Raw genomic sequence first — 57671 nt, 5'->3', positions numbered from 1 at the left:
AAAACCAGAAGCTTTACACTTGAATAGTTTCTTAGGTTTGAATTTATTAAACTGGTTATTTATTATATTAACATTGGTAAAAGCTTATTATATAGTATATGCTTTTATGCATATGGAAGGAGAAGCTTCAACTCTTAGGAATGCGGTAATTTGGCCTTTAATATTTTTAGTAATTTATTTGCTTTTTATTCTTTTAACAGAAGCGCATTATATTTTTGGTGTTTTTAAAAATTCAACTATTAAGTGGAATTTTTAACAAAATATTAATTCAATAAAAGTCCCGATAGCCTCGGGATTTTTTATTTTTGTACCCAAAATAATTTCATTAAAAATGAAAAAAAACATAGTTCTTTTTGTTCTTTTTATATTGCCTATTGTTGCTTATCTTTTTTTCGCCTCTGGAATCAATAGTTTTACAAAGTTACCAGTAATTACACCTAAGGTAAATGATTTTGGTAAATGGAAGTCTTTGCAAAATGAGAAAGTAAGTCTTAACGATAAAATTACTATTCTTGGTTTTTCAGGTACTAATATTTTAAAAAATAGAGGTAATTTTTTTAATTTAAATCAAAAGATATACCAACAATACCATACTTTCAAGGATTTACAATTTGTAGTTATTTGTCCTCTAGGTACTGAAAACGATGCACAGAAAATTGTAGATGCTTTGTCGGCTTTCACAGATGTTAGCCAATGGCACTTTTTGTTTACTTCGCCAGAAGAAATTGAAGCGTATTATAAACAACTAAAACTTGTTGGGAATTTAGATTCTGATTTTGGTACACCTAAAGTTTATATTATTGATAAAGAAAGAAATTTAAGAGGTAGAAAAGAAAAGAAAGGATACAAAGAAGGGTATGATACTTTTCATCCATCAGAATTAAGTAATGAGATGTTAGATGATTTTAGAGTTATCTTATATGAATACCGTGCTGCCTTAAAGAAGAATCATAATGCTACTAAACAGCTTTAAACCTAAAGAAAATGCTTAAAAACAAATCCTATATTGGTATTTCATTTATCATTTTAATTTTTGGAATTTATGCTGTTCCAAAAATAGTCGATAGAATACAAAACAATGAAATCGTAAAAGGGGATCGCTTAGATAAAGTTAGTAATTCTTCAAAAACGGATAAGAATTTAATTCTAATTGGACCTGCTCCAAAATTTGAATTGAAAAACCAAGACAACTTGATGATTTCAAATGAAACATATAAAGGTAAAGTTTATGTTTTAGAATTTTTCTTTTCTACTTGTCCTACAATTTGCCCTAAAATGAACTTGAGTTTGCTTGATATAGAAAAGACTTTTTTTGGAAATCCTAATTTCGGAATTGTTTCTATTTCTATTGATCCAGAACATGATACTCCTTCCGTTTTAAAATCGCATCGAGAATTATTAGGAGTGAAATCGGAAAATTGGAATTTCTTGACTGGTGATAAAACCTATATATTTGATTTGTCTAACAAAGGTTTTAATCTTTATGCTGGCGAAAATAATAAAGCCCGTGGAGGATTTGAACATTCAGGTTTGTTTGCATTAATCGATAAAAATGGAAACATACGTTGTAGAAAAGATGATTATGGGAATCCTATTTTATATTATGACGGTTTAGACAAAAAAGGGGTGAGAGACATTCAACAGGATATTGCAATTTTATTAAAAGAATAAGAATGAAAGAGAATTCATTAGAACAAAAATACAGTAAATTAATAATAATAGTTTCCACTTTAATTCCAGTTGTCGTAGCGCTACTTTTTAGTGTTAAACTAAAAGATTTTGGATTCAATGTAGAACCGCTTTCTTTTTTACCACCCATATATGCAGGAATAAATGGCATTACAGCTATTGTTTTAGTTGCAGGCGTGATTGCCATTAAAAATGGAAACAAAGCACTACACCAGCGATTAATGACGTCGGCAATTGCTCTGTCAGTTGCCTTTTTAGTGATGTATGTAGCGTATCATATGACATCCGATTCAACAAAGTTTGGAGGAGAAGGAGTCGTAAAATTTGTTTACTTTATAATTTTAATTTCACATATTTTACTTTCTATTGCGGTTATTCCTTTGGTTTTGATAACTTATGTACGAGCACTTTCTGAAAAATTTGATCAACATAAAAAAATTGCGAGAATCACTTTTCCAATTTGGTTGTATGTTGCCGTTACGGGTGTTGTAGTTTATTTAATGATATCTCCTTATTATGTTTAAAAAAGTCGAAAGTCAAAAGGCGAAAGTCCAAAGGAAAAATATATTTTTTGTCCTATGTTTTTTGCTCTTACAATTTTCAGCTAACGCCCAATGCGCTATGTGTCGAGCAGCTTTGTCCGGTGAAAGTAATCTAGCACAAGCACAAGCGGTAAATGACGGTATTATTTACCTTATGGTTGTTCCCTATTTACTTGTTGGAGTTATTGGTTATGCTGTATACCGAATGAGAAAAAATAAAAAATAAGTAGAACATATGCATTGGGAATTTCTATTTGAAATCTACCATCTGAAATCTGAAATTACTTCAATCCATCTACGGCTACACTAATAGTTCCATTAATTTTTATAAAGGCAATAATGGCTTTATTGGTCAATTGTATTTTTTGAAATTTAATATCTTCTGTTTTACCATTGATATATACACCTGGCATTGGCGAATAATTGTTTAGGTATTTCAATATGTTTTGTTTTCCTTCTTCTAAATTAGGAATTATAGAATAACGACAATTTTCCTGAATTTTTCTTAAAGCTAAACCTTGAGCTAACCAATTAGCAGTTCGCATTAGTTTGTTTTTGGTGTCCAAGACATAGTCTAATTTATCAAAATACAATTCTTTTGTTTGTTCGTTGTATTGTGGAAAACCAGTCAAATAAATTGTTCCGTTTATAGTTCCTAAAACATCTAAGGCAATAATCATTTTGCCGTCTTTATGCCAAATAGTCACTTTTTTAACAGTAATTTTTTTGCTACCAGAAGTAAATTCTTGACCTGAAAAATTCTTTGTCATAATCTTTGATGCTTCTGCATAAGTAGAAACTGCAGCGACATTTGCAGTAATTTGATTTGGAAGTCTTGTCACTGGTTTTATGGTTATTTTTGAAGCATCAAATTTTGATTTAGGTTGACTTCCTATTACCGTTTCCATAGTGCATTTCATTCCCATATCCATTAAAAACGTATCGTTTTTAAGTTTGGCTTCGGTAGAGTAAATTTCGAATGGAACAATTTGCAACCAACTTTCATAGGCTTCGCTCATTAGAAAAGGAGTGCATATTTTTTCTAATGCTGTTAAAACATTAGGTTTGAAATCCATAGATTTTTCAATCGCATCATCTATTTTTTTTTCGATTTTAGTTCTAAAAAGTTTTATTGTTGGATTGATAAGATACGTTACTGGAACATTTTTTCCAAAAACTACCATGGTTGGACTTTCATTCCAATCTAAAGATTTAAATTCTGTTTTAGTGTTTACTTTCCAATTGGTCAAAGCAACATGGCTTATCAAAGTAATCGTTCCATTAAGGTTGAATTCCTTGGTGTTATACAACTCAACACCTAAAGTTTTTGTCCCAATGCGATATTTGATCAATGCCTTTAAAGGTAATACGGTTTTTATTTTCCCGTTCTCATTGGTTATAGAAATAGGAGCTAATTTCCATACTTTCATTTCAATGTCGTCGTCTTCAATGGTGTTGTCTTCATAAATTAATCCATTTAATAGCCCATTAGTACGGTTCTCTATATCTTTTAATTTGACAATTATTGGCAAATTAATAAATGAAGGTTCATTTTCATATATTAATGGACTGGCATCATCTGGTTCAGGTTTTAATGCCATTATTTTATTGGAAGAAGAACAACTTACAATCAAAATCGTAAAAAAAGAAACAAACAGAATGGAAATTAATTTCGACATTTTTTTTTATTTAGATGAAGCAAAATTAATAAAACAACACAATTTTCGAACTTAAGTTGTAACATTTTTACGATGATGAAGTCTTATAAATTATATGATAAAATAGTATTAACGATTTCTTAATACAATTTTCTTTTCAAAATAAGTAATATTGTGTTTAAATTCAAATAGATATGATTGAGATTAAAGACTTACATAAATCCTATAAAATGGGAAATTCTGAATTACACGTGCTCAAAGGAATTAACTTCAATATCAAAGAAGGAGAGTTAGTTGCTATTATGGGTTCGTCTGGTTCTGGTAAATCTACATTGCTCAACATATTAGGAATTCTTGATGAAGCAGATTCTGGATATTATAATCTCGATTCTATTCCCATAAAAAATTTAAATGAAACCATTGCTTCAAAATATAGAAATCAATTTTTAGGATTTGTATTCCAATCTTTCAATTTGATTAATTATAAATCTGCTTTAGATAATGTTGCATTGCCATTATATTATCAAGGAATAAAAAGAAAAGAAAGAAACGAAATAGCGATGAGTTATCTTGAAAAAGTGGGATTGTCCTCTCATTCACATCATTTGCCTAATGAACTTTCGGGTGGTCAAAAACAACGTGTTGCGATTGCTAGAGCGATGGCATCAAACCCTAAAGTGCTTTTGGCCGATGAGCCAACAGGAGCTTTGGATACGGTAACATCCTATGAAGTAATGGAATTGATTCAAGGGATAAATGATGAAGGAAAAACGATTTTGATTGTAACCCACGAACCGGATATTGCCGCAATGTGCAAAAGAAATGTGGTTCTAAAAGATGGAGTTATAATAGACGATAAATTAATAGAACAAGTGAGAGCATCATCTTATGTTTAATATAGAACGCTGGCAGGAAATATTTGAGGCTATTGCCAAAAATAAGTTGAGGACCGTCCTCACGGGAATTTCTGTGGCTTCTGGTATTTTTATTTTAGTTATCCTTCTTGGAGTTGGAAAAGGACTTCAAAATGGAATTTCGGCACAGTTCGCCAATGATGCAGAAGGAGTTATATGGTTTTGGGCAGGAACGACAACAAAAGAATATAAAGGGATGAATCCTGGACGACGGATACAACTTCGTAATAATGATTTTGAACTGTCAACGCAGAAATTTGAAGATCAAATAGACAAAAAAAGCGCAAAATTTAATATTTGGAATGGAAATATAGTCTACGGAAAGGAAACCGGAACCTATGCTTGTCAGGGTGTTTCACCAGATCATCAAACCATTGAAAAATTGAGTATCATTGATGGTAGATTTATCAATAGTAATGATTTAATAAATAATACAAAAGTAGGAGTTATTGGTCTGAAACTAAAACAGGATTTATTCAAAGATCGTAATGCTATAGGCGAACAGATAGCAATTAGTAATGTTAGTTTTCAAGTCGTAGGCGTTTTTACTGATCCAGGTGGAGAACGAGAGGAAACTAGAGTTTATTTGCCTAGAACTACAGTGCAAAAAGTTTTTGGGGATGGTGATAAAATTAGTGATATGTCTTTTATTTTGAAGAAAACGGACACTTATCAAGAAGCATTAGCCGAATCTGTGAAATTCACCACTCAAATGGGTCAAATGTTAAAAAGTAAAAATACGATTGCTCCTGATGATACTAGCGCAATAGGAATTAATAGTACAATTGAAAATGTCAAGAAGTTTTATGATTTGAATTTATATATCCGATTGTTTTTTTGGTGGGTGGGTATATGCACCATAATCGCCGGTGTAGTTGGGGTAAGTAATATTATGTTGATCATTGTAAAAGAACGAACCAAAGAAATTGGAATTCGAAAAGCATTGGGAGCATCACCTTTATCAATAGTTGGAATGATTTTGCATGAATCTATTTTTATAACCACAATTGCGGGGTTTATTGGACTGTTATCTAGTTTAATGCTTTTAGAATTAGTAGGGCCAAACATAAAAAGCGATTATTTTTTGAATCCTGAAGTAGATTTTGGTACCGCAATAACAACAATGATATTATTAATTTTTTCAGGAGCTTTGGCCGGATTTTTCCCTGCTTATAGAGCAGCAAAAATTAAACCTATTGTAGCATTAAGAGACGAATAATTATGTTTGATAGAGATAAATGGAATGAGATTTTAGAAGCATTGACGGCAAATACGTTTCGGACGATATTAACTGCCTTTGGTGTTTTTTGGGGAATCTTTATATTGGTAATATTGCTCGCTGCAGGGAATGGATTGGAAAACGGTGTGAAAAAAGGATTCTCAGGAATAGCAACAAATACCATGTTTATGTGGACACAAGCTACTTCTAAAGCCTATAAAGGATTGCCTAAAAATCGTCCTTTTAATTTTAATAATGATGATGTTCCAGCTTTGAAGCATAAATTTCCAGATCTATTGTATGTTTCGCCAAGAAACCAATTAGGAGGTCATAATGGAGTAAACAACGTAGTTAGAGGGACAAAAACAGCTGCCTATAATGTATATGGTGATTATCCAGAATATGTTAAACAAGAGTCCATGGAAATAATTAAAGGACGATTTGTTAATTATCAAGATATTGAATTGAAACGGAAAATTGCAGTTATTGGTAAAAGTGTAGTTGCCGAATTATATAATAAAGGGGAGGAAGTTATTGGAACTTACATTAAAGTCAACGGTGTAAATTTTTTGGTGGTTGGTGTTTATAATTCGAAATCAAATAATAACGGCAATGCAGAAGAGGCTCAAAAGAATATCTTTATGCCCTTTACTACTTTTCAGCAATCTTTCAATTATGGTGATAGAGTAGGTTGGATGGCTATTACGGCAAAAGATAATGCCTCTATAACCGATTTAAAACCAAAAATTCTTGAATATGTAAAAGAGAGACACATAATTAGTCCTGCTGATGAACGAGCTATAGGAAATTTTGACTTGTATGCAGAATTCAGTAAAATATTGGGACTCTTTACTATTTTAAAATTTATAGCCTATTTTGTAGGAACATTGGTATTGCTTTCGGGTGTAATTGGGATTTCAAATATAATGCTCATCGTGGTAAAAGAGCGTACCAAAGAAATCGGAATTCGAAGAGCATTGGGAGCAACGCCAGCTGCAATTCGTTCTCAAATTTTATTAGAAGCTATCTTTTTAACGATATCAGCGGGAATGCTAGGAATTGGAACTGCTACGGGAGTTTTGATACTCGTCAACAAAATTTTAGACTCAATGCCTAGCGAAGGGACGATGTTTGCCAATCCAAGTGTCGATTTATCAGTAGTTTTCTTTGCGTTAATTATATTAGTAGGTTCGGGTTTATTAGCCGGTTTTATTCCAGCTCAAACCGCTATAAATGTAAAACCAGTTGATGCGTTAAGAACAGAATAAAAGATCAATCAAAATATAAATCGAATAAAATAATTATTACTATGAAAAAAGGAATTACAGTAACAATTTTAATATTAATTGCATTGACCTTTTTTGGGGCTTTGTATTATTTGTATGCTAAAAACCAAGAATCTCCAATAGTTTTTCAAACAGAAAAAGCAGAAATTAAAACAATTATCAAGAGTACCATCGCTACTGGAAACATTGTTCCAGATGAAGAAGTACTTATTAAACCCAATATTTCGGGTATAATTGAAGCAGTTTATATAAAAGCAGGGGAAAATATAAAAGCAGGAGATTTAATTGCTAAAATAAAAGTAGTTGCCAATATTTCGAATTTGAGCAATACACAAAATCAGGTTCAAACTACAAAAATCGCTTTAGATAATCAAGAAAAATTATTCCAAAGACAAAAAACGTTATTCGATAAAGGAGTGATTTCTGCCAATGATTTCGATGCTACACAATTAGCGTATAAACAAGCCAAGCAAAATTATGCTGCATCCAAACAAAGTTATGAGATTGTAAAAACAGGTACAAGTTCAAGTCTAGGGAATTATGCCAATACTTTAATACGTTCAACAGTGAACGGAATGGTGCTTGAAGTGCCTGTAAAAGTAGGAAATCAAGTGATTGAAAGTAATAATTTCAACGAAGGAACAACCATTGCGAGTGTTGCTGATGTTGGTCAAATGATATTTATTGGAAAAATAGATGAATCCGAAGTGGGTAAAATAAAAGAAAAATTACCAATCGAAATTACAGTTGGAGCCATTGAAAACAAAAAATTTGATGGTGTTTTAACGGATATTGCACCAAAAGGCAAGACAGAAAACGGCGCTATCCAGTTTGAAATTAAAGCCAAATTAACTAATAGAGATGACACTTTTATAAGAGCAGGATTAAGTGCCAATGCCTCCATTATTTTAGAAAAAGCAGATGAAGTTTTATCGGTAAAAGAATCATTGATACAATTTGATTCCAAAACTCAAAAACCTTATGTAGAGGTCGAAACATCGGCTCAGAAATTCGTGAGAAAAGATATTGTTCTAGGAGTAAGTGATGGAATTTATGTAGAAATTATAAGTGGAGTAAAATCTTCTGATAAAATCAAAGTTTGGAACCAAGGCCTGAAAACAGAGGAGAAAAAACCTTAAGATTGTAGTTTAAAACGAATTTCAATCTTAAAAAAAGTGTTAAATTTGCGTTGTGTTTATCACTACGTTTTTATTCAAATAATATGAAAAAGAATAGTTGTATCAGTCTCGTTTTTATTTTGCTAATTGGTTTGTCACTTAAAGCACAAACAAAAAAATGGACTTTAGAAGAATGTGTTAGATATGCTGTTGATAATAATATTACAATCAAACAAACTCAATTAGATTCAGAAACTGCAGCCATTGATAGAAAAGGAGCTTTTGGGAGTTTTCTACCTTCACTAAATGCTAATGCCTCTCATTCTTGGAATATTGGTTTAAATCAGGATATTACAACAGGGCTTTTACGAAATCAAACCACACAGTTTACTTCGGCCGGTGCAAATGTTAGTGTGGATATCTATAAAGGATTGCAAAACCAAAATACGCTTAGAAAAGCAAATCTATCGTTAGTAGCTGCAAAATATCAATTATTAAAAATGCAAGAAGATATTGCGCTTAATGTTGCGAACGCTTTCTTGCAAGTACTGTTTAATAAGGAGAATTTAAAAGTTCAATTGGATCAAAAAGCCATCAATGAAAAACAATTGTCGCGTTCTGAAGAATTAGTAAAAGCCGGTTCTGTTCCTCGTGGCGATTTATTAGACATAAAAGCAACTGTGGCTTTAGACAATCAAAAGGTTATCACTGCTGAAAATGCTTTGTTAATTTCTAAATTAAGTTTAACTCAATTGTTGCAACTTAAGGATTTTGAAAATTTTGAAATAACTGATGAAACTACTGCCAAAGACGAAAACAACATTTTGTCACAAACACCTTTGATTATTTATGATAAAGCAAAAGAAACTAGAACAGTTCTGAAAATTGCCCAAACCAATTTAGAAATTGCCGAGAAGAATGTTGCTATCGCCAAAGGAGGTTTTCAACCCAATTTGAGAGGTTTTTATAATTTTAATTCTAGAGTTTCTTATGCTGATGTTCCTGATTTTGATGCGTCAGGTAAATTAATTGGAACAAAAAGTCCAGCTCCTTTTTTCGAACAATTTGGCAATAATAAAGGGCAGTCTTTTGGTGCGCAATTATCCATTCCTATTTTTAATGGATTTTCAGCAAAAAATAATGTGGAGCGTTCCAAAGTAAATTTAGAAAAGTCAAAAATTGTGGTAGAACAACAAGAATTGGATTTGCAAAGAAATGTTTACACCGCTTTTACGGATGCTAAAGGAGGTTTGAATGCCTATGAATCCTCACTCGTGGCTCTAGAAGCAAGACAAGAAGCTTATAATTATGCCAAAGAAAAATATGCAGTGGGAATGATGAACTCTTTCGATTTTAATCAATCTCAAACATTACTTTCGAATGCTCAATCAGATGTTTTGAGATCAAAATACGATTACATTTTCAAAATAAAAATACTAGAATTCTATTTTGGAATTCCAATCCTTAAAAACTAAATTAAAATGTCAAAAAAATCCATTTATTTATTAATTAGCGGTGCTATAGTTATAATTGCTATATTAATAATACTATCAAAAAAAGGAGTTATTGGAAATAAAGACAATGGTAAATCTGTAGAAATTGCCAATGTTAATACTATGACCATTTTAGAAACAGTTTCTGCAACTGGGAAAATTCAACCCGAAATTGAGGTTAAAATAGCATCAATGGTTTCCGGAGAAATTATTGCTTTACCTATAAAAGAAGGGCAAGTAGTCAGGAAAGGAGATTTATTAGTTAAAATAAATCCAGATTTATATACTTCGGGATTAAACAGATCGGTTGCTAATTTATCTGGAACAAAATCTGGATTAACTCAAGCTGAGGCATCGTTTAAAGAATCCAAAGCAAATTATGATAGAAACAAAACCTTGTTCGATAAAGGAATTATTTCTAAGTCTGATTGGGATAAAACTATAGCTACTTTTGAAGTAGCAAAAGCAACGAAACAATCAGCCTATTTTAATGTTCAAAGTGCTTCGGCAACTGTAAATGAAGCTAGAGATAATTTGGGCAGAACTACTATTTATGCACCTGCTGATGGAACTATTTCTGTACTTAATGTGGAATTGGGGGAACGTGTTTTAGGAACGCAACAAATGGCTGGTACCGAAATTCTGCGTGTTGCCAATTTGAATAATATGGAAGTGGAAGTCGATGTAAACGAAAATGACATTGTGAAAATAAAAGTAGGTGATGAAGCAAAAGTTGAAGTGGATGCTTATTTGAAAAAACAGTTTAAAGGGGTTGTTACCAGTATTTCTAATTCTGCTAGTTCTGCATTGACTGCTGATCAAGTAACCAATTTTAAAGTTAAAATTAGAATTTTAAAAGAATCTTATCAAGCTTTGTTAGATGGTAAACCTGTATCTTATTCTCCTTTTAGACCAGGAATGACTGCTACAGTTGATATTAATACAAAAACCAGAACTAATGTTTTGGCTGTACCAATCAGTTCAGTTGTGATAAAATCAGACACAACGGCTGTTAAGGGGTATAAAATTGAAGATATAGACGATAAAAACACAGTTCCAAAAAGCGATAAAAAATTGGAATGTGTTTTTGTGAAAGTAGGTAATAAAGCTAAAATCCGAATCATCAAAACAGGTATTCAGGATGATGCCAATATCGAAGTACTTACAGGACTTAAAAAAGGAGATGTTGTCATTACAGGACCCTATGCCACCGTTTCTAAGGATTTAAATTCGGGTGACATAGTGACCATAGAAAAGGAAGTTAAAAAGTAATCAGTGATCAGTAATCAGGTAGAAAGATTCGAGAGAAACTTAAACCTTAAACCTTAAACTCATTTTGTCTTACATATTAAACATTGAAACTGCTACTAAGAATTGTTCTGTCGCTTTGGCACAAGAAGGAAAAACAATAATTTGCAAAGAAATTGCCGAAGAAGGTTATTCTCACGCGGAACGACTGCACGTTTTTATCGAAGAAATCATAATAGAAGCTGGAATCACTTTTCAAGATTTATCGGCAATTGCTGTGAGTCAAGGTCCAGGTTCTTATACGGGATTGCGTATTGGTGTTTCTGCGGCTAAAGGATTGTGTTTTGCTTTGAATATTCCATTGATTGCAGTTGACACACTGCAAGTGTTGGCTTCTCAAGCGACTATTTCTTGTGGATTGATTATTCCTATGCTTGATGCCCGAAGAATGGAAGTGTATAGTGCAATTTTCACTCCTAATTTTGAAAAAATCAGAGAAGTTCAAGCCGAAATAATCACTGAAAATTCCTTTGAAAAATTGAATGAAACACTTTATTTTGTGGGTGATTGTGCTGAGAAATGCAAACCTGTTTTAAATAAAGAAAATTTTATTTTTTTGGAAAGAATCAAATATCCTTCGGCTAATGAAATGAGTTTGCTAAGTTTTGGAAAATATAAAAAAAACGACAACGTAGATGTCGCCTATTTTGAGCCGTATTATTTGAAAGATTTTATGATGACTGTTTCTAAGAAGTAGTTGTTTATTTCTTAGAAGATTCTTTTACAAAAGGTTGTATTTCAATTCCTGCGACATCAAATGCTGATTTACAGTTTTCTAATGTGTCAGAGTAAACATTCCAGAAATCTTCAATTTTTGCCCAAGGCCTAACGGCTAATTCAATAGAGCTTTCGCTTAAATTCTTTACAATAACCGTAGCTGCGGGTGTTTCTAGAATTTTTGGGTTGTTATTTAAAACTTCAAAAATGATTTCTTTTGCTTTTTTGATATTGGTGTCATAAGATATAGCAATTGTCAAATCTGCTCTTCGAGATCCTTGCATTGAATAGTTGGTGATTGTACCATTAGACAAGGAACCATTTGGAATAAAAATGGTTTGATTGTTAGAATTAATTAATTTAGTAACAAATATTTGAATTTCACTAACTGTTCCAACAGTACCTTGAGCCTCGATAGTATCACCTACTTTGAACGGTTTGAAAACAATAATTAACATTCCACCAGCAAAATTAGATAGAGAACCTTGTAGTGATAATCCTACTGCAAGTCCCATTGCCCCTAAGATAGCGACAAAAGAAGAGGTTCCTATTCCTAGTTTATCTATAAAAGACACGAACAATAGTACTCTTAAAACCCAAAGTAAAATATCAGCTAAAAAATTAGTCAAAGTTGGGTCTAATTCTCGCTTTACCATTATTTTTCTAATGATTCTATTGATAAGCCTGATGGCATAAAGTCCCAAGAATAGAATTATGAATGCTGAAATTATTTTTGGCGAATAATCTACTAATGTTTTGATAAAAGTATCAGCATAACTGCTAACATTATTGGTGTTGAGATTCATTTTGTCTAATAAAAATCCCTCTCAAATGAGAGGGATAGGTTGAAGTGGCAAAGATACCAATAAAATTATTTTATAAAAATAAATATCCTGTTTCTTCTTTTGTTAATTATTCAAGAGTTTTAGTGGTTTCTGAATCACCCTTCAATTTTGTTTCTTTTTCCTTTACACTTTCAATTGAACTTTTAGCAAGTTCTCCTGCTTTTTCTAAAAATTCACTTGCATTATTTTTTGCTTGATTTGCTAATTCTTCTGCTTTTTCTAGAATTGGAGTTACGGCTATTTTTGTTTGTTCTACAATATCACCAATGGTATTTCCTATTTTTTCAGAATACTCACTTACTGTAGTTTTTGCTTTTTCTAAAGCATGTTCTAAAGTCTCTCCAGCTTTATCAGTAAATTCAGTAGCTGATGTTTTAGCTTGATTTGTCATTTCTCCTGCTTTTTGAAGTATTGGCGTGACAACTTCTTTTGCAGAATCTACTGCATTCTCAATTGCATCGCCTGCTTTCTCTATAATTGGTGATGCAACTTCTTTAGCTTGATCTAATGCATTTTCGGATAAGTCTGCAAGCTCACTTACTTTTTCTTTAGCAGAACCAAAAATATTTTTAAAAAATGATGTTACTCCCATGTTTCTTTAATTTTAAAATTTTTATACAATAGTAAACATTTCTTTTATTCTATTGCAAGTTTTTAATAATTTGCTGAAAATCAGTAACTGGAGCCAAACAGGCTTTGTTTTCACAAAGATAAAAAAGGGTTTCAGTTTCTTTAAAACGATTTTTTAAAAAGGGAAGGTTAGATTCTTTTTTCGTTCCAGCCAGAACAATGTTTGGAAAATATAGTTTATTTAGTTGCTTAGAATAATCCAATGCTAAATTTCCACAAATAGCCAATTCTTTATTTTCTTCTGAAAAACTCAAAGCCAAATCCATCCAATTGGAATAAGCTGATGGATAGGAAATATTAGGTAAAATGTTTTGAAGCATTTGTTGACTTGTTTTTTCATAATGCGAATTCTCGAAATAAATACTTAAATGAAACAAGTTTTTTGCCATAACTGAATTTGATGCTGGAATTACATTGTCTTCTGTTTCAAAATGAGGAGCTATCAAAGCTTCATCCAAATTGGAAGTAAAAGTAAAATAACCTGAATCCTTATCATAAAAATGCTCAAAACTATAATCCATTAATTGTTTGGCATTAATAAGCCATTTTTCATCAAAAGTCACTTCGTATAATGAAATAAGTGCTGCAATTAAAAGGCTGTAATCTTCTAAATATCCGTTGATGGTACTTTTTTTGTTTTTGTAATTGTGCCATAAATAGCCTTCAATCGACCATAAATTAGTTATGATAAATTGGGCATTTTTAGTAGCTAATTCTAAATAAGTTGGGTTTTCCAAAGCTTTGTAAGCGTCAACATATCCTTTTAGCATTAGTGCGTTCCAGGAGGTTAAACTTTTATCATCCAATCTTGGTTTTGATCGTTTTTCTCTTTCGATGCGAAGTGCTTTTTCCCACAGTTTCTTTTTGTTTTTTAGATCAGAAACAGTGTAGTTATTTTTGATCGCAATGTCATTTAGACTTTTGTTTTGAATCAAAACATAATTTTCATCTTCCCATAAACCAAAAGTGTTAATGTTGAAAACCTCGCTGAATAATTCGAAATCGGCTCCAATAATAGTTTTCAACTCGGGAATAGTCCAGACATAAAAAGCACCTTCTTCTAAGTGATTTTCTTTGTTCAAACTATCGGCGTCTAGAGCACAATAAAAGCCGCCTTCGGGATTCATTAATTCTCTTTCGACAAAAGAAAGTGTTTTTTCGATGACCTCCTTATACAATGGATTTTCAGTCAATTTATAGGCGTCACTATATAATGAAACTAATTGTCCATTGTCATACAGCATTTTTTCAAAATGGGGAACATGCCATTTATTATCTACTGAATATCGTGAAAACCCGCCATCAACGGTATCAAATATACCTCCATACGCCATTCGAGTCAAGGTTAGATTCACAAAATCGAATAATGTCATATCCTTTTTTTGGAAAGCAAATCGCAATAAAAAGTGATAATTATTTGGCATCATAAACTTCGGAGAACGTGCCATTCCTCCAAAATCCATATCAAAATCTTCTTTCCAATTTGCAACTAATCGGCTAATTTCCTCTTGATTTATTACTGTTTCTACTTTTGTATTTTGAATTATACTAATAGATTGAATTCCTTGATGTAATTTTTCGGCGTATTCAATCACTTTTTCAGGCGTAGTTTGATATAATTCCTGCAATTGGTTTAGCGATTGAATCCAGTCTTCTTTCTTGAAATATGTGCCGCCCCAAACAGGTCTTCCATCTGGGAGTGTGACTATGTTTAAGGGCCAACCACCTCTACGAATCATTATTTGCACTGCTTTCATATAAACGGCATCAACATCGGGTCTTTCTTCTCGATCGACTTTAATGTTGATGAAATTAGAATTCATAACATTAGCGACTTCTTGATCTTCGAAGCTTTCATGTTCCATAACGTGACACCAATGGCAAGCCGAATATCCTATGCTGACAATGATGAGTTTATTTTCTTGTTGAGCTTCTACCAATGAAGTAGGATTCCATGCTTTCCAATTTACAGGATTATTCGCGTGTTGTAATAAATAAGGACTGGATTCTTGCGAAAGTTCATTCATAGGAATTTCGTTTTTGGTTCAACAAGCTTCTATAAATAAATTCAAAAAAAAAGCGTCTCAAATGAAACGCTTAAATAGTTTTATTGCATTTGATTATTCAAGTTCAAATGTTAATTTTAGATTGACTCTAAATTCAACTACTTTACCTTCTTTTACTGTTGCAGTTTGTTCTTTTACATAAACGGAACGAATATTATTTACCGATTTTGAAGCTTTAGCAACTGCTTTCTGAGTAGCCTCTTCCCAGCTAGTTGACGAACTTGAAAGAATTTCGATTACTTTTAATACAGACATATCTTTGTGATTTATGATTAGAGTTAAAGATAATTAATATTTCGGCCTTTTCAAAATAAATTATCAAAAAATAATTTATAAATCATTTATATTCAGAAAGTTATGACTTATTTCTGGTCTTTGAAATTAGCCGTTTACAGCTTCAACCATTATGCTTTCATCATTAAGCATGCTTTTTAACATATTTTCAATTCCACTTTTTAATGTAAAAGTAGATGATGGGCAGCCGCTACAGGCGCCTTGTAGTGTTACATTAACGGTTTTAGTTGCTTCGTCATAAGAATTGAATGCAATATTTCCGCCATCTGCTTGAACCGCTGGTTTTACATATTCTTCTAAAATATTGATGATTTGTTGTGATGTAACATCTAATTTGTCGAAATTTTCTGTTTTGATTGATTCTTGTTGAATTCTGTCAGCTATTGAGTTTTCGTCAAGAACAGTTCCGCCATTTTCAATATATTGTTTTATAAATGTTCTCAATTCTAATGTGATTTCTTGCCAGTTGTTGACTTCGTACTTAGTAATTGAAATGTAGTTTTCATCCATAAACACTTCTTTTACATAAGGAAATTTGAATAATTCTTTTGCTAAAGGTGATGCGGCGGTTTCATCGATATTTTTAAATTCGATTGCATTTTTTGTCAACATTCGGCTAACCACAAATTTTAATGCTGCAGGATTAGGTGTTGTTTCGCCATAAACGGTTACAGGCTGTTTTTTTGTTTTGTTTTCTGATGGTTTAATTATAATTCCACCATTAGCAACAAATTGTTCTATTTGTTCCACCACAGCATCTTGAACATCTTCCCATTCTACTATACTAAATTTTTCAATGGCAATAAAATTTGCAGAGATATAAACTGTTTTTACAAATGGCAAATAAAATAATTGCTGTGCCAAAGGTGAATTTTGGGCTTCATCAATATTTTTAAATTCGAAACTTTCGTTTTGAGTAATGAAATCTTCAAATTCAAATTTTAAAATAGTAGGGTTTTGCGTTTCTTTTATTGATATTTTAGACATAGTCGGTTTAATTTTTTACAAATTTAACGAAGTTATTTTCTACTATTACCTATATTTGATTTTTTAAAGAGTAATTTAACTTTAAATTGTAATTTTTAAATAAAACATTCTTTTTTACGTTAAATTCAATGGAACGTAATCTCAATCTAATTTTTTTTTATGATTCATAAAGTTAAGTTTTTAATAGCATTTTTCATAATAAGCCAATATTCTTTTTCTCAAGAAGGGATTGCTGTATATTCTGATTATTTATCGGATAATTATTACTTAATTCATCCATCAATGGCTGGGGCTGCAAATTGTGCTAAAATACGACTTACCTCTCGTAAACAATGGTTTGGGCAAGAAGATGCGCCGGCATTGCAAACGGCAAGTTTTAATGGAAGAATTTCTGAAAAATCGGGTGCTGGTATTATTTTATTTAATGATAAAAACGGATATCATTCTCAGTCAGGAATGAAGCTAACTTATGCTCATCATTTGATGTTTTCAAGAGATAATATAGATTTAAATCAATTATCATTCGGTATAAGTGCTGATTTTATTCAAAGCAATTTAGATGAAACTGCGTTTTTGCAATCAGGTGATTATGATCCAATTATAAATGGAACGATTGTTCAAAAAGCATCTTATTTCAACCTTGATATAGGTGCATCTTATAATTTTTTAGATTTTTATGTTCACGGAACAGTAAAAAATGCAATTGAAACAAGAAGAAAAATTTACACCGAATATGAAAGTGATAATTTAAGAAAATTTTTATTAAGTTCAGGTTATGTTTTTGGAGATAAATACAAGATATTATGGGAACCTTCTATTTTATTTCAATATGTTGATAAAACTAAAGAAAAAGCGATTGACCTGAATATGAAAGCTTATAAGAGTTTTGATTTTGGTAGACTTTGGGCTGTTTTGTCCTATCGTAGAAGTTTTGATGGCGCTCAATATCTTAGTGGTAATGGAGTTTCTTCTCAGAAACTTCAATACATTACGCCAATTGTTGGTATGAATTATGGTAAGTTTATGTTTGCTTATACCTATTCCTATTTATCTGGCCCAGTTAATTTTGCTTCAGGTGGTTTTCATCAAATCACATTAGGAGTCGATTTGTTTTGTAGTAAAGAAAAGTATGAATGTAATTGTCCGGCAATTAATTAGTTCGAAATTTAATTCTTTTTACCTATGTTAATTAAAACCTTAAACGGAAAAACACCTTTTATACCTGAGGATTGTTATGTAGCCGATAACGCAACAATTATTGGTGATGTTACCTTTGGTAATTTGTGTAGTATTTGGTTTAATGCAGTAATTCGGGGTGATGTTAATGTTATTACTATTGGCAATAAAGTAAATATACAGGACGGAGCCATTATTCATTGTACGTATCTAAAACACCCTACAATTATTGGTAATAATGTGTCAATTGGGCATAATGCAATGGTTCATGGTTGTGTGATACACGATAATGTATTAATAGGGATGGGTGCAATTGTTATGGATAATTGTATTGTAGAAAGTAATTCAATTATTGCAGCTGGCGCTGTAGTAACTCAAAACACTATAGTGGAGTCCGGCAGTATTTATGCGGGAGTTCCAGCTAAGAAAGTTAAGGACATTAATCAATCGGATTTTGCTGGCGAGATAGGACGTATTGCAAATAATTATGTAATGTATTCCGGTTGGTACAAAACTGAAGAGTAAATCCAATTTTTTAGAAGTCTTTTTCAATTACTGTATACCTGTTTTCAAGTATATTAGAAAGTACTTTTGTATTGGAGTTTGTATAAAATACAGCTTCATTTTCGGGGCTATTTGTAAATCCTACTTTATCTTTTAACACTGCATAAGTTTGTCTAGCAACAGCTTCTCCAGAATCAATAATTTGAATGTTTGGAGGAAGTATCTTTTTTATTTGTGGAATTAAATAAGGATAATGACTGCATCCTAATACAAGATAGTCAATATCTGCTTCTATCATTGGAGCGAGATAGGAGCGAAGTAATTTACTCATTTCTCGTGAATTGATTTTGCCCTCTTCAATAAGTTGAACTAAACCGTAGCCAACTTGCTCAATAATTTTTGTATTTTGAAACATCTCAGCAGTTTTGTTGAAAAGTTCACTGTTCAAAGTTCCTTTAGTAGCTAAAATACCTATTTTTTGTGTTTTTGAATTAGTAGCTGCGGGCTTAATCGCAGGTTCTATTCCTATAAATGGAAGCGTGTATTTAGATCGTAATTCTTGAATCGCATTAGTAGTTGCAGTGTTGCAAGCAACTACAATTAACTTACAATTCATAGTAAGTAATAAATCAGTGTTTTTTATGCTAAGGGTGATAATTTCAGCTTTTGACTTTTGGCCGTAAGGAGCATTTTTGCTGTCAGCTAAATAGATGGTTTTTTCGTTAGGAAGTAATTTATGTATAGCAGCCCATATGGATGTCCCCCCAATTCCTGAGTCAAAAATTCCGATAGGTCTATTGTCATCCATAGATTCAAAGTTAAGTACTACAAATTAAATTTCCTAAAACTTATATTAAAAAAAAACCGCCCAATCCAAATATTTTGGTGGGCGGTTATTAGTATAAGAAAGGATTTTAGAAACCTAAATCTTTTTTCACATCTGCTGTCAAGTTTGGTCCATCAGCAAGTAAAAGAGTTGATCCATCAAGAACATATTGAAAACCCTTTGCTTTACCTACTTTTTGAATAGAAGCTCTTACTTTTTCATAAATAGGTTTTGTGATGTCTTCTTGTTTTTGTTGTAATTCTTTTTGTGCATTTTGTCCAAAATCTTGGATTCTTTTTTGCATATCTTGAACTTCTTTTTGACGATCTGCATTTATAACTTCAGTTACTGTCGCAGCTTCAGCATCGTATTTTTTTAATTTTGTTTGAAATTCTTCTGCCATTTTTTTGTAGTCAGCATCATAAGTTGTACTTAATTTTTCAAGTTGCTTTTGAGCGTCAAGCATAGCTGGCAATTTTGACATAATGTCGTTTACATCAACATGAGCAGTTTTTGCTTGTGCATTAATAGATTGGCTGACTCCTATAATAAGTATTGCAGCAATTAGTAAAGTTTTGATTTGTTTCATCGTTTTAAATATTAATTAATTATTGGTATTTTATTTTGTTGTTTTTAATTGTTCTTCTCTGGCTTTTTTTGCATCTTCTCTATCTTGAAGAATTTTATTTCTTCTATCTTCTAATGCTTTTTTACGGTCTTCTATTATTTTAGCTCTTTTTTCAATTTGTTCTTCTCTAGCAATTTCAGTTGGAGTTTTGCTATTTTCTATAATTGTATCCTTGACTATTGTTTTTTCTTCTGTTTTATTGCTTTCAGAAATCGTGCCAGTTTTTATTGGTTCAATATTTTTATTGGTTGTAGAAGTTGTTTTTAATTGTTCTTCTTTTGCTTTTTTTGCATCTTCTCTATCTTGAAGAATTTTATTTCTTCTTTCTTCTAATGCTTTTTTATTATCTTCCAGTACCTTAGCTCTTGCGTCTAGTTGATTTTGTCTTGCTTCTGCAGCAGCTGATTTTGCTGCTTCTTTGTCAGTTTCATTACTTGAAGGAGTTGCGGTTTTTTGAACTGCTGTAGATGTTCCTGTTTTTTTAGCTTCTCTATCAGCTAGGATTTGTGCTCTTCTGTCTGCGGCAGCTTTTTTCTTTTCTTCTTGTAATAATATTCTATCTTCAATTGCTTTATCTCTAGCTAATTTTCTGTCATCTAATGCTTTTTGCCTGCCTGCCAAAGCTGGGTTCTCATCAATCGCATCTTGTTTCTGTTCTTTTGCTTCTTCCTCTTTGAGTTGTTTTTTTGTCAGTTGTTCTCTTTTTTCAACTCGGTTTAATACTCGGATAATCTGATCGCTTATGTCGAATCTATTTGCAGCAAACAATATCGTTAAATCCGAAGTTTTATCAAATATAAAATCATATTTTTTAGCTTCAGCAATATCTTGTATGGCAGTAAATACTTGGTCTTGAATAGGTTTTGTTAAACCCGCCTTTTGGGTCATTAAATCTCCGTAAGGCCCAAATCTTTTTTGTTGAAAATCTAACATTTCATTTTCAAGAAAAGTGATTTCGGATAATCTTTCTTCGATAAGTCCTTTTGTTAATAAAGCCTTTTCTGCTTTTAGAGCTTCTTTTAACTTTTCTATTTCATTCTTTTTAACTTCAATTTCTTGCTTCCATTTCTGGGCTTTTTGTTCTAATTGGTTTTGAGCTTCTTTATAATCAGGTACATTTTGTAAAATGTATTCCATGTCAATATAACCTATTTTTGTGCCTCTGGTTTGAGCCTGAAATGTGTTTGCGATAATCAGTGCAAAAATTGTTAATAAAATATGTTTTCTCATAACTTTATTGTATTAGAAAATTTTATTTGTTTTAAAATTGTTGTCCAATAATAAAATGCGTTTCCCAACCATTAGCTTTTGTTCCTAATGTTCCATTACCCTGTGGTAATCCATCAAAACCATAACCAAAATCTATTCCTAATAACCCAAATGCAGGCATAAATACTCTTAAACCAAGTCCAGCAGAACGATTTAAAGAAAAAGGATTGTAATTTTTAAATTTATCAAACGATGAACCTGCTTCTAAAAAAGTTAATGCATATATTGATGCGGATGATTTTAGTGTTATTGGGTATCTCAATTCTAACGAATATTTGTTATATATTGTTGCCCCAATTGATTCCCCGGTTGAATTAACTGGAGTCAGTGAACTGTTTGGATATCCTCTTAAGGCAATTGTTTCCCTGCCATCCATTGAATAATTTGCCATTCCGTCACCACCGATGTAGTATCTTTCAAACGGAATTACGCCTCTGTCTTTATTGTATGCACCCAGAAAACCATATTCTACCAAAGAACGGAGTACTAATTTACCATAAACTTTTGTATACCAATCCGCTTTAAATTTTATTTTGTAATATTCTAACCAATTGTATTTCTTTTGGTCCACTTTTGCAGGATCGGCAACAGCATTATTAAAATTTGTCACACTATTTGGGTTAGGAGTTGTAGAAGATGGTATTTTTTCTAAATAATCTCCTGAGTTTACCACAATACCATTAGAACCTACATAAGATGTTCCAGAATATTTATATTTGTATGATTCTTTTTCACCTAGAGTTGCGTAATCTATTCCATTAAACAAGGAATAGGGTAATGTAAATTTACCCATCAAGCTAAACTCTGCTCCATAAGTTGGAAAAATTGGATTTACTCCTTTATTACTTCTTGATAGTCCAATTGTATAAGCTAAATTTCGAGATGCACCATTTCCAAATGTAAATAATCCAGTGTTGTAATTATGAAGGTCATAATGTTGGTAACTGATAGACTGTGATAATCCAAAGTAATCATCTGGAATACTAAGTCTTTTATTTATTCCAATGGAAAGTGTTAGAATATTAAAACTTTTGCTTTTATCTACTTGATAGGTTTGATAATTATTATAATATTGGCTTGTGTAAGAAATAGATGTAGTAAGGTTTACAGGTTTAACCTTGCCAAACCAAGGCTCTGAAAATGAAGCGCTATAGGTTCTATAGTAAGAGCTTGCTTGTAAACGTAAAGAAACTTTTTGGCCATCTCCCATAGGTAGAGGTTTGTATGCAGATTTATTAAATATATTTCTAGCTGAGAAATTGTTAAAAGATAAGCCTAAAGTTCCTATGAAACCACTGCCTCCATAACCTCCTTGCAATTCTATCTGACTTGCACCCTTTTCCGTCAATGGGTATTCAATATCAACTGTTCCAGCTGAAGGATCGACGTTTTTAAATTTTGGCTCTATTGTTTCTGGATCAAAAAACCCTAGCTGTCCTATTTCGCGTATTGTTCTAATCAATAATTCTTTATTGTATTTTTCGCCAGGTTTGGTTCTTAATTCTCTGTAAATAACATGGTCATTTGTTTTGTCATTTCCTGTAACTGTTATTTTATTGAAATATGCGATTGGACCTTCGGTAATTCTAATTTCAAAATCGATAGAGTCATTTGCAGTTTTTACTTCAACTGCATTAATGGTTGAAAATAAATATCCATTGTTTTGATATAAATTGGTAATATCATCTCCATCAGGTTTTGATTTATCAGCAATTCTTTTTTCTAGTAAAACACCATTATAAGTATCTCCTTTATTGATACCTAACATTCCTTTAAGTCCTTGGTCTGAATAGACAGTGTTTCCTAAGAATTTTATGTTTCCAAAACGATATTTATGTCCTTCTTCAACTTTAATTTTAATATTTATCGCATTCAGGTTGGAATCAAAAGCAACGGTATCCGATAGTATTCTGGCATCTCTATATCCTTTTTCTTTATAGGCAGAAATAACTTTTTCTAAATCAGTTTCGTATTTTGCTTTTATAAATTTTGATGCTTTTAAAGTCAGCAGCTTTTTTTGTTTTGTGTCTTTCATTGCAGAACGCAATGCTTGATCGCTAATTTCTTTGTTGCCAATAAATTCTATTTTTTTTATTTTGACTTTATCTCCTTTGTCAATTTTAACAATCATATTGACTTGGTTAGCAGCTGAAGTGTCAATAACAGTGTTGATATTTACTTTAGTATTAAAGTAACCGTCTTTTTTATACTTATTTTCAATGTAGTGTTTTGTTGTTGTTATTAAATTTTCGTTAACAATTTTGCCCTTTGTAAGGCTATTGTCTTTTATTAATCCTTCAATTTTGCTTTTGCTAACTCCTACAATTTTAACTTCATTTAATTTAGGTAATTCATCAACTTGTAAGTCGAGATAGATACTGTCATTTTCTATCTTATTTATATAAAATGAAATTTCATCAAACAGACCTAATTTACCTAGTTTTTTAATTGCGTTGCTTATCTCCTCGCCAGGAACTGTAATTTCTTGACCTTTTTCAAGACCAGCAAAAGTAGATACGGTTTGAGGATTAAAACTTATTTTGCCAATAACATTTACTTTTGCAAGAATATATGTTTTTCCTTGATTATAAGGTACTCTTTCTTGAGCTGTAATTTGAGAAAAACTCCCTAAAATAATAAAACTAAGGGCTATTTTTAAGCTTTTTTGTAACACTAAAAAATTATTTAATTTGTTCACTTGTTTTTCCAAATCTACGTTCTCTTTTTTGATAACTAATAATAGCCTCATATAAATCTTGTTCTTTAAAGTCGGGCCATAATATATCCGTAAAGTATAATTCTGCATATGCGATTTGCCATAACAAAAAATTACTTATTCTATGTTCTCCACTTGTTCGTATTAATAAATCTACTTCAGGTAAATTTCGCGTGTAAAGATGCTCATTTATTATTGAATCGTCAATAGAGTCTATTGAAATTATATTATTTTTAACTTTATCACTAATGATTCTAATTGCGCTTACTAATTCTTCTCTAGAGCCATAACTTAGCGCAAGAGTTAGTGTCATTCGGGTGTTGTTTTTTGTTTTATTTATAACATCAAAAAGCTCATTTTGAGCAGATTTTGGTAGTTTTTCTAAATTACCAATAGCATTTAATTTGATGTTGTTTTCTTGAAGTGTTTTTAGCTCTTTCTTTAAGGATTTTATTAAAATTCTCATAAGAGCATCTACTTCTAGTTTTGGTCGTTTCCAATTTTCTGTAGAAAAAGCATATAATGTAAGGTATTCAATGCCAATTTTAGCGCAGCTTTCGATGGTTTTTTTTACAGATTTTGTACCACTGTCATGTCCTAAAGCTCTTATTAACCCCTTTTGTTTTGCCCAACGACCATTCCCATCCATAATAATGGCTAAGTGCTTTGGTAAATTAGTTAGGTCTATTTTTTCTAGTAAATTCATTTTATTAATCTACACAATAACATGGTTTGTTTCCAAAAGTATAACTTAGTGTTAATCCTGAGAAAACATACCAATCATTATTATTTATATTTCCAAATTTTAACAAGCTTTCGTCTTTTGGATTGCTGCCATCTAAATTATCGGTAAGCGTATACCTTGCTCCAACCTCAAAAGCTAATATAAAATGTGGTAACACATTTGTTTTTACTCCCAAATGTATTGGAATTGCTAAGGATCCGGATGTTTCTCTTTTTGTATTAATGTTTGTTGAAACGTAAGCTTCATGATACCTTAAATAATTTAAACCCGAAAACACATAGGGTGTAAATTTTCTTTTAGGATCGTGTAAGTTAAAATCAAAAAAATTAAATTCAAGGCCTAAAGATACTTCTTTTATACTATTAGTGAAATTATATCCTCGTAGATTTCTACTAGGTTCTTTAGAGTTTTTGTCATATCCAGAAATATATGCTCCTGTGAGTGCAAATCTGTAGGCAAGCCTTGGACTTTTATTCCACTTGTAAAAAAGACCTAGAACAGGCTTGTTTGGTGAAATATAAGTTGTTGAACCAACATCTCCAATATAGTTACTGCCGCCTGCAAAACCACCGATTTCGTGAATTTGTGCATTAGTAATACAAAAGGATAACAATAAAATAATTTTGAAAAGTTTATACATTTAATTAGAATTGCGTGCAAATATAATAATTATCAACACGAATCAATACTCAATAGATTAAATGTGTCATTTATTGAAAAATAGATACAAAATCTGAAAGCTATTTTGGATTCGATACTAGAGAAACGAGTAAAACAAGTGTATTCGTATAATGAGTATTAAAAATGATTTAATTTCTTCGATCTTCTCCCCAAAATAATTTGTTCCGAAGTGTTTTTAAAAAGGTTTCATCTGGAATTTCTATCATATTTATTTGAAATGGTGTTTTCTTAATAGTCAATATGGTATCGTTATTTACAGAAGTAATTCTTGAATCTAATGATACTAAATAATTTTCCTCTCTACCTGAAACTTTTAATCTTATTTCTGTGTCATCTGTAATTACTAATGGGCGAGCATTTAAATTGTGAGGTGCGATTGGAGTAACAACAAAACTTCTTACATCTGGTGTTAAAATTGGACCGCCACAGCTCATTGAGTATCCTGTAGAGCCAGTGGGTGTGGCTATTATTAAGCCGTCTGCCCAATAGGAATTCAAGAATTCGCCGTTTAAATAGGTTTCAATTGTTATCATCGAAGTGGTGTCTTTTCGACTAACAGAAATTTCATTTAATGCAAAGTCAATTTCTTGAATCGATTCGTTTTCTGGCGAAGAAGTTAGGCTTAATAAAGTTCTCTTAGAAATGGTGTATTTTTTATCAATGATAAATTGCATAAACTCTGAAATATTTTCTTTTTGAACGGTAGCCAGGAAACCTAATCTTCCAGCATTAATACCTAAGATTGGAACTCCAGAATCACGAACTAAAGTAGCTGCTCTCAAAATAGTACCATCGCCACCAATACTTATGAGCATATCAAAACTACTGTCCAACTCAGTGTGAGATGAAAACGTATTGTATTCTTTTTCTATTATTTTTTTCTCATACAAAACATTCAAAAAATAGGATTCAATAACCATTTCTACATTGTTCGAATTAAAAAAAACAAAGATGTCTTTAATTATTGGCTCCGTGCTATTTTGATAGTATTTACCGAATATGGCTACTTTCATTGTTTTTTATTAAATATTAAGGTATTTGTCTAAATAGTCGGAACGTTCTTTTAAAGTATTGATGTAATTATCTTCATTATGTTCAGAAATAATTTCATAATCATATCTTCTTAAAGATTGAATAATTTCGTTTACTACTCCTAAACTCATTTTGATAGTAATTTGTGAAAAATCAACATCAGAATCAGATATAAATAAACCTAAAATTTGACCATTGTTGCTTTCAATAATTTGAGCTATTTGGCTAATCGAAAAATCCAACGTTCTTTTTTTAACAATAATAATTTCTCCTTTTTCTTTTAAAAAAGGGGTGTCATTAAAAAATCTCATTATGTCATTTATTTCATAATAACCAATGTATTTGTTAGTTTCGTCTAAAACTGGAACTAAATTAGTATTGTTTTTTGCAAAAACCTCCAAAACTTCTAGCCATATCATATTGTTTCTTGCAAAAAAACCATCTAGGGAATAGCGATAATCAGCTAAGTTTTTTGAGCTGTCAAAGCTTATAATATCTTCGGATTCTATACTTCCAATATAAACTTCCTCTTCAACCACAGGAAAATGAGAGAAAGTTAATTCGCTAAAAAAGTGCTGAACATCTGAAACGGATTCCTTGATGTTTATTGCTTTTATGTCATTGTTAATATAGTTTATAATATCTGTCATAAATTGGTTAAATATATTTGATGCAAAATAATCAATAATATGCAATAACACCTAGTTTTACTTTGTATTTTTGCATTTCAAATTCTATAAATATCTTCAAAAAGTATTCCAATGACAAAGTTAAGTGTAAATATTAACAAAATAGCTACTTTAAGAAATGCTCGTGGCGGTAATGTACCTGATTTATTAAAAGTAGCTACAGATATTCAAAAATTTGGTGGTGAAGGAATTACGATTCATCCAAGACCTGACGAAAGACACATCCGGTATCAAGATGCACGTGATTTAAAATCGATCGTTTATACCGAATATAATATTGAAGGAAATCCAGAAAAAACATTTATTGATTTGGTTCTTCAAATAAAACCAACTCAAGTTACCTTAGTACCTGATGCAATTGACGCCATAACTTCAAATGCAGGTTGGAATACTGTAAAACACAAAAGTTTTCTAACTGAAATTGTTCAAGAATTTCATCGTAACGGAATCAGAACTTCAATTTTTGTTGATCCAGTGCTCGAAATGATTGAAGGTGCAAAAAACATCGGAACTAATAGAATAGAATTATATACTGAAGCTTTTGCACATCAATATAGCTTAGGTAACAAAAACGGAATTGATCCTTATGTAAAAGCTGCTATTTTGGCAAACAAATTAGAATTAGGAATCAATGCCGGACATGATTTAAGTTTGGATAATATTCAGTTTTTCAATCAAAATATCCCTGGATTGCTCGAAGTTTCAATAGGTCATGCCCTTATTTCAGAGGCCATTTATCTAGGATTAGATAATGTAGTGAATATGTATTTACAAAAATTAAAATAAAATAATTTACAAGTCAGTTTACTGGCACTCTGGTGGGCGTTACCCGCAGAAAAAGCGGGTCAGGCTATTCGTTACAATCTTTTATTATATTCCGCTATCGCTTTATATAATAAAAGTATTTTCACTACTATCCTTAACGCAAACCCCATAAACCTGATAAAATATGCTTTATTCAAAAATAGAAGGCGAAGGCAAACCACTCCTAATTCTACATGGATTTCTAGGAATGTCCGATAATTGGAAAACAATGGGAACACAATTTGCTGCTAATGGTTACCAAGTTCATTTGTTGGATTTGCGCAACCATGGCAAGAGTTTTCATTCGGATGAATTTAATTACGAAATATTGGCTCAGGATGTTTTTGACTATTGCAAAACCAATAAACTAGAAAAAATAAATATTCTTGGACATTCGATGGGAGGGAAAACGGCGATGCTTTTTGCAGCATTATACCCTGAAATGGTCGAAAAATTAATAGTTGCGGATATTGGTCCAAAATTTTATCCACAACACCATCAAACTATTTTTGCGGGATTGAATGCAGTGGATTTTTCCAAAAAGCCGAGTCGAAACGAAGTCGAGACTGTACTTTCAGAATATATACCCGATTTTGGGACCAGACAATTTTTATTAAAAAGCTTGTATTGGCTTGAGCCAGGTCAACTTAGCTTTCGATTTAATCTGGCTGTTTTTAATGCCAAAATGGATGAAATAGGAAAACCACTTCCTGAGAATGCCATTTTTGACAAACCGACACTTTTTATTCGAGGCGGAAATTCTAATTATATTCTTGACGAAGATTTCGAAAATATAAAGCAATATTTTCCTGATTCCGAGTTCGAGACTATTCCAAATGCAGGTCATTGGCTGCATGCCGAAAGCCCAAAACTTTTTTATGAAATAGCAAGTTCGTTTTTGGAATAATTCTCCATAAAAAAATCTCCTTTTCTGCTGACAGAAAAGGAGATTTTGTTTTTTAATCTAATTTGATTTAGTTTTTAAGAATCTTAATAGTTTCTGTTTTTCCATTTTCAGAAGAAACTTTTAAAAGATATGTTCCAGCTTGAAGTGATTTTAAATCTAAATCGGCTTTATTTAAAGAACTGAATTTCTTATCAAAAACCTGTTTGCCTAATAAGTCAAACACAGCAGTATTTTTGATTGATGCTATTTCTGAATCTATATGTAAGATGCCATTTGTTGGGTTTGGATACGCCGTAATATGGTTTTTCAATTCAAAACTTGCATTTTTTAAAGGGATTCCAGAATATTTAAAAATTCCTCCTGTGGTTGCATTTGTATTAAATCCTCCTGAAAATCCAAAAGTGGTATTTAAAAATTTCATTGTTCCGTGTTTAATTCCGTCAATGGTTGTCCATGTTAGGCCATCGTCTAGACTATAAGATGATCCTAATGGGTTTGCAAGTGAGCATGAAATAACTGTTGAAGTGCCAGGGATATAGGAAATATCAGTATTGTAAACATTTCCTGTTCTTGAAACAGGATTCCAAGTAGCGCCTCCATCGGAAGTACTATAAAGGTTTACTGGATTATAGGTCATCATAAGGCCTTTGTTTGTATCAGAAAAAGTAAAACTGTCCAAATTGAAATCGGTACTATAAACAGAGTTATAAGCGTTCCATGTTAATCCTTTATCAGATGATCTGTAAATTCTACCCATATCAGTTCCAAACCAAATCGTGTTGCCATAAACAGTATAAAGATTCGCATAACCGTATTCTCCATTAATATTTGGGTTTGGAATAGTAGCACCATCGACCCTTGTCCAATTTGTTCCGCCATTATTTGTAGTGTAAACTTCAAATTCACCACTTTCTGGATCGCCTTGGGTAATTCCATTAGTGGCATCCCAAAAATGAACAAAGTTAGCATAAGAGGCAGCGCTGTTAAATAAAGCGGAAGGTTGTTTCGTCCAAGTTATTCCGCCATTAATTGTCTTCCAAATCCCGCCACGCTGTGAAGTACCAAATGTGTCAGGATGTACAGAAACCCAGGCAGTTGTAGAGGATACAGCAGTAATAGAAGAAATTCCTAATTCATTTGTAGCGATTCCCAAATCAATTGACCCAGGAGTCCAGGTATTTCCTCCATCGGTACTTAGGGTAAATTCTTTAATCTTCAAATCTACAGGATCTTTAGTGCTGTCATCTGCTAATGCCCAAACTACATTGGTGTCAACAATTGAGATGCTAAATAGTCCTCTTTGAGGTGTAGTAAAGCCAGTAGCTTTTTCACTCCAAAATTGGGCGTTAGCTCCGAATGAAATTAATATTAATATAGAAAGTAATTTTTTTTTCATAACTTGTGTGTTAAATTTTATTCAAAACGAAGATAACAAAAAATCAACGGTTTTAATATTAATTAATTTACTTTTATAGTAACTTTAAATTACAATTATTTATGAAACTCCTTTTTAGAATTATTATCACAGCTGTTTTAGTTATACTTATTCCTAAAATAATGTCAGGAATTTATGTGGCGGATTTTAAAACTGCAATTATTGTTGCAGTTGTTTTAGGATTGCTCAATATTTTCATTAAACCAATTTTGGTAATATTGACTCTGCCATTTACTATTGTTACTTTAGGTCTCTTTTTATTGGTGATTAATGCGGTAATTATACTGGTTTGTGACAATATAGTGGGTGGCTTCAGTGTGAACTCCTTTTGGACAGCGCTCTTTTTTAGTCTTGTATTGTCCATATTGCAGTCAATTATGTATAAAATTATTGGAGAAGATAAATAGAAACTTCCTTAGAATTCTAGAACAAATAAGGAGTTAAAATTCAATGGATTAAAAATTTGTTTGGGTTGTAAAAATTTTATAATTTTGCAACCCAATTTTATTATGTAAATTAAAGACAGAAATGGATATTAAAAGAGTAGCATCAGACGCAGTAAACGAAACAATTGTATTGACAGTTGTTCAAATGGATTACAAAGGTCAAGTAGCAAAAAGAATAAACGAAAAAATGCCATTGGCAACCGTTAAAGGTTTTAGAAAAGGTGCAGTGCCAAAAGATCTTGTTGAAAAACAATACGGTCGCGCCATTAAACAAGAAGAAGTTAAAAAAGTAGTTGATTTAGCTTTAGAGCGTTACCTGCAATCTGAAAGATTAAACCTTCTTGGAACTCCACTTCCGAAAGTAAACGAAAACTTTAATTGGGATGCTGAAGAACTAACTTTTGAATATGAAATAGGATTAGTTCCTAATTTTGAAATAGATCTTGAAGCTAAAAATAACATAATTAAATATGTAGTTTCAGCAGATGATAAATTGATTGACGGTCAAGTAGAGCGCATTCAAAAACAATTCGGAAAAGCAATTCCTCAGGAAGTTGTTGAAGCTGGTTTTGATATTTCTGGTACTTTCACAAATGAAGAGAAAGGAATTAATAACCCAGCAACTATTTCTTTAGCTATCTTTAAAGATAAAGCTACTGCTGATAAATTTATTGGTAAAAAAGTAGGCGACGTCGTAACGGTAAATACTAAAGGTTTATTCGAAGATGATCATCAATTAATGGATGTTATGAAAGTAGCTCATGATGATGTTCACGGACTTGAAGTAGATGTTGACTTTACTATAAGTAACATCAATTCTACTGAAGTAGCTGAATTAAATCAAGAATTGTTTGATAAATTATTCGGAGCAGGAACAGTTGCTTCTCTTGAAGAATTGAAAGCAAAAATCAAAGAAGACGCTGAAAGTCAATTTGCGCAACAAGCAGATCAAAAACTATTAAGTGATGTAACTGAATTTTTAATCGAAAATACAAAATTCGATTTGCCTTCAGAATTCTTGATTAAATGGTTGCAAACAGTTGGTGAAAAACAATTAACACCCGAAGAGGCTGTTGTAGAATATGCAAGATCAGAAAAAGGATTGCGCTTTCAATTGATTGAAGGAAAAGCTTTGTCTCAAAGTGACGTAAAAATCACTTTCGAAGATTTGAAAGCGTTTACTTCTAAATCTATCCGTCAGCAAATGGCACAATTTGGACAAACAAATCCTACTGATGAAGAAGTTCAAGGAATTGTTGCAAGAGTTTTGTCTAATCAAGATGAGGTAAAAAAACTTTCTGACCAAGCGGTTGCTGAGAAATTATTGGATATTTTCAAAGAAAAAGCCAATCCAACAACTAAAGAAGTTACTTACGAGCAATTTATTGCTGCGTCCCACGGAGAATAAATTTTAGTTGTAAAGTCAAAAGTCTTAAAGTTGAAAAGTATAAAAATGCTTTTGTTTACTTTTTAAATTTTATGATTTTATTACAAATACAGAGTAATAAAAAATAGTTATATTTGAGCGTCAGAATTTTTTTTGGCGCTCTTTTGTTTAAAAATTTAGCTTTTATGCAACAACTTAAAATTTTTAAACATTCAAAAGAAGACAAATTGGCATCAATTAAAGAAAGGTATGAACTTTGCCTTGGGGTTAAGTGACTTTCAAACTTTAGACTTTCAAACTTTCAAACATAACAAAATGAACTACGGAAAAGAATTTAAAAAATTTGCTACAAAACACCAAGGTGTAAACGCAATGTACTACGATAAAATCGTAGCAGCAATGAATCCAACCAATATGACACCTTATATTATAGAAGAGCGTCAGTTGAATATCTCACAATTAGACGTTTTTTCGAGATTAATGATGGATAGAATTATTTTCCTAGGAACAGGAATTGACGATCAAATTGCAAATATCGTTCAAGCGCAATTATTATTCTTAGAAAGTGCTGATGCCTCAAAAGACATTCAAATTTATTTGAACTCTCCAGGAGGAAGCGTTTATGCAGGATTGGGTATTTATGATACCATGCAATACATCAAACCCGATGTAGCTACAATTTGTACTGGAATGGCCGCTTCGATGGGAGCCGTATTATTGTGTGCTGGAGCAGCAGGAAAACGTTCGGCATTACCACATTCAAGAGTCATGATACACCAACCGTCTGGTGGAGCACAAGGTGTTGCAACGGATATGGAAATTAACCTTCGTGAAATGTTGAAATTAAAAGACGAATTATATCAAATTATTTCACAACATTCGGGACAAACATTTGATAAAGTTCACAAAGACAGTGAACGCGATTATTGGATGATTGCAGATGAAGCGAAAGAGTATGGAATGATTGATGAAGTGTTGAGAAGAAGTTAAATCAGATATCAGGTTTCAGATTTCAGATTGCGGTTTTTGCAATCTGAAATCTAAAATCTAAAATCTGCAATCTAAAAAGATGGCTAAACCAAAATTAGAATGTTCATTTTGTGGAAGAAAAAAACCGGAAACCAATTTATTGATTGCCGGAATTGATGCGCACATTTGTGATAAATGCATTGAGCAAGCCCATGGAATAGTACTAGAAGAATTAAAATCAAGCGGAAAATCAAATTTACCAACCGATTTAGTTTTAAAAAAACCAAAAGAAATCAGAGCTTTTCTAGATCAATATGTTATTGGTCAAGACCAAACTAAAAAAGTTATGGCAGTCGCTGTTTACAACCACTACAAACGTTTAATGCAACAAGAATTAAACGACGATGTAGAGATTGAAAAAAGTAATATCATAATGGTAGGTCAAACTGGAACCGGAAAAACATTGGTAGCAAAAACTATTGCGAAAATGCTTGACGTTCCTTTGGCAATTGTTGATGCAACTGTTCTTACAGAAGCAGGTTACGTAGGTGAAGATGTAGAAAGTATCCTAACTCGTTTGCTTCAAGCTGCTGATTATGATGTGGCAAAAGCCGAAAGAGGAATCGTTTTTATTGATGAAATTGATAAAATTGCACGTAAAAGCGACAATCCATCAATCACACGTGATGTTTCTGGAGAAGGAGTACAACAAGCCTTATTGAAATTATTGGAAGGAACGGTGGTAAATGTTCCCCCAAAAGGAGGAAGAAAGCATCCAGACCAAAAATTTGTTGAGGTTAACACTCAGAATATTTTGTTTATTGCTGGTGGTGCTTTTGATGGTGTAGAACGTATTATTTCAAAACGACTGAATCGTCAAGCTGTAGGTTATTCTACCTCTAAAAATGTGGATAACATTGATAAAGACAATTTGTTGCAATATATCATCCCGAAAGACATCAAAGACTTTGGATTGATTCCTGAGATTATTGGCCGTTTGCCAGTTTTGACCCACATGGATCCTTTAGATAGAGAAACTTTGAGAGCGATTTTGACGCAACCAAAAAATGCCTTAATTAAACAATACAAGAAATTGTTTTTGATGGATGAGGTGGAGTTTACAATTACTGATGAAGCTTTGAATTTTATTGTCGAAAAAGCATTAGAATACAAATTAGGAGCCCGTGGATTACGTTCTTTATGCGAGGCCATCTTAACCGATGCTATGTATGAACTACCAAGTTCTGATGAAAAAGTTTTAACTATCGATGAAGAATACGCTAAAGAAACTTTAAATAGAAATTTATTGAAGCGATTAGAAATCGCTTCGTAATTTTTTTTTGATTTATAAAATTTTAAACCCGACAGCATTTTCAAAGCTGTCGGGTTTCTTTTTGAAAAATCCCTCGATATACTTTTTTATCAACAATAGATTACCGATTTTTGTTCCCCGTAAACCTATATAAATAAAAATGGCAACAGAGGATAAAGAGATTATTTTATTAAAAGTATCTGGTCAGGACAAACCAGGAGTAACAGCTGGTTTAACATCCATATTGGCAAATTATGATGCCATCGTTTTAGATATCGGGCAAGCCGATATTCACGATACACTTTCTTTGGGAATTTTATTTGAAATACAATCGGGTTCCACTTCTGGTCCTGTTTTAAAAGATTTGTTGTTCAAAGCCTATGAATTAGGGATTAATGTTAAATTTATTCCTATTACGATACCTGATTATGAAAATTGGGTAAAAGCACAACGCAAACAACGCTATATCATCAATGTTTTGGGTGAAACATTGACAGCAGTACAATTGGCGGCTGTGACTAAAATAATGTCTGATCAAAAATTGAATATTGATTCCATCATTAGACTAACAGGAAGAGTCTCTGTCGTTGAAAAAGAAGAATATCCTCGTTCTTGTGTTCAATTATCTGTTACAGGAAATATCGTTGATAAATCGAAGATGACGGCTAGTTTTATGGAAATCTCCGGGAGATTAGATGTAGATATCTCTTTTCAAGAAGATAATATGTACAGAAGAAATCGTCGATTGGTTTGTTTTGATATGGATTCGACTTTAATTCAAACTGAAGTTATCGATGAATTGGCTGAATTGAATGGTGTGGGTGAACAAGTTAGAGCCATTACAGAATCTGCTATGAATGGCGAAATTGATTTTAATGAAAGCTTCAAACAACGAATGGCTTTGTTAGAAGGTTTGAGTGAAGAGGTACTTCAAAAAGTGGCTGAAAACCTCCCTATAACTAAAGGTGCACATCGTTTAATGAAAGCATTAAAATATTACGGTTATAAAACCGCTATATTATCCGGTGGTTTTACCTATTTTGGGGAATATTTACAAAAAGAATTAGGGATTGATTACGTTCACGCCAATCAATTGGAGATTAAAAATGGCGTATTGACTGGTAAATATTTAGGTGAAATTGTAGATGGAGCTAAAAAAGCTGAATATTTAAAAGCGATTGCAGAAAAAGAAGGGATACATATCAATCAAACTATTGCTGTAGGTGATGGTGCAAATGATTTACCCATGTTGAATTTAGCAGGTTTAGGAATTGCTTTTCATGCGAAACCAAAAGTTAAAGAAAATGCTGAATCTTCAATTTCTAGTTTAGGTCTTGACGGTGTTTTATATCTTTTAGGTTACCACGACAGACATATAGATATGATGGAGGAATAACAACGGTACTCAGAATAAATAAATCCCGTATTGAAAAATTCAATGCGGGATTTTTTATGTTTTGTATTTAAGTAATTCTCCCTTGGACAAGGAATTACAAATCCCTCTAGCGCCACAACTCATTCTATGTGGTCCGCAGGAGGCCAAAACCGATAATAAGAACATTATTAGTAACAATTTTTTCATTTTAAAGAGGTACAGTTATCTGCATATTTTTCAATTGTTCTATATAATCACGTTGATTGGATAATCTTGGAATTTTATGTTGCCCGCCCAATTTATCTTTTTCTTTTAGCCATTCGTAAAATAATTTTTCACGTGCTACATTGATTACTAACTGATTTAGAGTCATGTTATTGTGGCGTTTGGCTTCGTAATCAGAATTCAAGGATTGCAATGTTTCGTCTAATACTTTTTGAAATAGAACCATATCATGTGGTTTCTTTTTGAATTCAATCATCCATTCGTGCGCTCCTTTTTCTTTGTCTTTCATAAAAATGGGAGCGACCGTATAATCAACAATTTCTGAATGTGTAATTTGGCAAGTTTTAGCAATAGCTTGGTCCGTATTTTCGACCATTATTTCTTCCCCAAAAACATTGATGTGGTGTTTGGTTCTTCCAGTCACTCTGATTCTATAGGGTTTTAATGAAGTAAAACGAACGGTATCGCCTATCAAATAACGCCATAAACCAGAGTTTGTAGTGATAACAATAGCGTAATTTTTACAAAGTTCCACTTCGGATAATCGAATTGTTTTTTGATTAGCTTTTCCAAAGGTATTCATAGGTATAAATTCGTAGAAGATTCCATAGTCCAGCATTAGTAATAAATCATCGGAATAATTCAAATCCTGAATGGCAAAGAAACCTTCAGAGGCATTGTATATTTCGTAGTATTTGAAATCTTTTTTGGGTAAAATCTTCTGATATTGCTCGCGATAAGGTTCAAAACTTACTCCTCCGTGAAAATAAACTTCAAGATTTGGCCATAATTCCAGTAAATTTCCTTTGCCAGTTTCCTCGAGTAAACGATTCAATAATACTAACATCCAAGAGGGAACTCCCGCAAAACTAGTTACATTTTCATATTTTACTTGTTTTATGATAGAACAAAGTTTTGTTTCCCAATCATTCATTAAGGAAATTTTATTGTTTGGTGTGCTGCTAAATTCGGCCCATAGAGGCATGTTTTCAATTAATATAGCAGATAAATCCCCAAAAAAAGTATTGTTATTTTCATGAATTTGTGAACTTCCACCTAGTCTTAAGCTTTTACCTACAAATATTTCAGAATTTTCATTGTTGTTTAAATACATGCATAATAAGTCCTTGGCCGCTTTGTAGTGACAATTTTCTAATGATTCTGGGCTTACGGGAATAAACTTGCTTTTGGCATTGGTTGTTCCACTTGATTTTGCAAACCATTTAATGGGTGTTTCCCAAAATATATTTTGTTCTCCATTCTGGGTTCTTTCTATAAGCGGCTGTAATTCTTCATAGGTAGAAACGGGAATTCTTTCGGAAAAAGTAGCATATGAATAGATAGAAGAGTAATCGTATTTTTGGCCTAATAAAGTGTATTCTGAAGCCCGAATCAAATCCATTAATAATTCCTCCTGAACTTCATTGGGATATTTCAAGAAAAGTTCAATTTGATGAATTCTTTGTTTGAGCATCCAAGAGGCTATTGAATTGAATACGGTTATTGGCATAGTGATTTAAGATATTAGAATATTGATTCTAGATTTTAGATTTGATTTTCAATTGACAAATGCTAACTTTGTATTTGTATCAAAAATAGTGTTTTTTATAAAAACAATTCTATTTACTTTAAAGATTCTGAAAAATATTGCGATCTAAAATCAGAATTTGTTAATTTACAATCAAAAATCATATGACATACGAAGGTGTACTTACCAAAATGCAAACAGAATTTGCGAATCCAATTCAATATTATTTAGTTTTTGAAAATAGTTTTTTAAATGTAAATCAATTGCTTAACAAGGATTTAGAAATTAATTTCTTGGGTTATCAATGTTTGAATTGTGGCAAGAAAAAGAAAATATTTAGACAAGGATTTTGTTATGATTGTTTTTATTCGAGTCCCGCTGTGGGTGATTGGATTATGAAACCTGAATTAAGTACAGCACATCTTGGAATTCAAGATAGGGATTTAGTTTATGAGGAAAAGGTGCAATTGCAACCCCACATAGTTTATCTGGCTTTGTCAAGCGAAGTGAAAGTAGGAGTGACCCGTAAAACACAAATGCCAACACGATGGATAGATCAAGGTGCAACTCAAGCTATTTCAATTGTAGAAGTTCCCAATCGTTTTTTAGCAGGAATTACTGAAGTTGCTTTAAAAAATCATTATGCAGATAAAACCAACTGGCGCAAAATGCTTCAAAATAATGTGGAACAAGTCGATTTAATTGCCGAAAGATTGAAAGTCGAAAACTTAATTCCCTCAGAAGTGCAAGAGTTTTTCTATTCTCAGAAAAATGAATTGTATGAAATGCATTTTCCTGTTTTACAATATCCAACAAAAATAAAAAGTTTAAGTTTAGATAAAACGCCTAATTTTCAAGGGAAACTAACTGGAATAAAAGGACAATACTTAATTTTTGAAGACGGTACCGTTTTTAATGTTAGAAGTTCCGAAGGTTATGTTGTAAATATCAATGTCTAAAAAAACTATAAATTCTACGATTAACAGTATTTTAATTTTGGCATGACCCTCCGTAAAAACTTCGGGTCGGGATTTGCGTTCCCGTTTTTTTTTATCCCATAAAAAAATGGGATAAAAAAAACTCCGCTTTCAAATGTAGTTCGCTGAACTCCAATAAAAAATAAAAGACTAGTGAAGTAATCCTTCACCCAGAAATTTGTGCTTTTATTCTGCTGGTGTAGGTTCTTCGACTTTTTTCTTTTTATTGAATAAGCCATTTAGTAAATCACTGGCTTTTTTAGTAACTTCTTCCTTGGCTTTTTCTTTTACTTCTTCTTTGGTAGCAGGAATAACAGTTTTTGTCGTATCACCAGGTTTTTTATTTTTATTAATTAAATCAGTAAGGGATGATGTGCCTTTTTCAATTAACTTGGTTTTTTGTTGTTGAAACAGTTGAGTAGTCAAGTTTGTGACTGCAGATTTTATATCGGTTGTGATTTTTGGGTTAGAAAAACTACCAGTCATCAATGCATTAATGGGGATGTTTTCCAATTTTGCAGCATCTGCAGGAGTCAATTTGGCTATTATTGCATTGGCTTGGGATCCAAGATATTTTGCAGGAACATCAAATTTCAAACTGTAATTCATGCTTTGATCGAAACCATGTGTTCCACCAATTGTCGCTTTTATATCTTGGTATTTTATATCAAAAGGTTTCACATTTACTTTCCCGTCTTTGAAAGTAATTGCCGCTTTTATATCATTTAAATTAATTTTTTTCAAATCAAGAAATTTGATGTTTGATGTCAAAGCTGTCAATAATGTAGAATTACTGGAATTGATAGTAGTCGAAAGTAGTTGTCCTAACAAATCTCCAGAAAGCGATTTTAAATCAGGAGACATAGTTGTAGAATTAAGGTTCCCGTTAAACTTGATAGTAGAATTCAATTTTCCGTTGATAATTCCCGCAATAGGTGCGATTTTTTTTAACATTTCTAATTGTGTGAAAGATTGGGCAATATCGACTTGATTGAGTCCTAAATCCATGTCGAATGTTGGCGTTTTTCCTTTGGTGGAAACCGAACCATTTACAGCAATTATCCCTCCAAAAATGGAAGATTTTACATTTTCTAATGTTACTTTTTCGTCTTTAACAATCAATTTTCCTGAAACGTCTTTCAAGGTCAAATTATCGTATAAAACTGTAGTTGCTTTTGCGGTAAGGGTGCAATTAAGAAAAGCCGGAATCTTCATGGCTTCGGCATTTTTTGTTTGCTTTGGCTGTTCGCTGTCGCTCGGGTTGGTTTTTTTAGTTTCGCCAAAAGTCATAAAATCACTCACTGCTATTTGATTGGAAACCATATTGAAGTTTCCTTTTAATTCCTGATTTTTAAATATAAAACCGTAGAAATTTTCCAAAACTCCGGTTACACTTAAATCACTTTTTCCTGTTGAAGCATTAAACTGTTTCAAGTTCACTTGACTTGGGTTAAACTGTACTAATGCATTGCTAATAATCATTTCTTTGCCATTTTCGTCAGTATATTTGAATCCCGACAAACTCATTGTACCCGCATTATTGATGTTTTGATAGTCACTTTTTTCTACTGATTGCATATCAAACTTTGTAGTTACATCCGCTTTTAAAATTCCTGATAATGGTTTCTCTAATTTAATTGGATACGCTTTTGACACATTTCCTAAATTGATTGTTCCTTTCAAAACAGCATCGACTAATGCGTTTTGAGTAATGTTTTTAATATTGGCTTTAGCATTAAAAACATCTTGATCAATGCTGAAAGATAGTTTGTCGAGATTGACATAAGTATCGTTTAAGATACCTGTTTCATTAATGATTTTCGTATCTATTACAATGTTTTTGACAGATTTTGGTAAATTGGGATATTGAAACGATGCATTGTTCGATGCAATTTCAATGTTGAATTTAGGCACAGTTGTGTCAGAATACAATCCTTTGGCAAAGCCAATAATAGTAAAATCACCAGTTGTTTTTACATTGTCTAAACGTGAGGCATAAACTGAAGGAATGAGCCCTAAAAAGTTCTTGAAAGATGAGGTTGGCGTTTTGAATTTTAAATCGTATTCCTGACCTGCATCTACCATTTGTATAAATCCATCAAATTCTAATGGTAATTGATTGATAAGCGCTTTGTTTTCCTTAAAAGTATATTTACTATTCTCTAAATCGATGCCTAAAACGGCATCTAAGGTCAGCGAAACATTTCGCATATAATTGACTTTATCCAAATCTAACGATATTTTTGCAGTCGATTTTGTTACTAAATCAAGTTTTTGTGCAGCAAAATCACCAGTTCCTTCGTGGTTCAAACTGTCGATTATCATCTTGATTTTTGATTTTTCGTCAAAATACTTGAACTTGAAATTCTCAATTTTATACTGTTGGATTTTCAATGACAAGGCTTTGCTTTTTGCTGTGTCATTTTCTTTTTTATTTTTTAATGCAATGTCGTAATTAGCAATTCCGTCTTTATTGAAAATGATGTTTATCAATCCGTTTTTTGAAGAAATTCCTTGAATATTCATCGATTCATTTTTACCTTTAAAAAGTTCTTTGATCGACATTTTTAATTTTAATTCGTCTAATGAAACCAAAGTATCTCCCTCAAATGGGGCTTTATTGATGATAACCAATTTTCCAATTGAAACAGTTGCATTGGGAAAATTTTCGAATAAACTTAAATCCGCTTCCGCAAATGAGACTTTGGCATCTACATTTTCGTTTATTGCTTGGGAAATTTTAGCTTTAATTTGGTCCTTGAAAAAATAGGGGATTGCAAATAAGGCCAAAACAAGTGTAACAACAATTATTCCAGTGATTTTAACTATTTTCATTATCATATTGCTATTTTTTATTTTTAATTGAATTATAAAAACCTTGCCTTACTATACAAAAATAGGTGTTTAGCTTTTATCAAAAAAATTCCGTTTAAGTTATTTACTCAAACGGAATTTATATGATTAATTGTTTAAAATGTTTTATTGTATGTTTATTTCAAAAGGCATCATTGCTTGAACTCCTCTTTGAGATTGTATTTTTTTTATTTGATTCAATATTCTAAAATTTTCGTCACCTAACTCTTCTTTTAGGAAGGTTTCTTTCGATTTTGCAAAAGGTAAATTTTCTAAAATATCATTAATATTTTTTTTGAATTCTGGAAAGTTTTGAGTCTTATAGGAATTTATTTTGGCTAAGTTGGCTGCTTCCTTTAATGCAGCGTCTAATCCGCCAATTTTATCCACTAGTCCAATTTTTAAAGCTTGAGAGCCTGACCAAACTCTTCCTTGAGCAATGGAGTCCACTTGAGCAAAAGACATTTTTCGACCTTTGGCAACGTGAGATACAAAGATGTTATACACTTGTTCTACACTTTCAGTAGTGACTGCTTTAAATTTGTCATCCATTGGTAAAAAAGGACTATATTCAGCAGCATTTTCATTTGTTTTTACTTGTTCAGTATGAATGCCAATTTTTGTTGCTAATTGTGTGAAATTTGGCAATACACCAAAAACACCAATAGAACCAGTAATGGTATTGTTTTCAGCGAAAATTGTATTGGCATTACATGCTATATAATATCCCCCGGATGCGGCATAATTACCCATAGAAACTACGACAGGTTTTGTTTTTTTAGTTATTTCGATTTCTCTCCAGATTAAATCTGATGTCAATGCATTTCCTCCCGGACTGTCAATTCGAAGTACAATTGCTTTAACGTTAGTGTCCTTACGAGCTTCAATCAAGGAACGACGCATGGAGCCTTCGCCAATTTTATTTACATCCCCTTCGCCACTCATGATTACACCTTGGGCATAGATAATTGCAATTTTATTTTTTACTTCAAATTGACCTGAGGTTGTAGCTACTTTTCGAGCATAATCTAAAATACTTAGTTTGTTGTAATCTTTGTCTTTGTCCACTTTCAACGCTTTTCGAATGGCATCATGATATTCGTCTTCATAGGCCACTACGTCAACTAAATTTTCGGCTTTGGCCATTTCGGGACTTCTGGCAAGAAGACCATTGGCAATTTCATTCAATTTAGCAATTGAAATGTTTCTGCTTTTCGAAATGTCAGTGGTAATCGAACTCCAAATGGAATTTAATAATGCTAAGGTTTGTTCTCTATTGGCATCACTCATTTTGTTCTCCAGAAAAGGTTCTACGGCACTTTTGTATTTTCCGTGTCGAATAACTTCCATTTTAACACCTGTTTTTTCTTGTAAATCTTTGAAAAACATAATTTCTGCGGATAATCCTTTAAAATCAAAATCGCCAACAGGATTTAGGTAAATAGTATTTGCAACCGAGTTGAGATAATATTCCTTTTGCGAATAAGAATTGGCGTAGGCCATGACAAATTTTCCTGATTTTTTAAAATTTTCAAGAGCGTCACGTAAGGCTTTTCTTTGTGCCATTCCTAAATCGGATCCATCATTCAAAATTGAAATACCTTTAATGTCACTGTCTGATTTTGCTGCATCAATAGCATTTATAATGTCAGAAACGCCTAGTTTTTCTCCGTCTGATAAAAAAGAAATCCATGGATCTTTGTATTTACCAGCATAATCGTTTTTAATGTGTTCTAAATTTAATTCGATAACTGAATTGTTTTTTATGGATATTTCAACTGTATCTCCTCCAAAAATTGTTGAAATAATAGCTATTCCAAAAATGAAGAGCATTAAAAAAATAAATAACCCTATGATTGTTGCCAATACATTTCCTAAAAATCTCATAATGTTTTTTTTATAAGTAATGATAAGTGTTTATATGTTACATTTTAATATTTCAAAACGTAAAAATATTTATTAACACGACAGCAAATATAGTTCTATTCTAAATTTGTTTTAGTTAATTTGTGGTTAATATGAAATCACAGCATCAGGTCGTTTTATCTCTCGGAACTAATCAAGGCAACCGCCTTCAAAACATTGAAAATTGTTTGCAATTGGTGCATCAAGAAATCGGAACTATTATTAAAGTTTCGAACTTGTACGAATCAGCATCATGGGGTTTTGAAAGTGACTCATTTTACAATTGCGCTTTGGTTTTGCATACCTATAGTTCATCACACGCTGTTTTATCCAAAATATTAAAAATAGAACAGAAGCTTGGTCGTGTTCGAGGAGAAAATTTGGGGTATCAGTCACGACTTATAGATGTTGATTTGATTACATTTGATGATGAAATTATTGATTCAGAGGACCTTCAAGTTCCGCATCCGTTAATGCAAAATAGAAAGTTTGTTTTAGTGCCAATGTTGGATTTGAATTTAGATTGGAAACACCCCGTTTTCCTTAAAAAACTGCCAGAATTACTATTACTATCTCCTGATAAAAGTGATTGTATGCTGGTAAAAAAACTAGAAAATCCATTAGATAAAATTCCATTAGAGCAATTTAATTATATTGCTTTTGAAGGGAATATTGGAGCAGGAAAAACAACATTAACAACACAAATTGCCCAAGATTTTAACGCAAAAACAGTCTTAGAACGTTTTGCTGACAATCCTTTTTTACCCAAATTTTACGAAGATCAAAACCGATATGCTTTTCCTCTTGAAATGTCTTTCTTGGCAGATAGATACAAACAGTTGTCAGATGATTTAGCACAATTTGATTTGTTTAAGGACTTCTTAGTTGCCGATTATCATATTTTTAAATCCTTAATTTTTGCCAAAATAACACTGGCAGATGATGAATACAGATTGTACAGAACCTTGTTCGATATTGTGTATCGAGAAATGCCAAAACCAGATTTGTATATATATTTATATCAAAACACGGAGCGTTTGCTACACAATATAAAGAAAAGGGGTAGGGATTACGAACAAAATATTTCTGCTGAGTATTTAGATAAAATCAATAATGGATATCTCGATTATATAAAATCACAAAAAGATTTGAATGTTTTAATTATCGATGTTTCCGAAAGAGATTTTGTAAAAAATCAAGAAGATTATCTTTATATTTTGGACCAAATTCAAAATAAAATTAGTCAATAAATAAATAGTACTTATCTTTTTAAAGTAAAGTGACCTCTTATTTCAGGTTTTGAATTATCTAATTTTAAGCGGTACCAATAATCATCTGCAGGTAAGTTAAGACCATTAAAGGTGCCATTCCATCCTAAACTTGAGGAGTTAAGTTGCTTTAATAGTTTGCCATATCTATCATAAATCTCCAGTCTTGAATGGGGATAATTTTTCATTTCTTTAATTTCCCATACATCATTTTGTCCATCATTATTTGGTGTGAAATATTTTGCAATTGTGAATATGGTGAAATTTTGTGAAACTAAATTGCATCCATTATTATCTCTTACGAACGCTGTGTATTGACCACTTGGAATATAAGAGAATGTATTTGAAGCTTGAAAATCTAGGCCGTTTATCGAATACTCATAGTAGCTTTCTGTTTTTTCGAGAGTAATGGTAATGGTGTTTTCATTTACTTCAATGGGATTGATAATAGGTGCTGGATGTTCTATGACACTAATATTTTTTTTCGAATAGCAGGCAATAACTGTTGGCGAGCTTATGGTTACGCTATAGTCTCCTATAGTAGAAACTGCTATGGTTTGTGTTGTTTCACCACCTGGCGACCAAACATATTTCATTCCAGAAACCCCTGCATCTAATTTCATTGTTTCACCTTGGCACAAAATTAACTCCTCTGTTTTGGTGTCAACAGGATACACAGTTGCTGTAATTAGGCTTTTTGGACTTTTACAACCTGATACCTCTGCATCAACATAATAATTTGTAGTTGTAGTAAGAATTGGGGTTGTAAAGCTGTTTCCAATGGCTATAACATTTCCAGTAGCATTATACCAATTGATAGTTCCACCTGAGGCGGTTGCACCTAGTGATATAGTTCCTGAATCGCAAACTGATGCTGGTGATGTTGAGGTGATTGTTGGGGTGCTATTTACTGTAGCAATAACAGCGGTTCGTGTAGGACTTACACAAGTAGCAGTGAAAGCTTCAACATAATAAGAAGTTGTAGTTGTAATAAATGGAGTTGTAAAAGAATTTCCTGTTGCCACTACATTTCCAATAGCATCATACCAGCGTATACTTCCAGCCGAAGCAACTGCGGATAATGTAACGGTTCCAGAATCACAAACTGATGATGGAGTAGTTGATGTAATTATTGGTATAGTATTAACTGTTGCTACAACTGGAGTTCGTGGTATACTTGTGCAATCAGAAGTAAAAGCTTCTGCATAATAGGTAGTTGATGCGTTAATCGTTGGTGTAGTAAAAGAATTCCCAGAATATAATAAAGTTCCTCCACTGGGTAAATCATACCATCTTATGTTTCCAGCAGAAGCAACAGCTTCAAGAGTTAGAGTTCCTGATCCGCATATGGAAGCTGGCGATGTAAAAGTGATTATAGGCGAATTATTTACAGTTGCCATTATAGCAGTTCGACTTGTACTAGTGCAACCATTTGAAGTAGCATCAACATAATATGTTTTTGAAGTTGAAATACTAGGAGTTAAAAATGTTGTTCCGGTAGCTAATGAAGTTCCACCAGTTGGGACGTCATACCAATTTATAATTCCAGATGAAGCAACAGCTCCTAATGTTAAGGTTCCAGCGTCACATCGAAAAGCTGGAGAAGTTGAACTAATATTTGGAATGGAATTAATTGTCGCAATAACTTCAGTTCTTGGAGTGTTTGAACAATTTCCATTTGTTGCATCAACAAAATACGAAGTAGTGGTGTATAATGTTGGTGTAGTAAAAGTGTTTCCGGTAAAAATTGATGAGCCTCCAGTTTTGCTAGTGTACCAATAAACACTGCCATTTGATGCTGTTGCTAGCAGATTCACACTTCCAGAATTACAAAGTGATTTTGAAGTTGTGGTTTCAATTCTTGGAATTGTAATTGTGGTACTTGCTGATAGATTTAATACAGGATCTCTAGGCATTCCTCCATATTCTACAATGTATCCTTTAGGATAGTAATTGTAAGAGGTAATAGGGTCTCCTGCTTCTGGAAGATCATTCCAAGTTCCTGGATGTCCAACTGCTGGTGATGTTACATGAGCGTAATCTTCATTGTTTTTGGAGTCGTTAGGTTCATTTGGCGCATTCCAATTGGCATAAAAAAAAGGAGCTGTTACGGTACCATTATTTTTTCCAATCCAGAAAGTAGTTCCAGCCTCTGGCCCCGTAACCCATTTCCACGTACCTTCAGTAGCAGCATCACTGCCTCCAATCCAGCCTGTTCCGGGTGCTTGAGCTCCTGCTAATTGTGCTTCGTCGGCAGTTGTTAATGTGGCTAAATAACCTTGTATACCATAATAGTTTAACAGGGCAGCGGCATCTCTTGCGGCAGTCCAATTTATTCCTAATGCAGCCACATATTCGTAATAATGGCCATTGCTTGGTAAGTAACTAAGCTGACCTGTACCTAAACTTATTGAAAAAGTTCTGTTTCCCGATGGAGAAGTGTTGTTGTTATCGAATTGAACATCTTTAATTGCAGCTACAAAATCAGAATAAGGAATTTTATTTCCAGTTATACTGTATAATTTTAACTTTCCCTCAGACGAAACCCAGCTAGATGCAATAGAGGGGTGGATACCTGTTAAGCTTAATTGATCTTGTCCATATACATAACCCGAAGAAATTTGAATATTAACTGCATCAGTATCCGGTTCGGCTGGATCATTTGTAATTGAAATGGTTTCAACTATTTTTTGAGTTGTTCCAGAGCAGTAGATTTGATTTCCTGTTGCCGTAATTACAGGCGGAGCTATGGCCGTAACTTTAGCATTGCAAATTTCTGAATAACTAGCTGTGGCGTCTTTAGAAGAAGACCAATTAGTATCGGAATATAACTTGTTGTCTACTTGTATGCAGGTTAGAGCAGGGTTTAATTTTAGATCAAAAAGAGCTCTAGCGAAATTTGTATTATTTCCATTTTTTAAGTTCAATGTTACTAATTTGTTATTAAAACACATCAGTGAGACTAAATGAATGTTTTTAGAGAGGTCTAAACTGGATATTTGATTAGTAGAGCAGCCTAAACCAGTTAAAGCTGTATTTGTGGAGATATCCAATTTTGTAATTTGATTAGAATAGCAATACAAAGTGCTTAGAGCCAAATTTTTTGAAACATCTAGACTGGTTAATTTATTGCCTTCACAAGATAAAAAGGTTAATGAAGAAAAATCTTGAATCCCTGTTAAATCTGTTATGTTTTTAACAGCAAGGTTCAAATCAGTCACTCCACTCACATTAGCAGTAAGTACCTTCCCGTCAGGAATACCACTATCAATCCCTATGGAAATCAAAGCTTTTTCAAAATTCACATCTGGTATTAAGGTGTATTGTTGAGCATGTCCAAGAAAATTAGATAGAAGTAAAACAATTAGGAGTAGCTTTTTCATTTCAAAAAATATAAGACAAGTTAAAAAGTAAATGTTGCTAAATTAACTTTTCCAAAGCTACAAATTCCAATTCAATTTTTTAAATAAATCCCAAACCACAATTCCAGCACTTACAGAAATGTTCAAAGAATGTTTGGTGCCCAATTGTGGGATTTCGATGCAACCATCACACAATGCTACAGCTTCTTGTGAAACACCGTATACTTCATTTCCAAAAATCAAGGCGTATTTTTTATTCGTTTCAACTTCAAAATCTTGAAGAAAAAACGCGCTTTCAACTTGTTCTATGGCTAGTACAGTAATTTTTTCGGATTTTAATTTTTGAATCGTTTCCAGGACATTTTCATGGTGTTCCCAATCGACAGTTTCTGTTGCTCCAAGAGCTGTTTTGTGAATTTCTTTATTGGGTGGAGTAGCAGTAATACCACACAAATAAATTTTTTCGATCAAAAAAGCATCGGCAGTTCTAAATACAGATCCAATGTTATGCAAACTGCGTATATCATCTAATATTAAAATGATAGGTGTTTTTTTGGATTGTTTAAAATCGTCAACTGATTTTCGACCGAGTTCGTTATTTTCTAATTTTCGCATACGGGATAGATTGTTAGTAAACATAAAAAAAGCTTCCATAAAAAGGAAGCTTTTTTTTAAAATATCAGTTTTTGAATTTAGCTTTTTGGAGCATCATCTCCTAAAACAGTTCCTTTTATTGTTAAAACTTTGGTTGGCATTCCTTCTGCATTTGAAGTAACGGTTACCGTTTTTGTGAAAGCACCAACTCTGTCAGTTGCATATTTAACACCAATAACAGCTTTTGCACCTGGCAAGATTGGTTCTTTTGGAGAAGTTGGTACTGTACAGCCACAAGATCCTTGAGTATTTGTAATGATTAATGGCTTGTTTCCGTTATTAGTAAAAACAAATTCGCGTTTTCCATCTGCATTGTGGGCAATTGTTCCATAGTCGATAGTTTCAGATTCAAAAACCATTCCAGCTCCTTGTACTTTTGGAATAGCTGCTGTAATTTTAGCTCCTGTTTTTTTACTAGATTTTGTAATTTTAGTAGTTTCTTGTGCATTAGAAAAACTAAATGCCAATAGTGCTATCGAAAGTGTAATAATTTTTTTCATCGTCAATATAATTTATAATTGAAAGACAAATTTATAGAAAAAATTGAAACCTCCTCCTAAATTTATCTTAAAAATATTTTAAATTTTATTGTCTATTCATTATTCGCTTTAAAATTTATAAATTCGCTTTCTATTAAATTTAAAACAAAAATTTTGTCATCTAAAGAGAAATTGGTCAAGGAAACACCGTTAATGAAACAATATAATGAAATCAAAAGGAAATATCCTGATGCTTGTTTATTGTTTAGAGTGGGAGATTTTTATGAAACATTTGGAGAAGATGCAGTATGCGCTTCAAAAATTCTTGGAATAACTTTAACTAAAAGAGGAGCAGGTTCCGAAACAGAAACAGCCTTAGCAGGTTTTCCTCATCATTCAATAAATACGTATTTACCAAAATTAGTTAAAGCAGGACTTCGTGTTGCGATTTGTGATCAGCTTGAAGATCCTAAAATGACTAAAACCATTGTGAAACGCGGAGTGACAGAACTTGTTACGCCTGGAGTTTCGATGAATGATGAGGTTTTGCAATCCAAAACAAATAATTTTTTGGCGGCTATTTATTTTGCTAATAAATCGATTGGAATTTCTTTTCTTGATGTGTCTACGGGTGAATTTCTTACATCTCAAGGAAATGCAGAATATGTAGATAAGCTTTTGCAAAATTTTAGCCCAAGCGAAGTTCTTATTCCTAAAAATAAGAAAAGTGAATTCAAAGAAATCTTTGGAGATGATTTTCATAGTTTTTATCTCGAAGATTGGATATACAAAGAAGATTATGCCTTCGATTTATTAACGAAACATTTTCAAACTGTTTCATTAAAAGGTTTTGGAATAGAGGAATTAAATGAAGGGATAATTGCTTCTGGTGCAATTTTATATTATTTGTCAGAAACCCAGCACAATCGCGTTCAACATATCACTGCAATTCAGCGAATTGCAGAAGATGAATACGTTTGGATGGATCGTTTTACCATTAGGAATTTAGAATTGTATCACAGCTACAATCCCAATGCAGTTACGCTTTTGGATGTGATTGATAAAACGCTTTCGCCAATGGGTGGACGATTGTTGAAACGTTGGTTAGCACTGCCATTAAAGAATATCCATAAAATTAGAAATCGTCATCAAGTAGTTTCTTATTTAAAAGATAATAAAGAGGTATTGCACAAAATACAACATCAAATAAAGCAGATTTCAGATTTAGAACGCTTGATTTCTAAAATTGCTGCTGGGAAAGTGTCGCCAAGAGAAATAGTCTATTTAAAAGAATCTCTTGATGCAATAATTCCAATAAAAACCTTGTCTTTAGAAAGTCCTCAAGATGCTGTAAAAAGTATCGGTGATAGTTTGCATAGTTGTGATTTATTGCGAGAAAAAATAAAAACTACCTTAAATCAAGATGCTCCTGTGGCTGTAGCCAAAGGAAATGCGATTGCTAAAGGGATTAATGCAGAGTTAGATGACTTACGAGCGATTTCAACTTCAGGAAAAGAATTCTTGGATGGAATTGAAAAAAGAGAATCCGAAAGAACAGGGATTACGTCTCTTAAAATCTCGTTTAATAATGTCTTTGGCTATTATATTGAAGTTAGAAATACGCATAAAGACAAGGTTCCGCCAGAATGGATCCGAAAACAAACATTAGTCAATGCGGAGCGATATATCACCGAAGAATTAAAAGAATACGAAACAAAAATTCTTGGTGCCGAAGAAAAAATTCATAAGATTGAATCGGAATTATTTGAGCAATTGGTGAGTTGGATTGCAACATACATTAAGCCGGTTCAAATGAATGCTAATTTGGTAGCGCAATTGGATTGTTTGTGTTCGTTTACCCAATTAGCAATAGAAAATAAATATAGCTGTCCAGAATTAGATGAATCTTTCGAGTTGGATATTAAAAACGGAAGACATCCTGTTATAGAAAAGCAATTGGCTGTTGGAACTCCTTATATTGCAAATGATGTTTTCTTAGATAGGGAAACACAACAGTTGATTATGATTACGGGGCCCAATATGTCTGGAAAGTCGGCTATTTTGCGACAAACGGCTTTAATAGTATTATTGGCTCAAATGGGAAGTTTTGTGCCTGCAGACAATGTAAGAATGGGAATTATCGACAAAATATTTACTAGAGTTGGTGCGAGTGACAATATTTCGATGGGGGAATCTACTTTTATGGTCGAAATGAACGAAACAGCCTCTATCCTTAACAATATCTCTGATAGTAGTTTAGTGCTCTTAGATGAAATTGGTCGGGGAACAAGTACGTACGATGGGATTTCAATAGCTTGGGCCATAGCTGAGTTTTTACACGAACATCCATCTAAGCCTAAAACATTATTTGCAACGCATTATCACGAATTGAATGAAATGAGCGAATCATTGCCGAGGATTCAAAACTATAATGTTGCAGTCAAGGAATTAAAAGACACGGTCCTATTCATTCGGAAACTAGTAAAGGGTGGAAGTGCACATAGTTTTGGTATACATGTTGCGAAAATGGCAGGAATGCCGCAAATTGTAATTTTGAAAGCGCAAAAATTATTGAAGAAATTAGAAAAAGACCATTCTAGTGAGGTTTTAAGCGGAGTGAAGTCTTCAAAAGATGAAATGCAAATGAGTTTCTTTAATCTAGATGATCCTTTATTAGAAGAAATTAAGGAAGAAATATTAAATATTGATATCAATACCATTACACCAGTAGAAGCTTTGATGAAGCTCAATGAAATAAAAAGAATGTTAGTTAGAAAATAATTCTTTAGTATTTAAAGTTTAGGTTATCAGAAGATTATGAAATAGTGTTGTTTTTTTTGTAAAAAAGACTTGTGTAATTGAATTAATGTCTTAAATTTGCATCCGCAATACAGAACAAGTATTGAGTTCTTAATTAGAATGCGAATGCGAAAATAGCTCAGTTGGTAGAGCGCGACCTTGCCAAGGTCGAGGTCGCGGGTTCGAGCCCCGTTTTTCGCTCCACACCAAACGCTGGACTTAAAATCCAGTGAACAGCAATGTTCGTGCGGGTTCAAGTCCCGCTCTGAGTACAACGAAAGCCGTAAAGAATTAATTTTTAATTCTTTGCGGTTTTTTTTTTTTTTTTTTTTTTTTTTTTTGATCTCAAATCCTCACCCTGTCAGTTCGTTTTCGCCTTATTTCTAGTCTTTTTTATTAAGTTTGTTTTGAGTCAAACCTAATTATTAATTATGTTTATGTAATGGTTTTTTAAATTCCAAATAATTAAGGTTAATCTACTTTATATTATAATTATAAAAATTGAGTTTAATCTTTTAATCTCAATTAAAATCAGCCAAATGAATTAATTAGACTTTGAAAAAGGTTTGATTAATAAACTTTAATTTAAATTGATTGAAGTTTACAGACATGAAGTGTATACGGGAAATGTTTACAAGTGTATAATTTTATTGTATCAAACACCAGTAATAGAAAGTTGAAAATGAATTGTTTTGTTTTTGAATGGTTTGTATCATCTATTACATGATTTAGTTACAATGTCATCCATGATGGAACCTTGCCCTTAAAAAATTAAATTAGGTTCTAGCAGTAGTTATGATATTTCTAATAACTTTATCAGGTTGGTTGGTGCTTTCTAATATCATGTCGCAAATATTACTTGTATTGCTATCTAATAATGTTTTGTCTAAAATAGTAGTGAGCCCAATTATATTACTTAATGGTGCGCAAATAAGATGTGATTGTTGAAAAACAATCTTTTTCATTATAGCACTATTTTTTTCAATTTCTTCTTTTGCATTTTTTAATTGTAGTTCTTCGCCAACATATTTTGTAATGTTATGTCCTATGCAAAATATTCCAGCTGGATTTTTTTTGTCATCAAACATTGCTTTGTATTCCCACTGAGTATAAACATAACCTCCTTCTCCGTTGTGTTTTCTTATAGTCGCCAGAAATAATTTATCTGGATTCTCAAAACATTTGGTAGAAACTTCGAGGCAAGTGTTCATATCGTCAGGATGCATTGTAATATGATATGGCTGTCCAATAAAATTGTTATTTATATGTGAAAATACTTTTGCATAATTGTTATTTATATATGAATAATTACCATCCATATCGATCACTATAATATAAAACAAATTGGATTCATTCAATAATTTTTTAGTTTATTCGAAGTTTTTCATTTGATTTAGATTTACTCCCAATTAAAAGTAACGTATTTAAAATTCTTACAATTGAAGTTTATCATAATTATGGTTTTTATTTTTAATTGTAAATGTAAATGGGGTTATTAATTAATCTTTAGAGGTTTGTGCGTCTATGTTTGTATTGTTTTTTTTAGGAATTCACAATCTTGTTATTGTGTTAAATCTCTTTTATTGTTGCTCAATTTCTTGTTAAATCAAATGTTCGGTTAATTGCTGCTTTTTGATTTATTCAACTAATATGTGTCTATTTTGTAATGGTGTTTTAAATGTATATGTCTGAGTCAACCTTGAATGTCTAATTGTTTTATCAGTTTTTTTACATTTCTTAAATCTTGAAATAAATCTTAGATTTTTTCAATGTCAAAATGAAATTCAAGTAATTCTATAATACGTTCTGTTTATTGATATTAGTGTTATTGACTTCTAGTTGTTGTAATTTGTCTTTAAATTGGTTCAAAATAGAATTATTTCGAATAAAAAAAAGCCATATTACTGAAGTAAAATGGCATTTATATATTTGTTATAATTGGAGAATGTAATTTTTAAATAGCAACTTAATTAGTTGTTTCGGTTTAAAACAAAAAAAAGCCACGCAGAGCATGGCTTATTTTTTTTCTGATTGTAATTTAGAATTACTTAACAGAAGTTGTGTCAGTTGTTGTAGTAGTTGAGTCAACAACTACAGCAGTAGTATCAACAATTACAGCAGTAGTATCAACAGTTACTGCTTCAGCAGGAGCTTCTTCAGCTTTTTTACATGATACAATAGTCAAAACAGCAACAACGGCTAAACTTAAAAGTACTTTTTTCATCTTACTTAATTATAAAAGGTTAATTATTAATTCGGGGCAAAGATATAAATTTTTTAATACGTAAAATATTTTTTTATATTTTTTTTAAAAAATAATATTGATTTATGGATTCAGCTGTAATTTGATCCATTCTCGAAGGTTTATATTCGTTAATAAAATTAGTATTAGACCTAATAAGGACAGTGGTACTGTGGCTTTATAGCTTTTATGCAGTAAAGAGTGTTTTATTTTTTTTAAAAAAAGAGGTCAGAAAATATTTATTATTCAAATTTCGGGGTGTAAAAATTAATTTTTGTCAAAAAAGGTATTTGCTTTATGTGGTTTTTTGAAATCGAGAACGGAATATCATTAATTATAGCTGTTTTAAAACACAATTGGTAGCTCCTTTGTTCATTTGTACAAAAGTGCTACATATATGTCCCTTTTCGTGTCGAATAGCATCGTTAGCAATCAAATTTGAAAAAGCATCTAAAAGTTCTAATTTGGTAGAAATTGAGATGCAACCTTCTAGATGCACTAATGCAGTTGCTTCAGCAAAATGACTATAGTTGGGACCAATAATGATGGGTACTCCAAATGTGGCTGGCTCTAAAATATTGTGAACGCCAGGGTTACCAAAACCTCCACCAACATACGCAATATCTGCGTAACTGTATATTTTGGTTAAAATTCCGATAGTATCAATGATAAATACATCAAAATCAGCTAAATTTTTGTTTTCTTTTTCAGAAAACAAGATTACTTTTTTTGATATACTGTTTTTTAATTCTTGAATTTGTTCGGATTTAATATTGTGAGGAGCAATAATAAATTTTACTTTGTGAGAAGTTTGATTGATGAAACTAACTAATAAACTCTCGTCTTTTGGCCAAGAGCTCCCAATTACTATTGTTAAAGTGTCGTTTTTGAATTTGGAAATGAAATCTATTGAATTGTCTTTTTCCAAAATCGAAGCGACTCTGTCAAAGCGAGTGTCACCAGAAATCGCCACATTAGTTTTGCCCATTTGCAATAATAATTTTTTTGAAACTTCATTTTGAACAAAAAAATAAGTGAAGGTTTCTAAAGCTTTTCTGTAAAAACCGCCATACCATTTAAAGAATATTTGATTTTTTCTGAAAATACCAGAAATTAAATACGTTGGTATTTCGTCTTTTCGAAGTTGATTCAAATAATTTGGCCAAAATTCATATTTAATAAAGAAAACTAAATCAGGGTGAACCAATGTTATGAATTTTGCTGCATTTCTTTTTGTGTCCAACGGCAGATAGATGGTGACATCAGCAATACTATTGTTTTTGCGCACTTCATATCCTGAAGGCGAGAAAAAGCTGATTATGATTTTATGGGTTGGATATTTTTCTTTTATCTTTTCTATAACGGGCAATCCTTGTTCGTATTCTCCAAGTGAGGCTGCATGAAACCAAATAGTTTTATCTGAAGGTTTTATTTTTTCTTTCAAAATCTCAAAAACAGGCTTTCGACCACTAATGAAAAGTTTTATTTTCGGATTGAATAAAGCGACAATTTTCAATGAAAAATTCGCAATTTGAACAATTATATTGTAGAGGAATAGCATATCAGAAATTTTCTGGGGCTAAAATACGTTTTCTTTTAAATATCTATAAAATCATTATGCTAAAATACCTATTTTTGTTTTTAAATTATAAAAAAAACAGCAAACGCCAAGAGAGTTGGAAACGTGTTTAGACAAATATTAAACAAAAGGTTAAATGAAAAAATTGCAAATGGTTGACCTAAAAAGTCAATATGAAAAAATAAAAGAAGTTGTAAATAATTCAATTCAAGAAGTACTCGACACCAACACCTACATTAACGGACCACAAGTTCACCAATTTCAAAAAAATCTCGAAGAATATCTTCATGTAAAACACGTAATTCCTTGCGCAAACGGAACCGATGCTTTGCAAATCGCCATGATGGGTCTGGATTTAAAACCAGGCGATGAGGTTATTACCGCCGATTTCACCTTTGCCGCAACCGTTGAAGTTATTGCTTTATTGCAACTTAAGCCGGTTTTGGTCGATGTCGATTTGGTCAATATGAATATTTCCATCGAAGGAATCAAAAAAGCGATTACCCCAAAAACCAAAGCGATTGTGCCAGTACATTTGTTTGGTCGCGCTGCCAATATGGAAGCAATTATGGCTATTGCCAAAGAACACAATCTTTATGTTATTGAAGACAACGCACAAGCCATTGGAGCTAATTGCAAGTTTTCTGACGGAAGCAAAAAGAAAGCGGGAACTATTGGAAACGTTGGTTCAACCTCCTTTTTTCCTTCCAAGAATTTGGGATGTTACGGTGATGGTGGAGCCATTTTTACTAATGACGATGCTTTGGCACACAAAATTCGAGGCATTGTAAATCACGGAATGTACGAGCGTTATCATCACGATGTGGTGGGCGTAAATTCAAGGTTGGACAGTGTTCAAGCAGCGGTTTTGAATGCTAAATTGCCTTTGTTGGATCAATACAATGCGGCGCGTCAAAATGCGGCGAGAAAATATACTTCGGCTTTTGAAGGACAAGAAAACATAATCGCACCAAGTATTTGTGATATTTGTGACTGTCATGTTTTTCATCAATATACGCTGCGAATTATCAATGCCGACAGAGATGGATTAATGCAACATTTGTTGGACAAAGGAATTCCTTGCGCCATTTATTATCCAATTCCTTTGCATTTGCAAAAAGCATATTTGGATGTACGTTACAAAGAAGAAGATTTTCCGGTAACCAATCAGTTGGTGAAAGAAGTGATTTCTTTGCCAATGCACACCGAATTACAAGATGAGCAAATCAATTTCATTACAGATTCAGTTTTAGAATTTTTAAACCAATAGAATGAAGTTTTTTTTTACAATCCTTGCGGTAGTTTTATTCCAATTTTCGGGTTGGACACAAATTAAATATGCAAACAAAGAGGAGACGGAAATTGCTGTTAGAGTTGAAAGTTTACGTCAAGCTTTAATTGATCCTGATGCAAACAAACTTACAGAATTAACCTCAAAAAATTTGAGTTATGGACATTCCAGTGGAGTGGTTCAAAATCAATCCATTTTTATTGAGAAATTAATTAATGGCGAATCTGATTTTGTAAGCATAGAATTTCAAAATCAAACAATTGAAGTAATTGGTAAAGTTGCTATTGTGAGACATAATTTAGTCGCACATACTAAAGACGGTGGTGTGGATAAGGATATTAAAATTGGGATAATACTCGTCTGGCAAAAACAAAAAAATAAGTGGATATTGATTGCAAGACAGGCTTTTAAATTACCAACTTAAAAAAAGTAAATTTCAAATACACGAGGCGTAGGCTTTATCGGTTCTCAAATTGAATTTAAATTTTACAATTAGCTTTGGAAGAAGCTATTAATGGTTTTTAGTATTGGAAAGCAAAGATTAATGGATCAATCCCAAAACCTGTGGAGCGACAAAAATTAAGCATAAATATTTGTTAGTCTAAAAAGGAAAAACTCAATATTTCTAACCCCTCTGAATTGAGATCTAAATGCTTTTATTTTGGCATTGAAAGACTCAGCCGAAGCATTTGTACTTCTGTTATCAAAATAATTCAATATGGTTTGGTAATGATTGATTATTGTTCGGGATATTGTATTGAAAGACTTGAACCCTGATTGATTTACTTTTTCGTGCCATTTGGCAAGTCTAGCAAAACCAATAATTTTATCGGTAGTTTTTT

The 57671-nt window shown here is 32.2% G+C and carries 52 protein-coding genes and 1 tRNA gene (1 of these 53 running past the window's edge); 27 read left to right on the top strand and 26 right to left on the bottom strand.

What is annotated here, in order from left to right; all coding sequences use genetic code 11:
- The 5 genes from E0F76_RS10970 to E0F76_RS10950 form a co-directional block, all read left to right on the top strand.
- Window positions 1-256 carry the 3' portion of a cytochrome C oxidase subunit IV family protein gene (locus E0F76_RS10970; RefSeq protein ID WP_132005593.1) on the top strand. The gene continues 95 nt to the left of window position 1, outside the view, so the window shows 256 of its 351 coding nt (coding positions 96-351); the start codon falls outside the window, past its left edge; it ends in the stop codon at window positions 254-256.
- A 75-nt stretch (window positions 257-331) separates the two neighbouring features.
- Window positions 332-973 (top strand): hypothetical protein, encoded by a 642-nt coding sequence (locus E0F76_RS10965; RefSeq protein ID WP_132005590.1) that lies wholly within the window; start codon window positions 332-334, stop codon window positions 971-973.
- A gap of 11 nt (window positions 974-984) precedes the next feature.
- The gene (locus E0F76_RS10960; protein WP_132005587.1) at window positions 985-1671 is read left to right on the top strand and encodes an SCO family protein; all 687 of its coding nucleotides are present in this window, start codon (window positions 985-987) and stop codon (window positions 1669-1671) included.
- A 2-nt stretch (window positions 1672-1673) separates the two neighbouring features.
- Window positions 1674-2213: a DUF420 domain-containing protein gene (locus E0F76_RS10955; RefSeq protein WP_132005584.1), complete on the top strand. Its 540-nt coding sequence runs from the start codon at window positions 1674-1676 to the stop codon at window positions 2211-2213.
- Window positions 2206-2457, top strand: coding sequence for a hypothetical protein (locus E0F76_RS10950; RefSeq protein WP_132005581.1), 252 nt, complete (start codon window positions 2206-2208; stop codon window positions 2455-2457). The genes E0F76_RS10955 and E0F76_RS10950 overlap by 8 nt, the downstream gene beginning before the upstream one ends.
- 55 nt (window positions 2458-2512) lie before the next feature.
- Here E0F76_RS10950 and E0F76_RS10945 read toward each other — a convergent pair whose 3' ends face one another.
- Complete coding sequence (locus E0F76_RS10945) at window positions 2513-3910, bottom strand: DUF4403 family protein (protein WP_132005578.1); 1398 nt, start codon at window positions 3908-3910, stop codon at window positions 2513-2515.
- A gap of 173 nt (window positions 3911-4083) precedes the next feature.
- Between E0F76_RS10945 and E0F76_RS10940 the strand changes: the two genes are divergently transcribed.
- From E0F76_RS10940 to tsaB, 7 genes are all read left to right on the top strand, one after another.
- Window positions 4084-4785, top strand: a complete 702-nt coding sequence (locus E0F76_RS10940; protein WP_132005575.1) for an ABC transporter ATP-binding protein — start codon at window positions 4084-4086, stop codon at window positions 4783-4785.
- Window positions 4778-6022, top strand: coding sequence for an ABC transporter permease (locus E0F76_RS10935; protein ID WP_132005572.1), 1245 nt, complete (start codon window positions 4778-4780; stop codon window positions 6020-6022). Before E0F76_RS10940 ends, E0F76_RS10935 begins: the two co-directional genes overlap by 8 nt.
- 2 nt (window positions 6023-6024) lie before the next feature.
- Window positions 6025-7290: an ABC transporter permease gene (locus E0F76_RS10930; protein ID WP_132005569.1), complete on the top strand. Its 1266-nt coding sequence runs from the start codon at window positions 6025-6027 to the stop codon at window positions 7288-7290.
- 41 nt (window positions 7291-7331) lie between these two features.
- Window positions 7332-8447 carry an efflux RND transporter periplasmic adaptor subunit gene (locus E0F76_RS10925; protein WP_132005566.1) on the top strand — a complete coding sequence of 372 codons (1116 nt, stop codon included), beginning with the start codon at window positions 7332-7334 and terminating at the stop codon, window positions 8445-8447.
- Between the two features lie 83 nt (window positions 8448-8530).
- Window positions 8531-9901, top strand: a complete 1371-nt coding sequence (locus E0F76_RS10920) for a TolC family protein (protein WP_132005563.1) — start codon at window positions 8531-8533, stop codon at window positions 9899-9901.
- 6 nt (window positions 9902-9907) lie between these two features.
- Window positions 9908-11191 carry an efflux RND transporter periplasmic adaptor subunit gene (locus E0F76_RS10915; RefSeq protein ID WP_132005560.1) on the top strand — a complete coding sequence of 428 codons (1284 nt, stop codon included), beginning with the start codon at window positions 9908-9910 and terminating at the stop codon, window positions 11189-11191.
- Window positions 11192-11255: 64 nt separating this feature from the next.
- On the top strand, window positions 11256-11924 hold the full coding sequence (gene tsaB / locus E0F76_RS10910) for a tRNA (adenosine(37)-N6)-threonylcarbamoyltransferase complex dimerization subunit type 1 TsaB (protein WP_132005557.1): 669 nt from the start codon (window positions 11256-11258) through the stop codon (window positions 11922-11924).
- 4 nt (window positions 11925-11928) lie between these two features.
- On the opposite strand, the gene E0F76_RS10905 is transcribed toward tsaB, so the two are convergent.
- From E0F76_RS10905 to E0F76_RS10885, 5 genes are all read right to left on the bottom strand, one after another.
- The gene (locus E0F76_RS10905; protein ID WP_132005555.1) at window positions 11929-12750 is read right to left on the bottom strand and encodes a mechanosensitive ion channel family protein; all 822 of its coding nucleotides are present in this window, start codon (window positions 12748-12750) and stop codon (window positions 11929-11931) included.
- A gap of 106 nt (window positions 12751-12856) precedes the next feature.
- A complete protein-coding gene (locus E0F76_RS10900) occupies window positions 12857-13381 on the bottom strand; it encodes a YtxH domain-containing protein (protein ID WP_132005552.1) in 525 nt (174 codons plus the stop codon).
- Window positions 13382-13430: 49 nt separating this feature from the next.
- Window positions 13431-15446, bottom strand: coding sequence for a thioredoxin domain-containing protein (locus E0F76_RS10895; protein ID WP_132005549.1), 2016 nt, complete (start codon window positions 15444-15446; stop codon window positions 13431-13433).
- A 93-nt stretch (window positions 15447-15539) separates the two neighbouring features.
- Window positions 15540-15740, bottom strand: a complete 201-nt coding sequence (locus E0F76_RS10890) for a dodecin family protein (protein ID WP_132005546.1) — start codon at window positions 15738-15740, stop codon at window positions 15540-15542.
- Window positions 15741-15866: 126 nt separating this feature from the next.
- Window positions 15867-16766 carry a NifU family protein gene (locus E0F76_RS10885; RefSeq protein WP_132005543.1) on the bottom strand — a complete coding sequence of 300 codons (900 nt, stop codon included), beginning with the start codon at window positions 16764-16766 and terminating at the stop codon, window positions 15867-15869.
- A gap of 159 nt (window positions 16767-16925) precedes the next feature.
- On the opposite strand from E0F76_RS10885, the gene E0F76_RS10880 reads away from it, so the two are divergent.
- Window positions 16926-17924, top strand: coding sequence for a PorP/SprF family type IX secretion system membrane protein (locus tag E0F76_RS10880; protein WP_132005540.1), 999 nt, complete (start codon window positions 16926-16928; stop codon window positions 17922-17924).
- A 24-nt stretch (window positions 17925-17948) separates the two neighbouring features.
- The gene (locus E0F76_RS10875; RefSeq protein WP_132005537.1) at window positions 17949-18467 is read left to right on the top strand and encodes a gamma carbonic anhydrase family protein; all 519 of its coding nucleotides are present in this window, start codon (window positions 17949-17951) and stop codon (window positions 18465-18467) included.
- 10 nt (window positions 18468-18477) lie between these two features.
- Here the strand turns inward: E0F76_RS10875 and murI are convergent, their stop codons facing one another.
- From murI to E0F76_RS10835, 8 genes are all read right to left on the bottom strand, one after another.
- Complete coding sequence (gene murI, locus E0F76_RS10870; protein ID WP_132005534.1) at window positions 18478-19254, bottom strand: glutamate racemase; 777 nt, start codon at window positions 19252-19254, stop codon at window positions 18478-18480.
- 106 nt (window positions 19255-19360) lie between these two features.
- The gene (locus E0F76_RS10865) at window positions 19361-19861 is read right to left on the bottom strand and encodes an OmpH family outer membrane protein (RefSeq protein WP_132005531.1); all 501 of its coding nucleotides are present in this window, start codon (window positions 19859-19861) and stop codon (window positions 19361-19363) included.
- A gap of 30 nt (window positions 19862-19891) precedes the next feature.
- Window positions 19892-21130 (bottom strand): OmpH family outer membrane protein, encoded by a 1239-nt coding sequence (locus E0F76_RS10860; RefSeq protein ID WP_132005528.1) that lies wholly within the window; start codon window positions 21128-21130, stop codon window positions 19892-19894.
- 31 nt (window positions 21131-21161) lie between these two features.
- The gene (locus E0F76_RS10855) at window positions 21162-23918 is read right to left on the bottom strand and encodes a BamA/OMP85 family outer membrane protein (protein WP_132005526.1); all 2757 of its coding nucleotides are present in this window, start codon (window positions 23916-23918) and stop codon (window positions 21162-21164) included.
- On the bottom strand, window positions 23851-24591 hold the full coding sequence (locus tag E0F76_RS10850; protein ID WP_132005523.1) for an isoprenyl transferase: 741 nt from the start codon (window positions 24589-24591) through the stop codon (window positions 23851-23853). Before E0F76_RS10850 ends, E0F76_RS10855 begins: the two co-directional genes overlap by 68 nt.
- Window positions 24592-24595: 4 nt before the next feature.
- Window positions 24596-25270, bottom strand: a complete 675-nt coding sequence (gene porG / locus E0F76_RS10845; protein WP_132005520.1) for a type IX secretion system protein PorG — start codon at window positions 25268-25270, stop codon at window positions 24596-24598.
- 169 nt (window positions 25271-25439) lie between these two features.
- Window positions 25440-26324 carry an NAD kinase gene (locus tag E0F76_RS10840; RefSeq protein ID WP_132005517.1) on the bottom strand — a complete coding sequence of 295 codons (885 nt, stop codon included), beginning with the start codon at window positions 26322-26324 and terminating at the stop codon, window positions 25440-25442.
- A 9-nt stretch (window positions 26325-26333) separates the two neighbouring features.
- Window positions 26334-26993: a CBS domain-containing protein gene (locus E0F76_RS10835; protein ID WP_132005514.1), complete on the bottom strand. Its 660-nt coding sequence runs from the start codon at window positions 26991-26993 to the stop codon at window positions 26334-26336.
- Between the two features lie 111 nt (window positions 26994-27104).
- On the opposite strand from E0F76_RS10835, the gene E0F76_RS10830 reads away from it, so the two are divergent.
- On the top strand, window positions 27105-27818 hold the full coding sequence (locus E0F76_RS10830; protein WP_132005511.1) for a pyridoxine 5'-phosphate synthase: 714 nt from the start codon (window positions 27105-27107) through the stop codon (window positions 27816-27818).
- A gap of 163 nt (window positions 27819-27981) precedes the next feature.
- The gene (locus E0F76_RS10825) at window positions 27982-28743 is read left to right on the top strand and encodes an alpha/beta fold hydrolase (RefSeq protein ID WP_132005508.1); all 762 of its coding nucleotides are present in this window, start codon (window positions 27982-27984) and stop codon (window positions 28741-28743) included.
- 67 nt (window positions 28744-28810) lie between these two features.
- Here E0F76_RS10825 and E0F76_RS10820 read toward each other — a convergent pair whose 3' ends face one another.
- Entirely contained in the window at window positions 28811-30139 is a 1329-nt protein-coding gene (locus E0F76_RS10820) for a T9SS type A sorting domain-containing protein (RefSeq protein ID WP_132005506.1), read from the bottom strand.
- Window positions 30140-30240: 101 nt separating this feature from the next.
- On the opposite strand from E0F76_RS10820, the gene E0F76_RS10815 reads away from it, so the two are divergent.
- The 5 genes from E0F76_RS10815 to serB all read left to right on the top strand — a co-directional run bounded on the left by E0F76_RS10815 (window position 30241) and on the right by serB (window position 35688).
- Window positions 30241-30585, top strand: a complete 345-nt coding sequence (locus E0F76_RS10815) for a phage holin family protein (RefSeq protein ID WP_132005503.1) — start codon at window positions 30241-30243, stop codon at window positions 30583-30585.
- Between the two features lie 121 nt (window positions 30586-30706).
- Window positions 30707-32032 (top strand): trigger factor, encoded by a 1326-nt coding sequence (locus E0F76_RS10810; RefSeq protein ID WP_132005500.1) that lies wholly within the window; start codon window positions 30707-30709, stop codon window positions 32030-32032.
- Between the two features lie 294 nt (window positions 32033-32326).
- Complete coding sequence (clpP, locus tag E0F76_RS10805; RefSeq protein ID WP_132005497.1) at window positions 32327-33001, top strand: ATP-dependent Clp endopeptidase proteolytic subunit ClpP; 675 nt, start codon at window positions 32327-32329, stop codon at window positions 32999-33001.
- A 79-nt stretch (window positions 33002-33080) separates the two neighbouring features.
- Window positions 33081-34313 (top strand): ATP-dependent Clp protease ATP-binding subunit ClpX, encoded by a 1233-nt coding sequence (gene clpX / locus E0F76_RS10800; RefSeq protein WP_132005494.1) that lies wholly within the window; start codon window positions 33081-33083, stop codon window positions 34311-34313.
- 139 nt (window positions 34314-34452) lie between these two features.
- Window positions 34453-35688, top strand: a complete 1236-nt coding sequence (gene serB, locus E0F76_RS10795; RefSeq protein WP_132005491.1) for a phosphoserine phosphatase SerB — start codon at window positions 34453-34455, stop codon at window positions 35686-35688.
- A gap of 54 nt (window positions 35689-35742) precedes the next feature.
- Here the strand turns inward: serB and E0F76_RS19880 are convergent, their stop codons facing one another.
- Together E0F76_RS19880 and E0F76_RS10790 are read right to left on the bottom strand one after the other, a co-directional pair.
- Complete coding sequence (locus E0F76_RS19880) at window positions 35743-35874, bottom strand: hypothetical protein (RefSeq protein WP_281275279.1); 132 nt, start codon at window positions 35872-35874, stop codon at window positions 35743-35745.
- Between the two features lies 1 nt (window position 35875).
- Window positions 35876-37402, bottom strand: a complete 1527-nt coding sequence (locus E0F76_RS10790; RefSeq protein ID WP_132005488.1) for a GH3 auxin-responsive promoter family protein — start codon at window positions 37400-37402, stop codon at window positions 35876-35878.
- Window positions 37403-37584: 182 nt separating this feature from the next.
- On the opposite strand from E0F76_RS10790, the gene E0F76_RS10785 reads away from it, so the two are divergent.
- Window positions 37585-38379 (top strand): DUF2797 domain-containing protein, encoded by a 795-nt coding sequence (locus tag E0F76_RS10785; RefSeq protein ID WP_132005485.1) that lies wholly within the window; start codon window positions 37585-37587, stop codon window positions 38377-38379.
- Between the two features lie 204 nt (window positions 38380-38583).
- On the opposite strand, the gene E0F76_RS10780 is transcribed toward E0F76_RS10785, so the two are convergent.
- Both E0F76_RS10780 and sppA read right to left on the bottom strand, forming a co-directional pair.
- Complete coding sequence (locus E0F76_RS10780; protein WP_132005482.1) at window positions 38584-41238, bottom strand: AsmA-like C-terminal region-containing protein; 2655 nt, start codon at window positions 41236-41238, stop codon at window positions 38584-38586.
- A 138-nt stretch (window positions 41239-41376) separates the two neighbouring features.
- Entirely contained in the window at window positions 41377-43137 is a 1761-nt protein-coding gene (gene sppA / locus E0F76_RS10775; RefSeq protein WP_132005479.1) for a signal peptide peptidase SppA, read from the bottom strand.
- 131 nt (window positions 43138-43268) lie between these two features.
- On the opposite strand from sppA, the gene folK reads away from it, so the two are divergent.
- A complete protein-coding gene (gene folK, locus E0F76_RS10770) occupies window positions 43269-44405 on the top strand; it encodes a 2-amino-4-hydroxy-6-hydroxymethyldihydropteridine diphosphokinase (RefSeq protein WP_132005476.1) in 1137 nt (378 codons plus the stop codon).
- A gap of 11 nt (window positions 44406-44416) precedes the next feature.
- Here folK and E0F76_RS10765 read toward each other — a convergent pair whose 3' ends face one another.
- The 3 genes from E0F76_RS10765 to E0F76_RS10755 all read right to left on the bottom strand — a co-directional run bounded on the left by E0F76_RS10765 (window position 44417) and on the right by E0F76_RS10755 (window position 48939).
- A complete protein-coding gene (locus tag E0F76_RS10765; RefSeq protein WP_132005473.1) occupies window positions 44417-47806 on the bottom strand; it encodes an Ig-like domain-containing protein in 3390 nt (1129 codons plus the stop codon).
- Window positions 47807-47863: 57 nt separating this feature from the next.
- Complete coding sequence (locus E0F76_RS10760) at window positions 47864-48400, bottom strand: RNA methyltransferase (protein WP_132005470.1); 537 nt, start codon at window positions 48398-48400, stop codon at window positions 47864-47866.
- A gap of 77 nt (window positions 48401-48477) precedes the next feature.
- Window positions 48478-48939, bottom strand: a complete 462-nt coding sequence (locus E0F76_RS10755) for a DUF1573 domain-containing protein (RefSeq protein ID WP_132005467.1) — start codon at window positions 48937-48939, stop codon at window positions 48478-48480.
- Between the two features lie 153 nt (window positions 48940-49092).
- Between E0F76_RS10755 and mutS the strand changes: the two genes are divergently transcribed.
- Window positions 49093-51699: a DNA mismatch repair protein MutS gene (gene mutS / locus E0F76_RS10750; RefSeq protein WP_132005464.1), complete on the top strand. Its 2607-nt coding sequence runs from the start codon at window positions 49093-49095 to the stop codon at window positions 51697-51699.
- A gap of 146 nt (window positions 51700-51845) precedes the next feature.
- Window positions 51846-51921, top strand: a tRNA-Gly gene (locus E0F76_RS10745).
- Between the two features lie 572 nt (window positions 51922-52493).
- Here the strand turns inward: E0F76_RS10745 and E0F76_RS10740 are convergent.
- The 3 genes from E0F76_RS10740 to E0F76_RS10730 all read right to left on the bottom strand — a co-directional run bounded on the left by E0F76_RS10740 (window position 52494) and on the right by E0F76_RS10730 (window position 55520).
- Window positions 52494-53075 carry a PAS domain-containing protein gene (locus E0F76_RS10740; protein ID WP_132005461.1) on the bottom strand — a complete coding sequence of 194 codons (582 nt, stop codon included), beginning with the start codon at window positions 53073-53075 and terminating at the stop codon, window positions 52494-52496.
- A 686-nt stretch (window positions 53076-53761) separates the two neighbouring features.
- Complete coding sequence (locus E0F76_RS10735; protein WP_132005458.1) at window positions 53762-53941, bottom strand: hypothetical protein; 180 nt, start codon at window positions 53939-53941, stop codon at window positions 53762-53764.
- A gap of 352 nt (window positions 53942-54293) precedes the next feature.
- The gene (locus tag E0F76_RS10730; protein WP_132005455.1) at window positions 54294-55520 is read right to left on the bottom strand and encodes a 3-deoxy-D-manno-octulosonic acid transferase; all 1227 of its coding nucleotides are present in this window, start codon (window positions 55518-55520) and stop codon (window positions 54294-54296) included.
- A 154-nt stretch (window positions 55521-55674) separates the two neighbouring features.
- On the opposite strand from E0F76_RS10730, the gene E0F76_RS10725 reads away from it, so the two are divergent.
- Both E0F76_RS10725 and E0F76_RS10720 read left to right on the top strand, forming a co-directional pair.
- A complete protein-coding gene (locus E0F76_RS10725; RefSeq protein WP_132005452.1) occupies window positions 55675-56808 on the top strand; it encodes a DegT/DnrJ/EryC1/StrS family aminotransferase in 1134 nt (377 codons plus the stop codon).
- A gap of 1 nt (window position 56809) precedes the next feature.
- Window positions 56810-57253, top strand: a complete 444-nt coding sequence (locus tag E0F76_RS10720) for a nuclear transport factor 2 family protein (RefSeq protein WP_132005449.1) — start codon at window positions 56810-56812, stop codon at window positions 57251-57253.
- A gap of 155 nt (window positions 57254-57408) precedes the next feature.
- Here E0F76_RS10720 and E0F76_RS10715 read toward each other — a convergent pair.
- Window positions 57409-57671 (bottom strand): transposase (locus E0F76_RS10715; RefSeq protein ID WP_165932686.1); only part of this gene is annotated, 263 nt, incomplete at its 5' end.

Source organism: Flavobacterium cellulosilyticum (assembly GCF_004349355.1).
GTDB classification, from domain to species: Bacteria; Bacteroidota; Bacteroidia; order Flavobacteriales; family Flavobacteriaceae; genus Flavobacterium; species Flavobacterium cellulosilyticum.
This window is presented reverse-complemented; position numbering and strand designations above follow the sequence as displayed.

Coding starts and splice junctions, on each gene's coding strand:
- E0F76_RS10965 (WP_132005590.1), top strand. CDS start 332: ATGAAAAAAAACATAGTTCTTTTTGTTCTTTTTATATTGCCTATTGTT.
- E0F76_RS10960 (WP_132005587.1), top strand. CDS start 985: ATGCTTAAAAACAAATCCTATATTGGTATTTCATTTATCATTTTAATT.
- E0F76_RS10955 (WP_132005584.1), top strand. CDS start 1,674: ATGAAAGAGAATTCATTAGAACAAAAATACAGTAAATTAATAATAATA.
- E0F76_RS10950 (WP_132005581.1), top strand. CDS start 2,206: ATGTTTAAAAAAGTCGAAAGTCAAAAGGCGAAAGTCCAAAGGAAAAAT.
- E0F76_RS10945 (WP_132005578.1), bottom strand. CDS start 3,910: ATGTCGAAATTAATTTCCATTCTGTTTGTTTCTTTTTTTACGATTTTG.
- E0F76_RS10940 (WP_132005575.1), top strand. CDS start 4,084: ATGATTGAGATTAAAGACTTACATAAATCCTATAAAATGGGAAATTCT.
- E0F76_RS10935 (WP_132005572.1), top strand. CDS start 4,778: ATGTTTAATATAGAACGCTGGCAGGAAATATTTGAGGCTATTGCCAAA.
- E0F76_RS10930 (WP_132005569.1), top strand. CDS start 6,025: ATGTTTGATAGAGATAAATGGAATGAGATTTTAGAAGCATTGACGGCA.
- E0F76_RS10925 (WP_132005566.1), top strand. CDS start 7,332: ATGAAAAAAGGAATTACAGTAACAATTTTAATATTAATTGCATTGACC.
- E0F76_RS10920 (WP_132005563.1), top strand. CDS start 8,531: ATGAAAAAGAATAGTTGTATCAGTCTCGTTTTTATTTTGCTAATTGGT.
- E0F76_RS10915 (WP_132005560.1), top strand. CDS start 9,908: ATGTCAAAAAAATCCATTTATTTATTAATTAGCGGTGCTATAGTTATA.
- E0F76_RS10905 (WP_132005555.1), bottom strand. CDS start 12,750: ATGAATCTCAACACCAATAATGTTAGCAGTTATGCTGATACTTTTATC.
- E0F76_RS10900 (WP_132005552.1), bottom strand. CDS start 13,381: ATGGGAGTAACATCATTTTTTAAAAATATTTTTGGTTCTGCTAAAGAA.
- E0F76_RS10895 (WP_132005549.1), bottom strand. CDS start 15,446: ATGAATGAACTTTCGCAAGAATCCAGTCCTTATTTATTACAACACGCG.
- E0F76_RS10890 (WP_132005546.1), bottom strand. CDS start 15,740: ATGTCTGTATTAAAAGTAATCGAAATTCTTTCAAGTTCGTCAACTAGC.
- E0F76_RS10885 (WP_132005543.1), bottom strand. CDS start 16,766: ATGTCTAAAATATCAATAAAAGAAACGCAAAACCCTACTATTTTAAAA.
- E0F76_RS10880 (WP_132005540.1), top strand. CDS start 16,926: ATGATTCATAAAGTTAAGTTTTTAATAGCATTTTTCATAATAAGCCAA.
- E0F76_RS10875 (WP_132005537.1), top strand. CDS start 17,949: ATGTTAATTAAAACCTTAAACGGAAAAACACCTTTTATACCTGAGGAT.
- murI (WP_132005534.1), bottom strand. CDS start 19,254: ATGGATGACAATAGACCTATCGGAATTTTTGACTCAGGAATTGGGGGG.
- E0F76_RS10865 (WP_132005531.1), bottom strand. CDS start 19,861: ATGAAACAAATCAAAACTTTACTAATTGCTGCAATACTTATTATAGGA.
- E0F76_RS10860 (WP_132005528.1), bottom strand. CDS start 21,130: ATGAGAAAACATATTTTATTAACAATTTTTGCACTGATTATCGCAAAC.
- E0F76_RS10855 (WP_132005526.1), bottom strand. CDS start 23,918: ATGAGGCTATTATTAGTTATCAAAAAAGAGAACGTAGATTTGGAAAAA.
- E0F76_RS10850 (WP_132005523.1), bottom strand. CDS start 24,591: ATGAATTTACTAGAAAAAATAGACCTAACTAATTTACCAAAGCACTTA.
- porG (WP_132005520.1), bottom strand. CDS start 25,270: ATGTATAAACTTTTCAAAATTATTTTATTGTTATCCTTTTGTATTACT.
- E0F76_RS10840 (WP_132005517.1), bottom strand. CDS start 26,324: ATGAAAGTAGCCATATTCGGTAAATACTATCAAAATAGCACGGAGCCA.
- E0F76_RS10835 (WP_132005514.1), bottom strand. CDS start 26,993: ATGACAGATATTATAAACTATATTAACAATGACATAAAAGCAATAAAC.
- E0F76_RS10830 (WP_132005511.1), top strand. CDS start 27,105: ATGACAAAGTTAAGTGTAAATATTAACAAAATAGCTACTTTAAGAAAT.
- E0F76_RS10825 (WP_132005508.1), top strand. CDS start 27,982: ATGCTTTATTCAAAAATAGAAGGCGAAGGCAAACCACTCCTAATTCTA.
- E0F76_RS10820 (WP_132005506.1), bottom strand. CDS start 30,139: ATGAAAAAAAAATTACTTTCTATATTAATATTAATTTCATTCGGAGCT.
- E0F76_RS10815 (WP_132005503.1), top strand. CDS start 30,241: ATGAAACTCCTTTTTAGAATTATTATCACAGCTGTTTTAGTTATACTT.
- E0F76_RS10810 (WP_132005500.1), top strand. CDS start 30,707: ATGGATATTAAAAGAGTAGCATCAGACGCAGTAAACGAAACAATTGTA.
- clpP (WP_132005497.1), top strand. CDS start 32,327: ATGAACTACGGAAAAGAATTTAAAAAATTTGCTACAAAACACCAAGGT.
- clpX (WP_132005494.1), top strand. CDS start 33,081: ATGGCTAAACCAAAATTAGAATGTTCATTTTGTGGAAGAAAAAAACCG.
- serB (WP_132005491.1), top strand. CDS start 34,453: ATGGCAACAGAGGATAAAGAGATTATTTTATTAAAAGTATCTGGTCAG.
- E0F76_RS19880 (WP_281275279.1), bottom strand. CDS start 35,874: ATGAAAAAATTGTTACTAATAATGTTCTTATTATCGGTTTTGGCCTCC.
- E0F76_RS10790 (WP_132005488.1), bottom strand. CDS start 37,402: ATGCCAATAACCGTATTCAATTCAATAGCCTCTTGGATGCTCAAACAA.
- E0F76_RS10785 (WP_132005485.1), top strand. CDS start 37,585: ATGACATACGAAGGTGTACTTACCAAAATGCAAACAGAATTTGCGAAT.
- E0F76_RS10780 (WP_132005482.1), bottom strand. CDS start 41,238: ATGATAATGAAAATAGTTAAAATCACTGGAATAATTGTTGTTACACTT.
- sppA (WP_132005479.1), bottom strand. CDS start 43,137: ATGAGATTTTTAGGAAATGTATTGGCAACAATCATAGGGTTATTTATT.
- folK (WP_132005476.1), top strand. CDS start 43,269: ATGAAATCACAGCATCAGGTCGTTTTATCTCTCGGAACTAATCAAGGC.
- E0F76_RS10765 (WP_132005473.1), bottom strand. CDS start 47,806: ATGAAAAAGCTACTCCTAATTGTTTTACTTCTATCTAATTTTCTTGGA.
- E0F76_RS10760 (WP_132005470.1), bottom strand. CDS start 48,400: ATGCGAAAATTAGAAAATAACGAACTCGGTCGAAAATCAGTTGACGAT.
- E0F76_RS10755 (WP_132005467.1), bottom strand. CDS start 48,939: ATGAAAAAAATTATTACACTTTCGATAGCACTATTGGCATTTAGTTTT.
- E0F76_RS10735 (WP_132005458.1), bottom strand. CDS start 53,941: ATGAAAAAAGTACTTTTAAGTTTAGCCGTTGTTGCTGTTTTGACTATT.
- E0F76_RS10730 (WP_132005455.1), bottom strand. CDS start 55,520: ATGCTATTCCTCTACAATATAATTGTTCAAATTGCGAATTTTTCATTG.
- E0F76_RS10725 (WP_132005452.1), top strand. CDS start 55,675: ATGAAAAAATTGCAAATGGTTGACCTAAAAAGTCAATATGAAAAAATA.
- E0F76_RS10720 (WP_132005449.1), top strand. CDS start 56,810: ATGAAGTTTTTTTTTACAATCCTTGCGGTAGTTTTATTCCAATTTTCG.